The 55,037-nt window shown below is 69.3% G+C and carries 53 protein-coding genes and 1 pseudogene (2 of these 54 cut by a window edge); 26 read left to right on the top strand and 28 right to left on the bottom strand.

All coding sequences use genetic code 11. The features are described 5' to 3' along the window. Positions 1 to 1,339, bottom strand: partial view of an arginine decarboxylase gene (gene speA, locus EVS83_RS06510; RefSeq protein ID WP_133500223.1) — the 5' portion only. 575 nt of this gene lie to the left of the window's left edge; the window shows 1,339 of its 1,914 coding nt (coding positions 1–1,339); it begins with the start codon at positions 1,337 to 1,339; the stop codon falls past the left edge of the window. 217 nt (positions 1,340 to 1,556) lie between these two features. Here speA and EVS83_RS06505 point away from each other — a divergent pair, with 217 nt between their 5' ends. From EVS83_RS06505 to EVS83_RS06495, 3 genes are all read left to right on the top strand, one after another. Beyond that, positions 1,557 to 3,389: a GGDEF domain-containing protein gene (locus EVS83_RS06505; RefSeq protein ID WP_133500222.1), complete on the top strand. Its 1,833-nt coding sequence runs from the start codon at positions 1,557 to 1,559 to the stop codon at positions 3,387 to 3,389. 64 nt (positions 3,390 to 3,453) lie between these two features. Then, positions 3,454 to 4,302, top strand: coding sequence for a polyamine aminopropyltransferase (gene speE, locus EVS83_RS06500; protein WP_133500221.1), 849 nt, complete (start codon positions 3,454 to 3,456; stop codon positions 4,300 to 4,302). 52 nt (positions 4,303 to 4,354) lie between these two features. Then, positions 4,355 to 6,229 carry a diguanylate cyclase gene (locus EVS83_RS06495; RefSeq protein WP_133500220.1) on the top strand — a complete coding sequence of 625 codons (1,875 nt, stop codon included), beginning with the start codon at positions 4,355 to 4,357 and terminating at the stop codon, positions 6,227 to 6,229. Between the two features lie 12 nt (positions 6,230 to 6,241). Here EVS83_RS06495 and EVS83_RS06490 read toward each other — a convergent pair whose 3' ends face one another. Beyond that, positions 6,242 to 6,580, bottom strand: coding sequence for a P-II family nitrogen regulator (locus EVS83_RS06490; RefSeq protein WP_036141567.1), 339 nt, complete (start codon positions 6,578 to 6,580; stop codon positions 6,242 to 6,244). Positions 6,581 to 6,676: 96 nt separating this feature from the next. Here EVS83_RS06490 and EVS83_RS06485 point away from each other — a divergent pair, with 96 nt between their 5' ends. The 3 genes from EVS83_RS06485 to EVS83_RS06475 all read left to right on the top strand — a co-directional run bounded on the left by EVS83_RS06485 (position 6,677) and on the right by EVS83_RS06475 (position 8,759). Next, a complete protein-coding gene (locus EVS83_RS06485; protein WP_133500219.1) occupies positions 6,677 to 6,826 on the top strand; it encodes a hypothetical protein in 150 nt (49 codons plus the stop codon). Between the two features lie 123 nt (positions 6,827 to 6,949). Then, positions 6,950 to 7,231 carry a ubiquinone biosynthesis accessory factor UbiK gene (ubiK, locus tag EVS83_RS06480; RefSeq protein ID WP_133500218.1) on the top strand — a complete coding sequence of 94 codons (282 nt, stop codon included), beginning with the start codon at positions 6,950 to 6,952 and terminating at the stop codon, positions 7,229 to 7,231. A 10-nt stretch (positions 7,232 to 7,241) separates the two neighbouring features. After that, positions 7,242 to 8,759: a YifB family Mg chelatase-like AAA ATPase gene (locus tag EVS83_RS06475; RefSeq protein WP_133500217.1), complete on the top strand. Its 1,518-nt coding sequence runs from the start codon at positions 7,242 to 7,244 to the stop codon at positions 8,757 to 8,759. A 108-nt stretch (positions 8,760 to 8,867) separates the two neighbouring features. On the opposite strand, the gene EVS83_RS06470 is transcribed toward EVS83_RS06475, so the two are convergent. The 3 genes from EVS83_RS06470 to aceB all read right to left on the bottom strand — a co-directional run bounded on the left by EVS83_RS06470 (position 8,868) and on the right by aceB (position 12,533). Next, positions 8,868 to 9,323, bottom strand: a complete 456-nt coding sequence (locus EVS83_RS06470) for a hypothetical protein (RefSeq protein WP_133500216.1) — start codon at positions 9,321 to 9,323, stop codon at positions 8,868 to 8,870. 211 nt (positions 9,324 to 9,534) lie between these two features. Further along, positions 9,535 to 10,848 (bottom strand): isocitrate lyase, encoded by a 1,314-nt coding sequence (gene aceA / locus EVS83_RS06465; protein WP_133500215.1) that lies wholly within the window; start codon positions 10,846 to 10,848, stop codon positions 9,535 to 9,537. 95 nt (positions 10,849 to 10,943) lie between these two features. After that, positions 10,944 to 12,533, bottom strand: coding sequence for a malate synthase A (gene aceB, locus EVS83_RS06460; RefSeq protein ID WP_425456074.1), 1,590 nt, complete (start codon positions 12,531 to 12,533; stop codon positions 10,944 to 10,946). A gap of 127 nt (positions 12,534 to 12,660) precedes the next feature. Here aceB and EVS83_RS06455 point away from each other — a divergent pair, with 127 nt between their 5' ends. Next, positions 12,661 to 13,602, top strand: a complete 942-nt coding sequence (locus tag EVS83_RS06455) for a LysR family transcriptional regulator (protein WP_133500213.1) — start codon at positions 12,661 to 12,663, stop codon at positions 13,600 to 13,602. Between the two features lie 18 nt (positions 13,603 to 13,620). Here the strand turns inward: EVS83_RS06455 and EVS83_RS06450 are convergent, their stop codons facing one another. The 4 genes from EVS83_RS06450 to EVS83_RS06435 are packed head-to-tail and all read right to left on the bottom strand — an operon-like array spanning position 13,621 to position 15,701. Further along, positions 13,621 to 13,875 (bottom strand): hypothetical protein, encoded by a 255-nt coding sequence (locus EVS83_RS06450; RefSeq protein ID WP_133500212.1) that lies wholly within the window; start codon positions 13,873 to 13,875, stop codon positions 13,621 to 13,623. Positions 13,876 to 13,917: 42 nt separating this feature from the next. After that, positions 13,918 to 14,544, bottom strand: a complete 627-nt coding sequence (locus tag EVS83_RS06445) for a lysophospholipid acyltransferase family protein (protein WP_133500211.1) — start codon at positions 14,542 to 14,544, stop codon at positions 13,918 to 13,920. Position 14,545: 1 nt separating this feature from the next. After that, positions 14,546 to 14,962: an alternative ribosome rescue aminoacyl-tRNA hydrolase ArfB gene (gene arfB, locus EVS83_RS06440; RefSeq protein ID WP_133500210.1), complete on the bottom strand. Its 417-nt coding sequence runs from the start codon at positions 14,960 to 14,962 to the stop codon at positions 14,546 to 14,548. Between the two features lie 46 nt (positions 14,963 to 15,008). Next, positions 15,009 to 15,701, bottom strand: a complete 693-nt coding sequence (locus EVS83_RS06435) for a pseudouridine synthase (protein ID WP_425456073.1) — start codon at positions 15,699 to 15,701, stop codon at positions 15,009 to 15,011. Positions 15,702 to 15,770: 69 nt separating this feature from the next. On the opposite strand from EVS83_RS06435, the gene hemF reads away from it, so the two are divergent. After that, positions 15,771 to 16,709 carry an oxygen-dependent coproporphyrinogen oxidase gene (hemF, locus tag EVS83_RS06430; protein WP_425456072.1) on the top strand — a complete coding sequence of 313 codons (939 nt, stop codon included), beginning with the start codon at positions 15,771 to 15,773 and terminating at the stop codon, positions 16,707 to 16,709. Here the strand turns inward: hemF and EVS83_RS06425 are convergent. Continuing rightward, positions 16,670 to 17,443: a ceramidase domain-containing protein gene (locus EVS83_RS06425; protein ID WP_133500208.1), complete on the bottom strand. Its 774-nt coding sequence runs from the start codon at positions 17,441 to 17,443 to the stop codon at positions 16,670 to 16,672. The two genes, hemF and EVS83_RS06425, sit on opposite strands and share 40 nt — an antisense overlap. Before the next feature lie 394 nt (positions 17,444 to 17,837). Continuing rightward, positions 17,838 to 20,594: a DNA polymerase I gene (polA, locus tag EVS83_RS06420; protein ID WP_133500207.1), complete on the bottom strand. Its 2,757-nt coding sequence runs from the start codon at positions 20,592 to 20,594 to the stop codon at positions 17,838 to 17,840. A 91-nt stretch (positions 20,595 to 20,685) separates the two neighbouring features. Here polA and EVS83_RS06415 point away from each other — a divergent pair, with 91 nt between their 5' ends. Further along, positions 20,686 to 20,982: a DUF2782 domain-containing protein gene (locus tag EVS83_RS06415; RefSeq protein ID WP_133500206.1), complete on the top strand. Its 297-nt coding sequence runs from the start codon at positions 20,686 to 20,688 to the stop codon at positions 20,980 to 20,982. 40 nt (positions 20,983 to 21,022) lie between these two features. Next, a complete protein-coding gene (locus tag EVS83_RS06410) occupies positions 21,023 to 21,640 on the top strand; it encodes a hypothetical protein (protein WP_133500205.1) in 618 nt (205 codons plus the stop codon). A gap of 4 nt (positions 21,641 to 21,644) precedes the next feature. Here EVS83_RS06410 and uvrD read toward each other — a convergent pair whose 3' ends face one another. Genes uvrD through EVS83_RS06395 form a run of 3 tightly spaced genes read right to left on the bottom strand, consistent with a single transcriptional unit; the run spans position 21,645 to position 26,129 of the window. Beyond that, a complete protein-coding gene (uvrD, locus tag EVS83_RS06405; RefSeq protein WP_133500204.1) occupies positions 21,645 to 23,825 on the bottom strand; it encodes a DNA helicase II in 2,181 nt (726 codons plus the stop codon). 40 nt (positions 23,826 to 23,865) lie between these two features. After that, complete coding sequence (locus EVS83_RS06400) at positions 23,866 to 25,587, bottom strand: GAF domain-containing protein (protein ID WP_166636823.1); 1,722 nt, start codon at positions 25,585 to 25,587, stop codon at positions 23,866 to 23,868. Continuing rightward, positions 25,584 to 26,129 (bottom strand): biliverdin-producing heme oxygenase, encoded by a 546-nt coding sequence (locus EVS83_RS06395; protein WP_133500202.1) that lies wholly within the window; start codon positions 26,127 to 26,129, stop codon positions 25,584 to 25,586. The genes EVS83_RS06400 and EVS83_RS06395 overlap by 4 nt, the downstream gene beginning before the upstream one ends. A gap of 95 nt (positions 26,130 to 26,224) precedes the next feature. On the opposite strand from EVS83_RS06395, the gene EVS83_RS06390 reads away from it, so the two are divergent. Both EVS83_RS06390 and EVS83_RS06385 read left to right on the top strand, forming a co-directional pair. Beyond that, a complete protein-coding gene (locus EVS83_RS06390; RefSeq protein WP_133500201.1) occupies positions 26,225 to 28,489 on the top strand; it encodes a S9 family peptidase in 2,265 nt (754 codons plus the stop codon). A gap of 124 nt (positions 28,490 to 28,613) precedes the next feature. After that, on the top strand, positions 28,614 to 30,419 hold the full coding sequence (locus EVS83_RS06385) for a DUF885 domain-containing protein (protein WP_133500200.1): 1,806 nt from the start codon (positions 28,614 to 28,616) through the stop codon (positions 30,417 to 30,419). Between the two features lie 75 nt (positions 30,420 to 30,494). On the opposite strand, the gene EVS83_RS06380 is transcribed toward EVS83_RS06385, so the two are convergent. Continuing rightward, positions 30,495 to 31,178 (bottom strand): YdcF family protein, encoded by a 684-nt coding sequence (locus EVS83_RS06380; protein ID WP_133500199.1) that lies wholly within the window; start codon positions 31,176 to 31,178, stop codon positions 30,495 to 30,497. Between the two features lie 133 nt (positions 31,179 to 31,311). On the opposite strand from EVS83_RS06380, the gene EVS83_RS06375 reads away from it, so the two are divergent. Genes EVS83_RS06375 through EVS83_RS06360 form a run of 4 tightly spaced genes read left to right on the top strand, consistent with a single transcriptional unit; the run spans position 31,312 to position 35,757 of the window. Further along, positions 31,312 to 32,511, top strand: coding sequence for a beta-ketoacyl-[acyl-carrier-protein] synthase family protein (locus EVS83_RS06375; protein ID WP_133500238.1), 1,200 nt, complete (start codon positions 31,312 to 31,314; stop codon positions 32,509 to 32,511). After that, positions 32,508 to 33,284, top strand: coding sequence for a beta-ketoacyl synthase chain length factor (locus EVS83_RS06370; protein WP_133500198.1), 777 nt, complete (start codon positions 32,508 to 32,510; stop codon positions 33,282 to 33,284). The genes EVS83_RS06375 and EVS83_RS06370 overlap by 4 nt, the downstream gene beginning before the upstream one ends. Next, the gene (locus EVS83_RS06365; RefSeq protein WP_133500197.1) at positions 33,277 to 34,101 is read left to right on the top strand and encodes a glycosyltransferase family 2 protein; all 825 of its coding nucleotides are present in this window, start codon (positions 33,277 to 33,279) and stop codon (positions 34,099 to 34,101) included. Before EVS83_RS06370 ends, EVS83_RS06365 begins: the two co-directional genes overlap by 8 nt. A 12-nt stretch (positions 34,102 to 34,113) precedes the next feature. Then, positions 34,114 to 35,757 (top strand): NAD(P)/FAD-dependent oxidoreductase, encoded by a 1,644-nt coding sequence (locus tag EVS83_RS06360; RefSeq protein ID WP_133500237.1) that lies wholly within the window; start codon positions 34,114 to 34,116, stop codon positions 35,755 to 35,757. A gap of 6 nt (positions 35,758 to 35,763) precedes the next feature. Here EVS83_RS06360 and EVS83_RS06355 read toward each other — a convergent pair whose 3' ends face one another. From EVS83_RS06355 to fabG, 3 genes are all read right to left on the bottom strand, one after another. Beyond that, positions 35,764 to 36,207 (bottom strand): hypothetical protein, encoded by a 444-nt coding sequence (locus tag EVS83_RS06355; RefSeq protein ID WP_133500196.1) that lies wholly within the window; start codon positions 36,205 to 36,207, stop codon positions 35,764 to 35,766. A 74-nt stretch (positions 36,208 to 36,281) separates the two neighbouring features. Next, positions 36,282 to 36,875 (bottom strand): hypothetical protein, encoded by a 594-nt coding sequence (locus EVS83_RS06350; protein WP_133500195.1) that lies wholly within the window; start codon positions 36,873 to 36,875, stop codon positions 36,282 to 36,284. A 124-nt stretch (positions 36,876 to 36,999) separates the two neighbouring features. Continuing rightward, positions 37,000 to 37,725: a 3-oxoacyl-ACP reductase FabG gene (gene fabG / locus EVS83_RS06345; RefSeq protein ID WP_133500194.1), complete on the bottom strand. Its 726-nt coding sequence runs from the start codon at positions 37,723 to 37,725 to the stop codon at positions 37,000 to 37,002. A gap of 151 nt (positions 37,726 to 37,876) precedes the next feature. Between fabG and EVS83_RS06340 the strand changes: the two genes are divergently transcribed. Beyond that, the gene (locus EVS83_RS06340) at positions 37,877 to 38,818 is read left to right on the top strand and encodes a GAF domain-containing protein (protein ID WP_133500193.1); all 942 of its coding nucleotides are present in this window, start codon (positions 37,877 to 37,879) and stop codon (positions 38,816 to 38,818) included. Between the two features lie 4 nt (positions 38,819 to 38,822). On the opposite strand, the gene EVS83_RS06335 is transcribed toward EVS83_RS06340, so the two are convergent. The 8 genes and pseudogenes from EVS83_RS06335 to EVS83_RS06300 all read right to left on the bottom strand — a co-directional run bounded on the left by EVS83_RS06335 (position 38,823) and on the right by EVS83_RS06300 (position 45,176). Next, a complete protein-coding gene (locus tag EVS83_RS06335; protein WP_133500192.1) occupies positions 38,823 to 39,266 on the bottom strand; it encodes a hotdog family protein in 444 nt (147 codons plus the stop codon). Further along, the gene (locus EVS83_RS06330) at positions 39,263 to 41,611 is read right to left on the bottom strand and encodes an MMPL family transporter (RefSeq protein ID WP_133500191.1); all 2,349 of its coding nucleotides are present in this window, start codon (positions 41,609 to 41,611) and stop codon (positions 39,263 to 39,265) included. The genes EVS83_RS06335 and EVS83_RS06330 overlap by 4 nt, the downstream gene beginning before the upstream one ends. Beyond that, the gene (locus EVS83_RS16035; protein ID WP_246022799.1) at positions 41,608 to 42,249 is read right to left on the bottom strand and encodes a LolA-related protein; all 642 of its coding nucleotides are present in this window, start codon (positions 42,247 to 42,249) and stop codon (positions 41,608 to 41,610) included. Before EVS83_RS16035 ends, EVS83_RS06330 begins: the two co-directional genes overlap by 4 nt. Beyond that, positions 42,188 to 43,150 (bottom strand): annotated as a pseudogene (locus EVS83_RS06320) (LpxL/LpxP family acyltransferase); the annotation flags it as partial. The pseudogene EVS83_RS06320 and the gene EVS83_RS16035, both read right to left, overlap by 62 nt. Then, positions 43,147 to 43,434: an ApeI family dehydratase gene (locus EVS83_RS06315; RefSeq protein WP_133500188.1), complete on the bottom strand. Its 288-nt coding sequence runs from the start codon at positions 43,432 to 43,434 to the stop codon at positions 43,147 to 43,149. The pseudogene EVS83_RS06320 and the gene EVS83_RS06315, both read right to left, overlap by 4 nt. A 3-nt stretch (positions 43,435 to 43,437) precedes the next feature. Then, positions 43,438 to 44,208: a lysophospholipid acyltransferase family protein gene (locus tag EVS83_RS06310; RefSeq protein WP_133500187.1), complete on the bottom strand. Its 771-nt coding sequence runs from the start codon at positions 44,206 to 44,208 to the stop codon at positions 43,438 to 43,440. 6 nt (positions 44,209 to 44,214) lie between these two features. Beyond that, positions 44,215 to 44,904: a ketosynthase gene (locus tag EVS83_RS06305; protein WP_133500186.1), complete on the bottom strand. Its 690-nt coding sequence runs from the start codon at positions 44,902 to 44,904 to the stop codon at positions 44,215 to 44,217. A 2-nt stretch (positions 44,905 to 44,906) separates the two neighbouring features. Continuing rightward, positions 44,907 to 45,176 (bottom strand): phosphopantetheine-binding protein, encoded by a 270-nt coding sequence (locus tag EVS83_RS06300; protein WP_115647538.1) that lies wholly within the window; start codon positions 45,174 to 45,176, stop codon positions 44,907 to 44,909. Between the two features lie 109 nt (positions 45,177 to 45,285). On the opposite strand from EVS83_RS06300, the gene EVS83_RS06295 reads away from it, so the two are divergent. From EVS83_RS06295 to EVS83_RS06285, 3 genes are read left to right on the top strand one after another with little or no spacing between them, the layout of a single operon-like run. Further along, on the top strand, positions 45,286 to 46,626 hold the full coding sequence (locus tag EVS83_RS06295; protein ID WP_133500185.1) for an NAD(P)/FAD-dependent oxidoreductase: 1,341 nt from the start codon (positions 45,286 to 45,288) through the stop codon (positions 46,624 to 46,626). After that, entirely contained in the window at positions 46,623 to 47,606 is a 984-nt protein-coding gene (locus EVS83_RS06290) for a chorismate transformation FkbO/Hyg5 family protein (protein WP_246022798.1), read from the top strand. Before EVS83_RS06295 ends, EVS83_RS06290 begins: the two co-directional genes overlap by 4 nt. A 9-nt stretch (positions 47,607 to 47,615) precedes the next feature. After that, positions 47,616 to 47,864 carry a hypothetical protein gene (locus EVS83_RS06285; protein WP_133500184.1) on the top strand — a complete coding sequence of 83 codons (249 nt, stop codon included), beginning with the start codon at positions 47,616 to 47,618 and terminating at the stop codon, positions 47,862 to 47,864. A 1-nt stretch (position 47,865) separates the two neighbouring features. Here the strand turns inward: EVS83_RS06285 and EVS83_RS06280 are convergent, their stop codons facing one another. Together EVS83_RS06280 and EVS83_RS06275 are read right to left on the bottom strand one after the other, a co-directional pair. Beyond that, positions 47,866 to 49,443, bottom strand: a complete 1,578-nt coding sequence (locus EVS83_RS06280) for a dipeptide ABC transporter ATP-binding protein (RefSeq protein ID WP_133500183.1) — start codon at positions 49,441 to 49,443, stop codon at positions 47,866 to 47,868. Beyond that, a complete protein-coding gene (locus EVS83_RS06275; protein ID WP_166636822.1) occupies positions 49,440 to 50,270 on the bottom strand; it encodes an ABC transporter permease in 831 nt (276 codons plus the stop codon). The genes EVS83_RS06280 and EVS83_RS06275 overlap by 4 nt, the downstream gene beginning before the upstream one ends. A gap of 116 nt (positions 50,271 to 50,386) precedes the next feature. Between EVS83_RS06275 and EVS83_RS06270 the strand changes: the two genes are divergently transcribed. The 6 genes from EVS83_RS06270 to cysW all read left to right on the top strand — a co-directional run. After that, positions 50,387 to 50,824, top strand: coding sequence for an RrF2 family transcriptional regulator (locus tag EVS83_RS06270; protein WP_133500181.1), 438 nt, complete (start codon positions 50,387 to 50,389; stop codon positions 50,822 to 50,824). Then, complete coding sequence (locus EVS83_RS15625; protein WP_166636821.1) at positions 50,821 to 51,015, top strand: YezD family protein; 195 nt, start codon at positions 50,821 to 50,823, stop codon at positions 51,013 to 51,015. The genes EVS83_RS06270 and EVS83_RS15625 overlap by 4 nt, the downstream gene beginning before the upstream one ends. Positions 51,016 to 51,102: 87 nt before the next feature. Then, on the top strand, positions 51,103 to 52,530 hold the full coding sequence (locus EVS83_RS06260; RefSeq protein WP_133500179.1) for an OprO/OprP family phosphate-selective porin: 1,428 nt from the start codon (positions 51,103 to 51,105) through the stop codon (positions 52,528 to 52,530). A 17-nt stretch (positions 52,531 to 52,547) separates the two neighbouring features. Beyond that, positions 52,548 to 53,549, top strand: coding sequence for a sulfate ABC transporter substrate-binding protein (locus EVS83_RS06255; RefSeq protein ID WP_133500178.1), 1,002 nt, complete (start codon positions 52,548 to 52,550; stop codon positions 53,547 to 53,549). A gap of 65 nt (positions 53,550 to 53,614) precedes the next feature. Continuing rightward, entirely contained in the window at positions 53,615 to 54,427 is an 813-nt protein-coding gene (cysT, locus tag EVS83_RS06250; protein ID WP_208108701.1) for a sulfate ABC transporter permease subunit CysT, read from the top strand. Positions 54,428 to 54,455: 28 nt separating this feature from the next. Beyond that, positions 54,456 to 55,037: the 5' portion of a sulfate ABC transporter permease subunit CysW gene (gene cysW, locus EVS83_RS06245; protein WP_133500235.1), read on the top strand. Its footprint extends 231 nt past the window's final position; only the first 582 of its 813 coding nucleotides appear in the window; its start codon is at positions 54,456 to 54,458; its stop codon lies beyond the right edge, outside the window.

Genomic DNA, 55,037 nt, shown 5'->3' with positions numbered 1-55,037 from the left:
CGAGTTCGTCGAGCACTTCGCGCTGCGTCTTCTCCGTCGGCGACAGGCGCGCACGCACGCCGTTGAGGATGGCGTAGTAGAGATCGTCGATGCGCGCGCGGTGCACGAGATCGATCTGCCCCGTCGTGTACGCCTCCAGGCCTTCGGCGTGGTAGTGCGTGGCCTCGTGGAACAGTTCGACGGCCGGGCGCGTCTGCAACTCGGCGTGCACGCTGCGCAGGTGACGGATCACCAGCGGCTCGTCGTCGTGCGCATCCGGCACGCGGCCTTCGGGCGCGCGCTCGACTTCCGACACGTTCGTGACGAGCACCGCGTGGTGCGCCGTCATCGCGCGGCCGCATTCGGTGACGATGCGCGGCGGCGTCAGGCCGTGCTCTTCGCAGGCGTCCGCGAGCGGCTGCACGATGTTCAGCGCGTACTGCCGCACGCCGTAATTGATCGAGTAGTAACTGCGCGAACGCGTGCCTTCGTAGTCGATGCCGAGGCCGCCGCCCACGTCCATGTACTGCACCTTCGCGCCGAGGCGCGAGAGCTCGATGAAGTAACGCACCGCCTCGCGCATGCCGTTGGCGATGTCGCGCACGTTCGAGATCTGCGAGCCCATGTGGAAGTGCAGCAGGCCGAGGCAGTCGCCCATGCCGGCATCGCGCAGGCGCTTCCAGAGATCGAGCACCTGGCGCGGCGAGAGGCCGAACTTCGCCTTGTCGCCGCCGCTGTTCTGCCACTTGCCGGCGCCGAGATTCGCGAGGCGCATGCGCACGCCGAGGCCCGGCTTCACGCCCAGCGCTTCGGCTTCCTCGATGACGAGCTGCAGTTCCGACGGCTTTTCGACGACGATGTACGTCTCGAGCCCGAGCTTGCGGCCGATGAGCGCGAGGCGGATGTACTCGCGGTCCTTGTAGCCGTTGCAGACGATGAGGCCGCCGGGGCGCGACAGCGCCATCACCGCCATCAGCTCCGGCTTGCTGCCGGCCTCGAGCCCGAAACCTTCGCCGACGTTCGACGCGAGCGTGCCCGCGACCGACTGGTGCTGGTTGACCTTGATCGGATAGACCGCGGTGTAACCGCCGCCGTAGCCGGTCTCGTTGATCGCCCAGGCGAACGCATCCTGCAGCTTGCGCAGGCGGTCGGAGAGGATTTGCGGGAAGCGCACGAGCAGGGGCAGCTGCACGCCGCCGTCGAGCGCGCGGTCGACCGCCTCGGCGAGTGCGATCGACGGTCCGTTCGCGCCCTGCGGATGCACGCTGACGCGGCCCGCGGCATCGACGTCGTAATAGCCTTCCGACCAGTACGGGATCGAATAGGTCTTGCGGGCCAGGTCGGTCGACCAGTCGGACATCGGGCGCACCCCAGCGAGGAAGGCGCGCATTCTAGGGCCACAAGCGTGACCGGTTGCCGATTGCGGCGGTATGGCAATCGGGCGGCATGGCCGCCTGCCCCGCCCTGACGGCAGCTGACGCACAATCGGCACTGGCGCACGGACGGCGCAGCCCTCCGCTACGCTCGACTCCTTGCCCGTGCGCCGACCGCTCCTCCCCGCCCTGCTCGCTGCCGCGATGCTAGCCGTCGTGGCGGGCGCGCATGCGGCGCCGTCCGCGGCCGCGTTCGATCGCCTGTTCCTGCAGATCGACGACGGCGAAGTCCCGGTCGACGACGACGCCCAGATCGCGAGCGCACTGGCCCGCCTGCGCGCCGCGCTGCCGCCCGGCGACGCGCGGCGTGCGCGCCGCTACCGCAGCGTCGTCTGCGACGTGAGCTTCGTGAAGGACAGCCGCGCCGGCGTCGCCTACGCGCGCCAGGAGTTCGCCGAGGCGCAGCGCGCGGGCGACGTCGAGGCCGAAACGCGCTTCACCTACTGCGAGGGCTTCGCGCTGGAGGCGACCGACCCGGCCGCGGCGCGCCGTGCGTACGACCGCGGTCTCGCGCTGGCCGCACGCGCCGAGGACGCGCGCCTGCTCGGCGACGGCTACACGTATCGAGGCGGCATCGCCTCGCTGCAGGGCGACCACGCCCGCGGCCTGCAGGACTTCCTCGCCGCGCAGGCGGTGTTCGACCGCGCCCACCTCGCGCGTCGTTCCGAGACCAACCTGCTCAACATCGGCATGGCCTACCGCCGCATGGGCCTCTATCGCGACGCGATGGGCTACCTGCGCGACACCGAGACCTACGCGCGCCGCATCGACAGCGTGCCGGACCTGTACGCCGCGCTGATGCAGCAGGGCTATGCCTACGAAGAGCAGGGCCGCGCTCGAGAGGCGGTCGCGAAGTTCGAGGCGGCACTCGAGGTCGCCCGCCGGTCCGATGCGATCGACCGGGGCTACGCGCAGCTGGGCCTCGCCAACGGCTGGCTCGCCGCCAAGGCGCCCGAGCGTGCGCTGGCGGCGGTCGCGGCCGCGCGGCGCGAGCTGGCCGTCGGCGACATCGCCGGCCACGAGCCGATGCTGGACGAGGCCGAGGGCCGCGCCCTGGCGGCGTTGGGCCAGCCACGGGCGGCCATCGCCGCCTTCGACCGCGCCGAGCCGCTGATGCGCAGCCAGCAGACCACGCGCTACCTCGCACTGCTGCATCGCGCCCGCGCGGATAGCGAGGAAGCGCTCGGCGACCGCTCCGCCGCACTGGCCGACCTGCGCGCCTACATCGATCTCGACAAGCGGCTGCAGGCCTCGGCGGACGACCAGCAGGTGCAGTTCGCACGCCTGCGCTTCGACGCCGGCCGCCGCGCGCTCGAGCACGCCCGCCTGGACCTCGATCGCCGCGCCAGCGAGCAGCAGATCCGCGCGCTGGAACGCCAGCGGCCCTGGCGCTGGACGGTGCTCGGCCTCGGCATGGCGCTGCTCGCGGCCCTCGCGGCGCTCGCCGTGCAGCAGGCGCGCGAGTCCCGCCGCCTGCGCGTGCTCGCGCTGACCGACCCGCTGACTGGCATCGCCAACCGCCGCGGGCTGCGCCGGCTCGCGGAGGACGCATTCGCCAGCGCACAGGCCGACGGGCGCCCCGTCAGCGTCGTCCTGCTCGACCTCGACCACTTCAAGCGCGTGAACGACGAGCACGGCCACGCCATCGGCGACATCGTGCTGGTTCACGCCAGCCGCGCGCTGGTCGACGCCCTGCGCCCGCAGGAACGCCTCGGCCGCACCGGCGGCGAGGACTTCGTCGCCATCCTGCCCGGCACCCGCCGCGACGACGCCGCACGCATCGCCGAAAAGCTGCGCGGCGCGGTGGCGCAGCTCGACATCAGCCAGCTGGCGCCGGGCCTCGCGGTGCGCACCAGCGCCGGCGTCGCCACGTCGACCGCCGGCGACGACCGCATCGACGACCTGATCGGCCGCGCCGACGCCGCGCTCTACCGCGCCAAGAGCGCCGGTCGCGATCGCGTGTGCATGGCCGACTGAGCGTCGAGGCCGCGTCCGCTACACTCGGGTGTTTGCCGGATTCCGGCCCGAGATGCAGAACGCCATGAGCGAACCCACCTGGCAGTACGAGAACTTCGAGCACACCGGCTCGGCGATTGGTTACCGCGTCACGCGCAAGCTCGACGAGGTGCAGAGCCCGTTCCAGAAGATCGAGATCTTCGAGACGACGGACTGGGGCAACCTCATGCTCATCGACGGCGCGGTGATGCTCACCACCCGCGACAACTTCCTCTATCACGAGATGATGTCGCACCCGGCGCTGTTCACGCATCCGAACCCGAAGCGCGTCGTCATCATCGGCGGCGGCGACTGCGGCACGCTGCGCGAAGTGCTCAAGCACAAGGGCGTCGAGTCGGCCACGCAGTGCGACATCGACGAGCAGGTCACGCGCATGGCCGAGAAGTGGTTCCCGGAGCTCTGCGATTCGAACAACGACCCGCGCGCCGAACTGCTGTTCGACGACGGCGTCGCCTACATGAAGAACTGCGCGCCGGGCAGCGTCGACATCGTGATCGTCGATTCCACCGATCCGGTCGGCCCGGCGGAAGGCCTGTTCAACAAGGCCTTCTACGAGTCCTGCTTCCGCGCGCTGAAGGACGACGGCATCCTCGTGCAGCAGTCCGAGTCGCCGCTAGCGCTGCTCGACCTGATCCGTTCGATGCGTGCGGAAATGGGCAAGGCGGGCTTCGCGTCCTTCAAGACGCTGCCGTTCCCGCAGCCCTGCTATCCGACGGGCTGGTGGAGCTGCACGCTGGCGCGCAAGTCGGGCGGGTTCGACTTCCGCGAGCAGGCCGCGCGTGACAGTGGTCTCAAGACCAAGTACTACAGCGCCGATATCCATCGTGGGGCATTGGCGACCCCGCCGTTCGTCGCCGAAGCTCTGGACGCCTGAGCCGCGCCGCCTCGGGCCGTCACCCACGTCCGAGGCGCGCTCGACCCTTCCGATGCCCCGAACCCGCGCGTCGCTCCTCGCCCTGACGCTCGCCGCCTTGACGGCGACGTCGGCGTTTGCGCAGGACGACCGCGCGGCCGCGTTCGACAAGCTGTTCGAGCAGCTCGACAGCGAGCGCCTGAATCCGGCGACGCCGGAAGCCGCGAAGGCGGAAGTCGCGCGACTGCGTGCGCTGGTCCCGCCGGGCGATCGTCGTCGCGAGCTGCTCTACGAATCCACCGAATGCTTCCAGTCGCCGGAAGACGTGCGCGCGGCGCTGGCGTATGCGCAGCAGGGCCTCGCCGCGTCCAAGGCGCTGGGCGATGCGGAAGTCGAAGCGCGCTTCCAGCTCTGCGAAGCCTCCGTGCAGGAGATGCTCGGCCAGGTGCAGGCCGCGCTGCCGCTATACACGCGCGGCATCGAACTCGCACGTCGGTCCGAACATCCGGCGCTGGTCGGTGACGGCCTCGTCCTGCGCGGCAACACGTATTCGTACATCGGGCGGCACGCCGAAGCGCTGATGGACTTCATGGCCGCGCAGCGCCTGTACGACGGCGCGCACCAGGCCGAGCGCTCGGAAGGCAATCTGCAGAACATCGCGGTCGCGTATCGCCGCATGGGCGAGTCGCAGAAGGCGCGCGAATACCTCGAGCGCAGCCGCGAGATCGCCAAGAAGCACGAAGACTGGCCGAGTCTCGCGGTCGTCGCGGTGCAGATGGGCTTCCTGTACCAGGATCTCGGCCGCGCCGACCTCGCGCTGCCGCAGTTCGAGGAAGCCGTGCGCATCGCGCGGCTGCGCCTCGACACCTCGCTGCTCTCGGGCACGCAACTCGGCCTCGCGTCCGCGCAGGTCGAACTCGGCCGCTACGCGCAGGCGCTGTCGACGCTGCAGGCCGCGAAGGCCGGCTATGCGAGCACCGGCGACCAGGGCGATGCCGGCATGGTCGCGGTGATCGAAGCGCGCGCACGCGCCGGGCTCGGCCAGACGCAGCAGGCGCTCGCGCTGTATGCGACCGCCGAGAAAATCCTGCAGTCGGACCAGAACGACCGCTACCTCGAGATGATGTATCCGCATCGCGCGGCGCTGTACGAGCGCACGGGCAATGCGACGGCCGCGCTCGCCGACTACAAGCGCTACCTCGCGCTGCGCGAGAAGCGCCTCGCCGCGCGCGCCGAGCAGCGCACGCTGATGCTGCGCCAGCAGACCGACGCCGCGCAGCGCGACTTCGAGAACCAGCGACTGCGCACCGAGAAGTCGATGCGCGAGCAGGACGTGCAGGCGCTGCTGAAGGCGCGTCGCTGGCAGCGCATCGCCATCGCCCTGGGCGTCGCGCTGATCGCGGTGCTCGGCCTCATCGTCGGCCGCCAGATCGTGCGCACGCGCCGGCTGCGCGTGCTCGCGTCGACCGACGAACTCACCGGCGTCGCCAATCGCCGTCGCATCGAACTCATCGGTGCCGATGCGGTCGCGCAATCCCGCGCCGACGATCGCCCGCTGTGCGTGATCGCGTTCGACATCGACGGCTTCAAGGCGATCAACGACGCGCATGGCCATCTCATCGGCGACCAGGTCATCGCGCGCGTCGCCGAAACCTGCCAGCACACGCTGCGCCAGTTCGACGAGATCGGCCGCATGGGCGGCGAGGAATTCGTCGTGCTGCTGCCGGACACGACGATCGACGCGGCGCGTCAGGTCGCCGAGCGCCTGCGCGCGAACGTCGAAGCGCTGAACTTCCGCGACATCGCGCCGGCGTTGAAGGTGACGATCAGCGTCGGCGTCACCGCGCTCGCGCCGCGCGACGCCGGGCTTGCCGATCTCGTCGCGCGCGCCGACCAGGCGCTTTACCAGGCGAAGGCGGCCGGCCGGAACTGCGTCCGCACCACCTGAGCGCGTCGCGCGTTACAGCGCGTCGGCGTCGAGCTCGCCGGTGCGGATGCGCACGACGCGTTCCAGGTCCCACACGAAGATCTTGCCGTCGCCGATCTTGCCGGTGCCGGCGGCCTTCATGATCGCTTCGACGACCGCATCGAGCTGGTCGTCGGCCACCGCGACTTCGAGCTTGATCTTGGGCAGGAAGTCGACGACGTATTCGGCGCCGCGATAGAGCTCCGTATGGCCCTTCTGGCGGCCGAAGCCCTTCACTTCCGTCGCCGTGATGCCGGCGACGCCGACTTCGGCCAGCGCTTCGCGCACGTCGTCGAGCTTGAACGGCTTGACCACCGCCATGACCATCTTCATCGGCATCCTCCTGTCGCTGTGCAGCATAGCGGCAAGCCGGCGACGCCGCGTTCGCGCACGCCGCGGCAGGCTGGTCGACCCGGCTGGAGCGCGCCGATGATCCGCAAGCTGAAGTCCGGCGAGTACCGGCTGTACTCGCGCAAGGTCGACCCGAAGACGCGCAAGCGCCGCAACCTCGGCACCTTCAGCACGCGCGCCGCGGCCGAGAAGCACGAGCGCGAGGTGCAGTACTTCAAGCGCCACTGACGGCGCGCGCGGCCGGCGGTAAAGTGGCGGCCGTCGGATTTCCCCGACATGCCGCAGCAAGCCGCTCCGACGGCGCCGACCGGCCGCAATCGGCACAGTGCGCGCAACGCCGGAGACCCGACCATGATCGACCTCGACCAGCTCGACGAACTCGCCCGCCGCCTCAGCGCCCTCGTGCCGCCCGGACTCCGTGGCGAATCCGCGAGCGAGTTGCGCACGGAGCTTCAGCAGAACTTCCGGGCCGTACTGCAGGCGGGCCTGAACCGCCTCGACCTGGTCACGCGCGAGGAATTCGAAGTGCAGCGCGCGGTGCTGCTGCGCACGCGCGAGAAGCTCGAGCAGCTCGAACGCGCCGTCACCGGCATGGAAACGCAGGCCGGCGCCACCGCCGCTCCGCGCCACTGAGCCCACCGCCATGAACCTTGCGATCGTGCACAGCCGTGCGCGAACGGGCATTCGTGCGCCCGAAGTCCGCGTCGAAGTGCATCTCGGCGGCGGGTTGCCGTCGATGAACATCGTCGGCCTGCCCGAGGCTGCGGTACGCGAAGCCAAGGATCGCGTGCGTGCGGCGATCGCCTGCGCGCAATTCGAGTTTCCGCAGCGACGCATCACGGTGAACCTCGCGCCCGCCGACTTGCCGAAAGAGGGTGGCCGGTTCGACCTGCCGATCGCGCTCGGCATCCTCGCCGCGAGCGGGCAGATTCCGCTGGATGCGTTGCGCGACGTCGAGTTCCTCGGCGAGCTCGCCCTGACCGGCGAACTGCGTGCGATCGACGGCGTGCTGCCTGCGGCGTTGGCTGCGGGCGATGCGCAGCGACGCCTCGTCGTGCCCGAAGCGAACGGCGCCGAAGCCGCGCTCGCCTCGCGCGTCGAAGTGCGAACGGCGCGGACACTGCTGCAGGTCTGCGCGATGCTCGCCGGACGCGACGCGTTGCCGACAGCGGTGGCGTCGCCGGTGACGCGCGTCGACGGCCCGGATCTCGCCGACGTGCGCGGCCAGGCGCATGCACGACGCGCACTCGAAGTCGCGGCGGCGGGCGGCCATCACTTGTTGCTGATCGGACCCCCGGGTTGCGGCAAGACACTGCTCGCTTCGCGCCTGCCCGGCCTGCTCCCCGAAGCGAGCGAGGCGGAAGCCCTCGAATCCGCGGCGATCGCGTCGATCAGCGGGCGCGGCCTCGATCCGTCGCACTGGCTCGAACGTCCTTTCCGATCGCCGCATCACACCGCGAGCGCCGTCGCGTTGATCGGCGGCGGTGCGCAGCCGCGGCCGGGTGAAGTCTCGCTCGCACACAACGGCGTGCTGTTCCTCGACGAGTTTCCGGAGTGGGAACGCCGCGCACTGGAAGTGCTGCGCGAACCTCTGGAATCCGGTGTCGTCACCGTTTCGCGCGCGGCGCGCAGTTCGGAGTTTCCGGCGCGTTTCCAGCTCGTCGCGGCGATGAACCCGTGCCCCTGCGGCTGGGCCGGCGACCCGTCCGGTCGTTGTCGCTGCAGCGGCGACGCCGTGCAGCGTTATCGCGGCAAGGTGTCGGGCCCGTTGCTCGATCGCATCGACCTGCACGTCGTGCTGACGCGATTGCCGGCGAGCGAACTCAGCGCGACGGGCCGCGTCGGAGAGTCGAGCGAAGTCGTGCGCGCACGCGTCGCCGATGCGCGTGCCCGGCAGGAAGCGCGCTGTGGAAAACCGAATGCGCGCATGCCGGCGGGTGAGACGTTGTCGCTATGCCGATTGACGTCCGACGATCAGGCGCTGCTGGAACGCGCCGTCGAACGGCTGCAGCTCTCCGCGCGATCCATGGTGCGCATCCTGCGCGTTGCACGGACCATTGCCGATCTCGCCGGCGCCGCGGACATCGCCACCTCGCATCTCAGCGAGGCGATCGGGTATCGCATGCTGGATCGGGCGCAGGAGGGTGCGAACGCAGCTTGACCTGTTGCAGACGACGCTTCACGGCACGCGAGGACCACCTTGGCGTGGCGTTCAGCACCAACGAGAAGCGCCGGACATGCCGGCGCTTTCGATTCACTACGGTGACGCTTAGATGTCCGAAGCCATCGAGCCTTCCGACTGGCGTCGCGCACGCTCATGCTCTTCGTTGATCTGGCGCTGCGTTTTGCACACGGTGGTGACGCGCAAACTCCCCGTCTTCCGCTCCCGCTGACAGATCATCCGCTCGCCTTGATCCTTGTTGATCGTCGCCTCGATCCATTCGAGCGTATTGAACGCCTCCAGGCGCTGCTCCTTGGTCAGCTCGCCGGTATCGCGCTTGCCGTCGAGCATCTTCAGCAGCGCGGCCTGCTTGGCGAGCAACTCGTCCTTCGTCGACTTCGGCATGTCCTTGTAGCGGCCGCTCCCCGCGAGCACTTCTTCGCGGATCTGCGTCTGCTGAGCAACGATCGCATCGATCTGGAGCGTTGCGGGTGCAGGCGTGGTCGCGTAAACGTTCGACGCGAACAGCGCGGCCGCCAGCAGCAGCGTGAATGTCCTCTTCATTGTCGTCCTCTGCCCTGGATACCCGGCGCCGCCTCGGCCCGGTGGCGGGCAGTCTAAGCGACCTCGACCGCCTGTCACCTGTGCCGTTAGCACCGCCCGGTCCCACTTTCGTTCAGGCAAGAGGCTGATAAGGAGTCGGCTGCTCTACGGGCGAACGCGGAGAAGACCGTGCGACCACGGCGAGTCGAAGCGCCGTGGTCGCTGTTGTGCGTCATGCCGCGACGCGCACGGGCGTCGGCTCGTCGCCGTGGAACTGCTCCTCTTCCGTGGACCCCTTGAGCGCGACGGTCGACGACTGCCCGCCCTGGATGGTCTGCGTCACCGCATCGAAGTAGCCGGTGCCGACCTCGCGCTGGTGCTTGACCGCGGTGAAGCCGCGATCGGCGGCGGCGAACTCGGCTTCCTGCAGTTCGACGAACGCGCTCATCTGGTTCCGCGCGTAGCCGTAGGCGAGGTTGAACATCGAGTAGTTCAGCGCGTGGAAACCGGCGAGCGTGATGAACTGGAACTTGTAGCCGTACGACGCGATTTCCTTCTGGAACTTCGCGATGGTCGCGTCGTCGAGGTTCTTCTTCCAGTTGAAGCTCGGCGAGCAGTTGTAGGCGAGCATCTTGCCCGGGTACTTCGCGTGGATCGCTTCGGCGAACTTGCGCGCGAACTCGAGATCAGGTTTACCGGTTTCGCACCAGACGAGATCCGCGTACGGCGCGTACGCGAGGCCACGGCTGATCGCCTGGTCGAGGCCCTTGTTCGTCTTGTAGAAGCCTTCGACCGTGCGCTCCCCGGTGCAGAACGGCTTGTCGTTGTCGTCGACGTCACTGGTGATGAGGTCGGCGGCTTCGGCATCGGTGCGCGCGACGATCAGCGTCGGCACGCCCATGACATCGGCGGCCAGACGCGCGGCGACGAGCTTCTCGACCGCTTCGCGCGTGGGCACGAGGACCTTGCCGCCCATGTGGCCGCACTTCTTCACCGACGCGAGCTGGTCTTCGAAGTGCACGCCGGACGCGCCGGCTTCGATCATCGCCTTCATCAACTCGAACGCGTTGAGCACGCCACCGAAGCCGGCTTCCGCGTCCGCCACGATCGGCTGCAGGAAGTCGATGTCGCCCGCGCCTTCCGCGCACTGGATCTGGTCGGCGCGCAGCAGGGTGTTGTTGATGCGCTTGACGACCTGCGGCACCGAGTTCGCCGGGTACAGCGACTGGTCCGGATACATCTCGCCGGCGATGTTCGCGTCGGCCGCGACCTGCCAACCGGACAGATAGATCGCCTTCAGACCCGCCTTGACCTGCTGCATCGCCTGGTTGCCGGTCATCGCCCCGAGCGCGTTGACGAAGTCGGAGGTGAGCAGCGAATTCCACAGCTTCTCCGCACCGAGCTTGGCGATGGAATGCTCGACCGGAATGCGACCGCGCAGGCGCACGACGTCCTCGGCGGAATACGGACGGGTGATGCCGGCCCAGCGCGGATCGGTGGCCCATTGCTGGCGGAGCTGGTCGGCGGTCGGAAGCGTCGTGGTCATGGCGGATCTCCTGTCTTCGTGTCGTGTCGTGGGCAAAGCAGGGCCGTTCCGTCCACGTTGCGGACGGTCGGGGTCAACGCGGGTTGTCGGGAAACTCAGTCGAGGCGCCGGTACGCGGGCAGCGTCAGGAAGTCCTCGAGTTCATCGCTGTGCGTGAGGCGGTCGAGCAGGCCGATCGCCTCGTTGATGCGGCTGGCGCCGGGAATGTCGGTGGCGGCAAGGCGCGGCAGCGTCATCAGCGCGCGCTCGAACAGGGTATCGTCGACGGGCGTGCCGTCGTCGAGATGCAGGTCGCCGGCGTGCAGCCACTGCCAGAGTTGCGCGCGCGCGATCTCGGCGGTGGCGGCGTCTTCCATCAGCCAGTGGATGGGCACGCAGCCGTTGCCGTCGAGCCACGCGGCGAGGTAGCGCACGCAGACTTCGACGTTGCCTTCGAAGCCGGCGCGCGTGATCGAACCGATCGACGGAGTGACGAGATCGTCGCGCGTGACCAGCACGTCCTCGCGCAGCAGGTGTTCCTGGTGCGCGCCGGGCATGCGTTCGTCGAACACGGCCTGCGCCAGCGGAACCAGTGCCGGATGCGCGACCCACGTGCCGTCGTGGCCGGCAGTGACTTCGCGCAGCTTGTCGGCACGCACCTTGGCGAGGGCCGCGTCGTTGGCGGCGGCGTCGGTCGAAATCGGGATCTGCGCAGCCATGCCGCCCATCGCATGCGCGCCGCGGCGGTGGCAGGTCTGGATCAGCAGCTCGGAATACGCGCGCAGGAAGGGCTGCGTCATCGTCACCTGGCCGCGCTCGGGCAGCACCTTGTCGCGATGACGGCGGAAGGTCTTGATGTAGGAGGAGACGTAATCCCAGCGGCCGCAGTTCAGGCCGGCGATGCGATCGCGCAGCGCGTAGAGGATCTCGTCCATCTCGAACGCGGCCGGCAGCGTCTCGATCAGCACCGTCACCTTGATCTGACCGTGCGGCAGCTTGAGCTCGCGCTCGACGTGGGCGAACACGTCGGCCCAGAGCTGCGCTTCCTCCATGGACTGCAGCTTGGGCAGGTAGAAGAAGGGGCCGCGGTCCTTCGCAGCCAAAGCGTGCGCGTTGTGGAAGGCGAACAGGCCGGCGTCGAACAGGCTGCCGGACATCGGCACGCCGTCGACGGCCACGTGCTTCTCGTCGAGGTGCCAGCCCCGCGGGCGGACCATCAGCACCGCCTGCTCGGCGAACGGGCGCAGCGCGTAGTGCTTGCCGTTGGGTGCGGTGAACTCGAGGGTGCCGGCGATCGCGGCGCGCAGCGCCTGCTGGCCCTGCACCAGGTTGCCCCAGGTCGGCGACGTCGAATCCTCGAAGTCGGCCATGTAGACCTTGGCACCCGAGTTGAGCGCGTTGATCACCATCTTCGGATCGACCGGCCCGGTGATCTCGACGCGGCGGTCCTGCAGCGCGTTCGGCAGCGGGGCGACGCGCCAGTCGGCGGCGCGGATCGCGGCGGTGTCGGGGCGGAAATCGGGCAGCGCGCCGGCGTCGAAGGCGGCCTGGCGGACGCGGCGGGCGGCCAGGCGGCGCTGGCGTTCGCCCTCGAAGCGGCGGTGCAGCCCGGCGAGGAAGGCCAGCGCGGCCGGCGTGAGCAGACGGTCCTGTCCCTCGACCTGACGTAGGACCTCGACGCCGCCTACGCCCTCGCCCGTCTCCATCAGCACTGCCGACATCGCTCACCTCGCCGCCAATCGTGTGGGCCACGACCATGCGCCGGCGTACTTGTATTTGACAAACAAGTTTTGGCAATGCGATGTATTTGGAAATCGAATACACGAGGCCTTCATGGCCAAGCCGACCCCTGCACGCTTCGCCTACAAGGCCGATCGCCTCAAGCCGCTCCGGGCGTTCTGCCAGACCGCCCGGCTCGGCTCGGTGTCCCGCGCGGCCGAGGCGATGTTCCTGAGCCAGCCCGCCGTGACCCTGCAGCTGCAGGCGCTGGAGCGCGACCTCGGCGTCGCCCTGCTCGAGCGCAACGGGCGCCGGCTCACGCTCACCCGCGAGGGCGAGGCGCTGTACGACCTGGCGCGCCCGCTGGTCGAAGGCCTCGACAACCTCGACGCCATGTTCCGCGACCGCATCCGCGGCCTCGACGCCGGGGAGCTGCACGTCGCCGCAGGCAGCTCGACCATCGTCTACCTGCTACCGCGCATCGTCGAAGCCTTCCGCGCGCAGTACCCGGACATCCGCCTGATCCTGCACAACGTCACCGGCCCGCGGGGCCTAAACCTGCTGCGCGACGACGGCGCGGACCTGGCGGTCGGCTCGATGCTCGACGTGCCGGGCGATCTCGCCTGGCAGCCGGTGGTCGCCTACGACCCGATGCTGATCACGCCGCGGGACCATCCGCTCGCGGCGAAACCCGAGATCGCCCTCGCCGACCTCTCCCCCTACGGCCTGATCCTGCCGCCGCAACGGCAGACCACCTACCGCATGGTCGACATGGTGTTCCAGCGCGCGCACGTGCCGTACACGGTCGCGCTGGAGGTCGGCGGCTGGGAGGTGATCAAGCAGTACGTCGCGATGGGCCTCGGCATCAGCATCGTCACCGCGATCTGCCTCACCGAGGCCGACAACGCGCGGCTGGCATCGCGTTCGCTGTCGGCGTTCTTTCCGTCGCGCAGTTACGGCGTGGTGACACGGCGCGGACGCGCATTGAGCGCGCAGGCGCGGGCCTTCATCGATCTCGTGCATGCGCAGGGCAATGCGCGCGCGAACGCCGGCTAACAACGCGACGGACGCGCCCTAGCCGGCGTTCCAGTACGCCCAGCCGAGCACGGCCGCGAACGCGACGAGCAAGGGCCACAGCGCGCCGGCGACGGTGGCGACGAGGATGGCCGGCAGCCATCCGAGCCCGACCCCGTAGGACACGCCGTAGTGGCGGATGCAGTAGACCCAGCACGCGAAGAACGTCAGCAGCCAGACGACGACCGCGCCGTGGCGGTAGAGCGCCGACAGCTTCGAGTCCCTTCGGGGCAGCACGCGAACCGGCTCGTGCATGCGATCGCCTCCCATGTCGGCGCGTCGGGGTCGCGCGACGCGTTACGACGTCCCGCGGTTCTTGCCCTTCCACGGCGCATACCACGCGCGGATGCGCGCCATGTCGGTGGCGAAATCGTCGCCGGGCGTCCACAGCGGGCCGACGCCGATGACCTTGTCAGGGTAGTGGAAGTACACCGGCAGGATCGGCACGTCAGCGAGTTTCGCGATCTTCCAGAAGCCGGTCTTCCATCGCTCGACGCGCTTGCGCGTGCCTTCCGGCGCGAGGCCGTACCAGAACGTGTCGGCGCTGCGGATCATCGCCGCGGCCTGTTCGACGACGCCATGCGCCGCGCTGCGATCGACTGGAATCACGCCCAACCGGCGCAGGAACCAGCCCATCACCGGCACGCGGAACAGCGCGTCCTTGCCGAGGATGCGGATGTCGAGGCCCAGCGCCATCTTCGCCGCGAAGCCCCACACGCCATCCCAGTTCGACGAATGCGGCGCGCCGATCAGCACGAGCTTGCGCACGTCGGGGACTTCGCCGACCAGCCGCCAGCCGCCGAGCCGCAGCACGGTGCGGCCGAACCAGCGCGCGACCGCGTTCGGCTTCACGCGTGGCGCGTTCGGCGGCAGCTCCGGCACGCGGCCGGCGGCGCCGACGTGCGCCGGGTAGTCGTTCGTCATCTCAGTCCCATGCACGGGTGTTGCGCCCCTGCTTGATCGAGCTCCGCTCGCGCTTGGCGGTGAGGCGACGCTCCTTCGACGCCCGCGACGGCTTCGTCGCCACACGCTTCTTCGGCACGTGCAGGCCGGCATCGACGAACGCCTGCAACCGCTCGCGCGCGTCCTCGCGATTGCGCTCCTGCGTCCGGAAGCGCTGCGCGCTGATCACGAGCACGCCGTCCGACGTCACGCGCCGATCGCGGCGCGCGAGAAGACGCGCGCGCACCTCGTCGCTCAAGGACGGCGAGTTCGCGATGTCGAAGCGCAGTTCGACCGCCGTCGCCACCTTGTTGACGTTCTGCCCGCCCGGCCCGCTCGAACGCACGAAGCGCTCGACGAGTTCGTCGTCGGGGATGTCGATTGAGGCGGGGGTCGTCATCGCGCCTATCGTAACGGCCGCCGGCGTCGCGCTCTTGAACCTGCGTCTACGCGCCGAACAACGCCAGCGCCTTCGCGAATTCGCCGTGGACCGGCGCCTCCACGCGCATCGCCGCGCCCGTCGCCGGATGCGGGAAGGCCAGCGCGCGCGCGTGGAGCAGCATGCGGTGGATGCCCATCATCCGGAACGCGCGGTTGTGTCGACCGTCGCCGTGGCTGGTGTCGCCGATCAGATGATGCGACATGTGCTTGAGGTGGCGGCGGATCTGGCGGAAGCGCCCCGTGCGCGGCTGCGCTTCAAGCCACGCATAGCGCGAGGTCGGAAAGCCGGACGACGGGATCTCGAGTTCGACGGTCGCGAGCGTGCGGAATGCGGTGACCGCGGGCTTCTTCTGCGGCTTGCCCGGGCCGCCATCGAGCGGATGGTCGACGACGAACTCGGCCTCCGGCCAGCCACGGCAGACCGCCCAGTAGGTCTTCTCGACGTCCTGCGACATCAGCGTCTTGCCCAGCGCACTCGCGGTGTCGCGATCGAAGGCGAGCAGCAGGCAGCCCGACGTCGCGCGGTCGAGGCGATGCACGAGGAACACGGGCCGACCGAACTGCTCGCGCAGCCGGTCGGCGGCGAAGTCGGTCTCGCCGCGCGCAAGCGCGCTGTCGTGGACCATCAGGCCCGCAGGCTTGTCGACGACCGCGAGCGCATCGTCGCGGTAGAGCACGGGCAGGTGGAGTTCGGTCATGGCGGATCCGCGGCGGGCGCGCATTGTCGCAGCACGGGGCGGTTCGATCGCGGCAGCTAAACTCGTCGCATGACCACGCCCTTGCCCACGCTCGACACCGTACGCGACTACCTCACCGGCCTGCAGGACCGCATCTGCGCCGGTGTCGAGCAGGCGGACGGGGCGACGCGGTTCGTCGAGGACGCCTGGCAGAAGGATCCCGGCACGTCGCCGATCCAGGGCGGTGGGCGCACCCGCATCCTGCGCGACGGCGCGGTGTTCGAGCAGGCGGGCATCGGGTTTTCGGACGTGTCGGGCACGAAGCTGCCGCCATCGGCGACCGCGAGCCGGCCGGAGCTGATCGGCGCGTCGTGGCACGCGGTCGGCGTCTCGCTCGTGTTCCATCCGCGCAATCCGTACATCCCGACCACGCACGCGAACGTCCGCCATTTCCGCGCCGAGCGCGACGGCGAGACGGTGGCGTGGTGGTTCGGCGGCGGCTTCGACCTCACGCCGTTCTATCCCATCGACGAGGACGTGCTGCACTGGCATCGCGTCGCGCGCGGCGTCTGCGAACCGTTCGGCGGCCAGGAACGCTACGACGCGCACAAGCGCTGGTGCGACGAGTACTTCTTCCTCAGGCATCGCGACGAAACCCGCGGCATCGGCGGGCTGTTCTTCGACGACCTGCATGGCGATTTCGACGCCGACTTCGGCTACATGCGCGCGGTGGGCGACGGCTTCCTCGACGCCTACCTGCCCATCGTCGAGCGCCGCCGCGACATGCCCTACGGCGAGCGCGAACGCGAGTTCCAGCTCTATCGCCGCGGGCGCTACGTCGAGTTCAACCTCGTGTTCGACCGCGGCACGCTGTTCGGCCTGCAGTCGGGCGGCCGCACCGAATCGATCCTGATGAGCCTGCCCCCGCTGGTGCGCTGGGAGTACGGCTACGTGCCGGAACCCGGGTCCGCGGAAGCGCGACTGGCGGACTACCTGCGTCCGCGCGACTGGCTCACCGAACTCGCCTGAGCCGGCACCGCGAGCACGATGCACAACGCCGCGAGCGCGGCGACCCCATGCTTCAACGCATGCCCGCTGACGACACCGAGCGTGGCGTAGACGCTCGCATCGAAATGCTCCAGGGCCTTCGCGAGCGCATAGCCCGCCAGCGCGGCGACCAGCCATCGCGTCGACAGCCAGCGCGCGGGTCGCAGCGCGAGGATCAGCGGGACCAGCAGCATCGGCAGGAACTGCACGAGCACATAGGGGCGAAGGTCGCCGACGCCGAAGCGCTCGGTGAGGTTCCAGTACGCGACCGACGCGACGCCGAGCACGAGCAACGCGGTCAGCAGGCGATGCCGGCGATCGTCGACGACACGCTCATCGAGCAGCAACGCGAAGAAGGCCATGAACGCGACGGTCATGGGCAGGCGATCGCCGACCAGCGTCGCGTTCGACGGTGCCCAGTGGTACGCGCCCGAGCCGAAGGCGACCGCCGCGATGCCGATGCACAGCGCGATGTAGCCGGCGCGCGTGCGCTCGACGGACAGCCGCGGAAGGCGCATCAGGCCGTACAGCCCGACGACGAGGAACGGCAGGTTCGACAGCACGTTCCATGCGTTCGGAATGCCGGCGATCGTGCGGGTGTCGGCGAAGTGGTGGTAGCCCGGGTCCTGCGGAATCGGGCCGTGCACGGCGAGCGCCACGATCGCGGCGGCGGTGCACAGCAGCAGGAGGGCGCGGGTCAGGGCGAGTCGGGACATGCGGCCGGGACGACGGACGGTCCGGCATCCTAGCGGCCGTAGCGAGCGCACAAATAAAAAGCCCCGCAGGCAGGGGGGGCCGGCGGGGCTGGGGAACGGGGTCTGGGGAGGGACCTTACGTTCCGGGATCGCTCCAGGGGAGGGGAGGATCAGCGTCGGACGTTGCATCCGGCGCAGGTGCATGAAAACACCCGGAACATGCACGGAAAGTGAAGACTTCCGTTAGCAGTCCGTAAAAGTTCAGGACCGATTCATCGCTTCGGCGCCGTCAGTCGGCAAAACGTGACAACGCGCGAAGAACGTACGCGAACGCGTCCGCAGGCGGCCTCCGCAGCGTCGCTTTCACGTTGCCGCCGATGCGTCAGCATGGTGCACGGGCAGCGGCGCTGGAGCGTCAGTGCGCCTCGTCCCAGTTGCGGCCGATGCCCGCATCGACGTCCAGCGGCACCTTGAGTTCGGCCGCTCCGGACATCCGCCGCTTCACCTCGTCGATGAGCGTCGGTACGAAGCCTTCGTCGACCTCGAACACCAGTTCGTCGTGCACCTGCAGGACCATCAGCGCCTGCTCGGCATGCCCGGCCAACCAGCCGTGGATGTCGATCATCGCGCGCTTGATGATGTCCGCCGCCGTGCCCTGCATCGGCGCGTTGATCGCCGCGCGCTCGGCGCCGGAGCGCAGGCCCTGGTTCCGCGCGTGGATGTTCTCGAGGTACAGGCGACGGCCGAACACGGTTTCGACGTAGCCCTGGTCGCGCGCCTGCTGCCGCGTGCGGTCCATGTACTCGCGCACGCCCGGATAGCGCGCGAAGTACAGCGCGATGTAGTCCTGCGCCTCGCCGCGCGAAATGCCGAGCCGCGTGGCGAGACCGAATGCGCTCATGCCGTACATGAGCCCGAAGTTGATCGCCTTCGCCGCGCGACGCTCGCCCGGCTCCACGGTGTCGACCGTCTTGCCGAACACTTCCGCAGCGGTCGCGGTGTGCACGTCGGCGCCCGACGTAAACGCGCGCAGCAGCGCGGGGTCTTCCGACAGGTGCGCCATGATGCGCAGCTCGATCTGCGAGTAGTCGCAGGCGACGATGCGGCGGCCTTCCGGCGCGATGAACGCGGTGCGGATGCGACGCCCGTCCTCGGTGCGGATCGGGATGTTCTGCAGGTTGGGATCGCTCGATGCGAGACGACCCGTCGCGGCACCCGCCTGGTGATAACTCGTATGCAGGCGATGCGTGCGCGCATTGAGCATCTCCGGCAGCTTGTCGGTGTAGGTGCCACGCAACTTCGCGAGGCTGCGGTAGTCGAGGATCAGGCGCGGCAGCTCGTGCTGGTCGGCGATCGCTTCGAGTGCGGCTTCGTTGACCGACGGCGCACCGGTCGGCGTGCGTTCGGTCGCGGGCAGGCCGAGCTCGTCGAACAGCAGCGCGCCGATCTGCTTCGGCGAATCCATGTTGAACGTGCGCCCGGCGACTTCCGTCGCACGTTGCTGGATCTCCAGCATGCGGCGACCCATGTCCGCCGACTGGCGACGCAGCTCGTCCGGATCGATCATCACGCCGTTGGCTTCGATGCGTTCGAGCACCGGAATCAGCGGAATCTCGATGTCGCGGTACACCGATTCGAGCGCCGGGATCTCGCGCAACTTCGGCGCGAGCACGCGATGCAGGCGCAGGGTGACGTCCGCGTCCTCCGCGGCATAGCGCGTGGCGTCCTCCAGCGACACCTGCGAGAACGGGATCTGCTTCGCCCCCTTGCCGGCGACGTCGGCGTATTTCACCGTGTCATAGCCGAGGTACTTCTTCGCGAGCGAATCCATGTCGTGCCGCGTCGCGGTCGCGTTGAGCACGAAGCTTTCGAGCATCGTGTCATCGGCATAACCGCGCACGTTGACGCCATGGCAGCGCAGCACATGGATGTCGTACTTGCCGTGCTGGCCGAGCTTGCGCTTGTTCGCATCCTCGAGGATCGGCGCGAGCGTGCGCAGCACCAGCGCCTTGTCGAGCTGCGCGGGCGCACCCGGATAGTCGTGACCGACCGGGATGTAGCAGGCGTGGCCGGGCTCGACCGAAAAGCTCAGGCCGACGATGTTGGCGCACAGTGCGTCGAGCGAATCGGTCTCGGTATCGAACGCGAATTCGTCGGCGGCCTGCAGCTTCGCGACCCAGGCATCTAGCTGTTCCTGCGTGAGCACGCATTCGTACTCGCCCTTGGCGGCGAGCGCAGGATCCAGCGACTCGACCGGCGCGACCTGCGCCGCGACGCCTCGGCTGCCCGAGGCCGCAGGCGTCGACGCACCGCCGCCTTCGAGTTCGCGCAGCGCCTGCCGCATGCCGTAGCGCTCGAACAGTTCGCGCAGCTTCCCGTGGTCGCGTTCGCGCAGCGCGAGTTCCTGCGGGCCGAGCGGCACGTCGCAGTCGATCTTGATCGTCGTCAGCGTGCGATTGAGCGGCAGGCGATCGAGCACGCGTGCGAGGTTCTCACCGATCTTGCCCTTGATCGACGACGCGTTCGCGATCACGCCATCCAGCGTGCCGTATTCGGCCAGCCACTTCGCCGCCGTCTTGGGGCCGCACTTCTCGACGCCCGGAATGTTGTCGACGCTGTCGCCCATCAGTGCGAGGTAGTCGACGATCTGATCCGGTCGCACGCCGAACTTCTCGATCACGCGCTGCGTCGAATCCAGCCGGCTGCCGCTCATTGTGTTGACCAACGCTACGCCCCGGCCGTCGACCGGATCGCGCACCAGCTGCGCGAAATCCTTGTCCGACGTCGACACGGTGACGTCGAGGCCTTCGTCGAAACCGCGCAGCGCGAGCGTCCCGATCACGTCGTCCGCTTCGACACCTTCCTCGCGGATGATCGTGATGCCCAGCGCGGTGACGATGTCGCACAGCGGCTGCACCTGCGCCCGCAGGTCGTCCGGCATCGGCGGGCGATGCGCCTTGTACTGCGGGTCCAGCGCCTCGCGGAAAGTCGGGCCGGACGCGTCGACGACGTAGGCGACGTAATCGGGCTTCTCGGCCAGCACGGCCTTCAGCATGTTCACCACGCCGAACAGCGCGCCGGTGGGCTCGCCGTGTTCGTTGGTCAGCGGCGGCAACGCATGGAACGCGCGATAGAGGTAACTGGAACCGTCGATCAGGACGAGCTTCTTCATCCGGCGATTGTAGGCCGCGCCCGTCGCGCACCCTGCGCCGCGCGTTCACGGGCGGGCGGCCGTATGCTGGGCGCCCGCCCGGAGGTCCGCCATGTCCCGCACCGCTCCCCTGCTCCTCGGCCTCGCGCTGCTCGCAGGCTGCGCGTCGATGTCGGCGGCCGACGACCCGACGCTCGCACTGAACAATGCGGACGTCACCACGCGCACGGCGGACAACGGCGACGTCGTGTCCGAATACCGCGTCGCCGGCCTGCTGCGCGTGGTCAAGATCGTGCCGAAGAACGGCGTCACCTATTACCTGACCGACGACGACAACGACGGGCGGCTCGACCACCGCCGCGGCGACGGGCCGGTCAATCCCGTGCAGTACAAGATCTTCACCTGGTGATGGGCGCCGACGCGCCGTCGTATCGACAAGGAGATTCGTGATGAATGCAGTTGCCGCGCCGGCCTCGAAGTCCTGGGCCCCGATCGCCTGGGTGTTGCTCGTCCTCGGCTGGATCGCCCTGTTCGTGCCGGTGCCGCAGCTCGCCTTGCGTGCAGGCGTGCCGCTGATCGCGGCCTCGATCCTGTTCTCGATCGTCGCGATGAAGCGTCGCGGCGCCCGCGCGGGCATCGCCTCGCTGCTCGCGGCGCTGGTGCTGTCGCCCGCGCTCTACGTCGCCGGCGCGTCGACGCGCGACAACGCCGCGACGAAGGCCGCGCCAGGCAGCGTGCCGTTCGTGCGCACCGCCGCCGCGTTCCGTCCGACGTTCACGGCGGTCGAGCTGGCCGGCGAATACACGGGCGACCACGCCAAGGCCGACGCGCAGTTCAGCCAGCCGCTGCTGGTGACGGGCATGGTCGCCGACGTGCGCGTCGACGGCCCCGATTCACCCGTCGCGCATTTCGCCGCGGGCAACTTCGCGCCCGTCGAGCTGCGCGGCCTGACCCGTGACTTCGCGCAGACGCTGTCGCCCGGCCAGCAGGTCATCCTCGCCTGCGACCGCGTGCACATCGACGGCGAGATCGTCGCGGCCGAGAACTGCGCGAAGGCGCCGGACTGACGCGTCAGATTCGTTGCAGGTTCGCGAACGCCGCCACCAGCCACTTGCTGCCGACGTCGTCGAAATTCACCTGCACGCGCGCATGCGCGCCGCTGCCTTCGACGTCGGTGACGGTGCCGGTGCCGAAGGTGGGATGACGCACCGAGGCACCGAGCGGGATCGCGGGCGCTTCGGTAATGCCACTGTCGACGCGGCGATTGCCACCGCCGCCGTAGACCGGGCGCGACACCTGCACCTTCGGTCGCACTTCGTGCACGAGTGACGTCGGGATCTCCCGCAGGAACCGTGACGGCATGCCGTACATGTCCATGCCGTGGATGCGGCGTGCCTCGGCGTAGCTCAGCACCAGCTTCTCGCGCGCGCGGGTGATGCCGACGTAGGCGAGGCGACGTTCCTCTTCCATTCGCCCGGCTTCTTCGGCCGAACGATTGTTGGGGAACAGGCCTTCCTCGAGGCCGACGAGGAATACCAACGGGAATTCGAGACCCTTCGCGCTGTGCAGCGTCATCAGCTGCACGCCGTCCTGGTCCGCGCGCGCCTGGCCTTCGCCGGCTTCGAGCGCGGCATACGACAGGAACGCGACGAGTTCGGGTAGGTCGGGCTCCTCGTCGTCCTCCTCGCGATAGTTGAAGCGCGAGGCCACCGACACGAGTTCGTCGAGGTTGTCGACGCGCGAATCGAGCTGGCCCTTCTGCTCGCGCGCATAGAACTCGCGCAGGCCGGAGCGCAGCAGGACGTGGTCGATCTTCTCCGGCAGCGTGCGGTCGACGCATTCCGCCTGCAGGTCGTCGATCAGCTTGAGGAAGGTTGCGAGTGCGTTGCGCGCACGTGCGGCGAGCGCGGTGCCGGTGGTGAGCTTCACCGCCGCGACGGCGAGCGGCCAGCCTTCGGCGCGCGCGAGCCGACGCACTTCGTCGAGCGTGCGTTCGCCGATGCCGCGTGCGGGCGTGTTGACGGCGCGCTCGAAGGCGGCGTCGTCGGCGCGATTGGCGATCAGGCGCAGGTAGGCGAGCGCGTCCTTGATTTCGGCGCGCTCGAAGAAGCGCAGGCCGCCATAGACGCGATACGGCACCTGCTCGCCGATCAGCACTTCTTCGAACGCGCGCGACTGTGCGTTCGATCGATACAGCACCGCGACATCGCGATAGCTGCCGCCCGCCTGCACCCACTGCTTGGCGCGTTCGACGACGAAACGCGCCTCGTCGATCTCGTTGTAGGCGGCGTACAGGTCGATCGGATCGCCGCCGGCGACATCGGTCCACAGCTTCTTGCCGAGGCGGCCGGGGTTGTGCGCGATCACCGCGTTCGCGGCGTCGAGGATCGTCGAGGTCGAGCGGTAGTTCTGTTCGAGACGGATGGTCTTCGCGCTCTCGAAATCGCGCAGGAACTTCTGCACATTCTCGACCTTCGCGCCGCGCCAGCCATAGATGGCCTGGTCGTCGTCGCCGACGACGAACACCTGGCCAGTGTCGCCCGCCAGCACGCGGATGAAGGCGTACTGGATGTCGTTGGTGTCCTGGAATTCGTCGACCAGGATCTGCCTGAAGCGGTTGCGGTAGTGGGCGAGCAGCTGCGATTGGTCGCGCAGCAGTTCATGCGCGCGCAGCAGCAGTTCGGCGAAGTCGACGAGGCCGGCGCGGTCGCAGCGCTCCTGATAGGCCGCGTAGATGCGACGCATGGTATCGGTCCACTCGTCCTCGCCGCCCTGGATGTTCTGCGGGCGGCGGCCCTCGTCCTTGCGCGCGTTGATCCACCACGCGGCCTGGCGCGGCGGGTAGCGCGTCTCGTCCAGTTCGAGCCCTTGCATGACGCGCTTGATCAGGCGCAGCTGGTCGTCCGAATCCAGCACCTGGAAGCCTTCGGGCAGGTTCGCCTGCTGGAAATGCAGGCGCAGCAGCCGGTGCGCGAGGCCGTGGAACGTGCCAAGCCACATGCCGCGCACGCCGCACGAGAGCTGCATGTCGACGCGATGCCGCATTTCCGCCGCGGCCTTGTTGGTGAACGTGACCGCGAGGATGCCGTGCACCGGCACGCGCTCGACCTCGTTGAGCCAGGCGATGCGGTGCGTGAGCACGCGCGTCTTGCCGGAGCCGGCGCCGGCGAGGACGAGGTAGTGACCGAGCGGTGCGCAGACGGCCTCGCGCTGCGCGGGATTCAGCGCGTCGAGCAGGTGGGAAACATCCATGCCGACAGTTTACGGGCCCGCCGTCGCAGGCCCGTCTCAATCAGCGCAGGGCTTCCTCGACATCCGCGAGCGGCGCGACTTCGGCCAGACGCTGCAGCTCGTCCTCGAGCGCGGCGATGCCGGCGTCGAGGCGCGCGCCGACGCCGGGATCGAGATGGCTGAGCCCTTCGAGCATTTGCGAGAGTTGCTCGAGGCGCTGGCGACGCTCATCCATCGCGGCCTGCCGGCGCTGCTGGTCGAGCGCGGGCACGTCGGTGCGCGTCTGGATGCGACGGCGCTGCTCGGTCAGCACCTGGTGCAGGCGCGCGGCGCCGCGGCGGTCGGCGTCGCTCCACGGCGCGCTGTGGCCGCGCACGCTTTCGCGCCAGACCGCGAACGAACGGCGCGGCGCGATGCGCAGGCCGTCGTCGGTGGGGACGAGCGCCTTCGCCGGCTCGCCCGCCCAGTTGACGGTCTGCACCTGTTCGTCGCGGAACAGAAGCAGCCAGTCGTCGGCGCCGAGTCGCAGGGCGAGCACGCCGGCGGTGGCATCGCCGTCCATGGGCGCGGCCCAGTCGGCAGCGGTGTCGGTCACGGCGACGCTGACAGCGCCCTGCTGCTGCAACCAGTCGACCAGCGCCGCCACGCGGCGTGGATCCGGCGTTTGCCCGCTCGCATGCCAGCGCGACTGCGACCACAGCGCGGCGCCGTCCGCACCGAGTGCGGTGCGGAGCAGCGGCAGCTCGTCGGTCAGCGCGCGGTCGAAGTCGCGCGCCTGCGTCAGTCGCAGCACCAGCGCGTCGCGCACCTGCTGTGCGTGCTCGAAATGCGCGAGCGTCCTCTGCTGCTCGGCCGACGCGACGCGCATCGAGACGAACAGGCCGAACAGGTCGGCGGCCGCGCGGATCGCCGGCGGCACCAGCCGCGGCACGCGGTGATGGCAGGCGACCAGTCCCCACAGGCGGCCACCGGCGATGATCGAGATCGACATCGACGCACCGACGCCCATGTTGCGCAGGTATTCGAGGTGGATCGGCGAGACGCTGCGCAGCGCGTGCTGCGAGAGATCGAGCGGGCGACCGTCGTCGACCATGCCCGGCACGATCGGCACCGGTTCGTAGTCGACATCCGGAATCACGCGCAGGCGATTGCGCAGGTACAGCGCGCGCGCCTGCGGCGGAATGTCGGATGCGGGAAAACGCAGGCCGAGGTAGGCCTCCATGTCGTCCGCGCGCGACTCGGCGATCACGTCGCCGGTGCCGTCGTGCAGGAAGCGATAGACCATCACGCGGTCGTAGCCGGTCAGCCCACGCACCTGCGCGGCCACGAACTCGTGGAAGTTTTCGGGCGGCTCGTGCGCGACGGCCGCGATCATCGACTGCGCGAGCACCGTCGGCTGCGGCGACATGCCGCGCTCGAAGCGCGGTTCGATCTCGATATGCACCAGATCGTCGGCGACGTGCACGACGAGGTCGCATGCCGTGCCGAGCGGACCGAGATTGGCCTGCCCCGCGCGCTGCGCGGTCGCGTTGCCCGGCGTCACCATCGACAGCGTGTCGAGGATCGCCTGCAGCACGTCCTCGCTTGCGTAGTCGCGCAGCGAACGTCCGAGCAGTTCGTCGACCGGAACGCCGAGCAGGTCTTCGATGTTCGCGGACGTCTGGCGCACGGTCCAATCCGGCATCGCGCAGCTGACGAGATAGCCGTGCGCCTGGATCGCGCCGGACAGATGGATCGGTTCCTTCGCGCAGCCATCGGCGTCGATGGTGTTCAAGCGGGTCATGCGACAGCTCCGTAACGTGCATTGTCGAGGCAGCGCTCGACGCAGGCGAAGGCTTCGTTCGCGCCGGCACATGCCGCGCGCTCCTCGCCGGGGCTCAGACGCAGGGCGTCGAGCGTGGACAACAACGTACGCCAGGCATCGCCCTGCGCGTGGAGCGTGAGGTAGCGCGCGCCCCGCGTGGCATCGAAGCCGAGCGCTTCGACGCGCCGCACCAATACGCGCGCGCCGAGCGAGGAGCCCGCAATCACGTAGCGCCAGCCGAGGCGCGCATCGTCGCGCGTGGTTGCCGGTGCTTCGCCGCTGTCCACCGGTGCGCTGCCGACGACACTGAGGTCCTCGAGCAGCGCGGCTTCACAGGCGACGAGATCGTCGGCGTCGCCGAGCACGTGCCGCGCGTTGGCGACGAAGCGGTGCATGGCGCGCAGGAACATGGCGTAGCCGGCCACGTCGTCGAAGGCGTCCCCGACGCGCGCATCGACGCGGGCATGGGCGTCGGCGGTCGCGTCGCGCAGACGCCACCGCAGGGAGTTGGGGGGGGACATCGGGCGACGGTAGCAGTCCGGAGTCGACAGTTCGGTGTGTCTGCGCACACACGGCGACCCGTACACTCGCTTGACTTCCGCGACGACCCATCCACATGAACCGCCTCCGGCTTCGTGCTGTCCTCCCCGCCGTCCTGCTGACCGCCGCTTTGATCTCGCCCATCGCCTCCGCCGAAACGCCGGCCCCGCCGTCCAGACTCACCCTCGAAGCGCTCGCCGGCGATGCACCGCTGTCGGGTCCGAGCCTCGTGAAACCCAAGGTGTCGCCGGATGGAACGCGCGTCACGTTCCTGCGCGGCAAGGACCGCGACCGCAATCGCCTCGACCTCTGGGCCTACGACATCGCGAGCGGGACGACGAAGCTTCTCGTCGACTCCGACGACGTGCTCCCCGGCGCGGAAGTGCTGAGCGACGAGGAGAAGGCGCGCCGTGAACGCCAGCGCATCGCCGCGCTGTCCGGCATCGTCGACTACCAGTTCTCGCCCGACGGCAAGACGCTGCTGTTCCCACTCGGCGGCGACCTCTATCTCTACGACCTCGCCAAGTCCGGCAAGGACGCGGTGCGCAAGCTCACCAACAAGGAAGGCTTCGCGACCGATCCCAAGATCTCGCCGGCCGGCAAGTACGTCAGCTTCGTGCGCGGCCGCAACCTGTGGGTGATCGACCTCGCCACTGGCGCGCAGCGCCAGCTCACGTTCGACGGCGGCGAGACCATCGGCAACGGCCAGGCGGAGTTCGTCGCCGACGAGGAAATGGCACGCCACACCGGTTACTGGTGGGCGCCGGATGACTCGGGCATCGCGTTCGCACGCATCGACGAATCGAAGGTGCCGGTGCAGAAGCGCTACGAGGTGTATCCGGACCGCACCGAAGTCGTCGAGCAGCGTTATCCGGCAGCGGGCGATACCAACGTCGCGATCAAGCTCGGCGTGATCGATCCGTCGGGTGCATCAAAGGATGCGCGCTGGATCGACCTCGGCCAGAACCCCGACATCTACCTCGCCCGCGTCACGTGGCGCGATCCCCAACACCTCACCTTCCAGCGCCAGTCGCGCGACCAGAAGACGCTCGAGCTCATCGAGACCGACCTGTCGACGAACAAGCAGCGCACGCTCGTCACTGAACGGTCGAAGACGTGGGTACCGCTGCACGACGCGTTGCGCTTCCTCAAGGACGGCGCATTCCTGTGGAGCAGCGAGCGCAGCGGTTTCGAGCACCTCTACGTCATCGACGCCGCCGGCAAGGCGCGCGCGCTGACGTCGGGCGAGTGGCCGGTCGACGACGTGCTTGGCGTCGACCCGAACGCCGGCTGGGTCTACTTCAGCGCGGGCCGTGAATCGCCGACGCAGCTGCAGGTCTATCGCGTGCCGCTCAAGGGCGGCGCGATCGAGAAGCTGTCGAAGGAAGCGGGCTGGCACAGCGCGACGTTCGCGGCGAACAGCAGCGTCTACGTCGACAACTGGTCGAACCCGACCACGCCGCCGCAGCTGGTGCTGCATCGCGCCGACGGCGGCGAGATCGCAACGCTGGTGAAGAACGACCTCGCCGACGCCAAGCATCCCTATGCGCCCTACCGCGCCGCGCATCGCCCGATGGAGTTCGGCACGCTCAAGGCCGCCGACGGCAAGACGTCGCTGCACTACTACGTCATCAAGCCGGACGGGTTCGATGCGTCGAAGAAGTACCCGGTCGTCGTCAACGTCTACGGCGGCCCCGCCTCGCAGACGGTCAAGGAAACCTGGCAGCCCGATCTCAACCAGTACCTCGCGCAGCACGGCTACGTGGTGTTCTCGGTCGACAACCGCGGCACGCCGCGTCGCGGCGCGGCGTTCGGCGGCGCGCTGTACGGCAAGCAGGGCACAGTGGAAGTCGACGACCAGCGCACCGCGCTGCACTGGCTGACGTCGCAGCCGTGGGTGGATGCCAAGCGCGTCGGCGTCTACGGCTGGAGCAACGGCGGCTACATGACGCTGATGCTGCTCGCGAACGGCAAGGGCGACTACACCTGCGGCGTGGCCGGCGCGCCCGTCACGGACTGGGGCCTGTACGACACGCACTACACCGAGCGCTACATGGACCTGCCGAAGAGCAATCCGCAGGGCTACAAGAACGCGCGCGTGCTCGAGCACATCGACGGCTTGGTCGGCCCGAACGCGCCGAAGCTGTTGCTGCTGCACGGCATGGCCGACGACAACGTGCTGTTCACCAACTCCACCGCGCTGATGAGCGCCTTGCAGCAGCGCGGCCAGACCTTCGAGCTGATGACCTATCCGGGTGCGAAGCACGGCCTCAAGGGCAAGGACCAGCTGCACCGCCTGAAGATGACCGACGACTTCCTGGCGCGCTGCCTGAAGCCGTGACGTCCCCCGCGCGCGCCGACCTGCCGTCGGCGCGCGTGCGCTCCATCGCATCGCCGTGACCTTCGGCGCATGGCCGCGTCCGGCCGGCCCGCCATCCTCGACGCCTCACCGGAGCCCCTCGACCATGCACAAGCCCCTCGTCCTCGCCCTTTCGCTCGCGTTGCTCGCCCCGGGCCTCGCGCTCGCGGCGCCCGCTGCACCCGCCGCGAAGGCCGCGGCCAGACCGGCGGCCAAGCCCGCGCCGGCGTGGGTCGCGCGCAGCAACCAGTACACGCAGATCCTGCTGATGGCGCAGGCGCCGTTCCAGCCGGAGCAGCTCTCGTTCTTCGGCGTGCCGGGCTTCGACGACAAGGTCTTCGACTACGGCCCGAACTACGCCTCGCGCTATCGCGACGCCACCGCCAAGGCGCGCGACGAGCTCAAGACTAAGCTCGCGACGGAAAAGGATCCGAACGTCCGCCAGGACCTCGAGATCCTGATCGAGGCCGCCGACGACGCGATCGAAGCCAGCACGGTCAACGAGAAGATGACGCGCCCGTGGCTCGACGTCGGCCAGACCGTGTTCGGCGGCTTGCAGGGCCTGCTCTCCGACCAGACCCCGGCCGAGCGCCGCGCGATGGCGGTGAAGCGCCTGCAGGCGTATGTCGGCATGGCGCCGGGCAGCACGCCGCTGACCACGCTCGCGCGCCAGCGCTACGACGAGCGCGACCAGGCCGGCCTGCTGATGCCGACGCAGGTCGAGGTGCAGCAGTCGCTCGACAACCTCAAGACGTACCAGACCGGCATCAAGGCACTGTTCGACAAGTACAAGATCGACGCGGGCCCGGCGCTGGCCCAGCTCGACAAGCAGCTCGACGAGTACGCCGCGTGGAGCAAGTCGACCGTGTTGCCGAAGGCGCGCACGACGTATTCGCTGCCGCCGGAGCTGTATTCGCTCGCGCTCAAGAACGTCGGCATCGACATCGATCCGCGCACGCTGATCGAACGCGCGCAGATGGAGTTCGCGGAAACGCGTAACGCGATGCAGCAGATCGCGCCGCTGGTCGCGAAGGAACACGGCTGGAACGACACCGATTACGTCGCCGTGATCCGCCAGCTCAAGAAGACGCCGATCCCCGACGACAAGATCGAAGCGCATTACCGCACGGTGGTGATGCCGGAACTCGATCGCCTGATCGCGGCGAAGCGCGTCGTCGAGCTGCCGAACCGTCCGATGCAGATGCGCGTGGGCACGCCGGCGGAAAACGCCTCGCAGCCGGCGCCGCACTTCCTCCCGGCGCCGCTGGTCGGCAACACCGGCCAGCAGGGCGTGTTCGTGCTGCCGCTGTCGAACCCGAACGCGGGCGCCGACGGCCCGTACGACGACTTCAACTACCCGGCTGGCGCGTGGACGCTGTCCGCGCACGAAGGCCGTCCGGGCCACGAGCTGCAGGTCACCGCGATGGTCGAGCGCGGCATCTCGCTGGCGCGCACGCTCTACGCGTTTAACTCGGTCAACGTTGAAGGCTGGGCGCTGTACGCCGAGGCGGAGATGGTGCCGTACGAGCCGCTCGACGGTCAGCTGATCGCGCAGCAGTTGCGCCTGCTGCGTGCGAGCCGCGCCATGCTCGATCCGATGATCAACCTCGGCCTTACCGATCGCGATACCGCGTTCAACTGGCTGGTGAACAAGGTCGGCCTGTCGAAGGCGATGGCGCGCCAGGAAATCGATCGCTATTCGGTGAATTCGCCGGGCCAGGCGGGCAGCTACTTCTACGGCTACTCGCAGCTGATGCAGCTGCGCACCGAAACCGAGATCGCGCTCGGCGACAAGTTCGACCGCAAGGCCTTCAACGACTTCCTGCTCGACCAGGGCCTGCTGCCGCCGAAGCTGCTCGCCAAGGCGGTGCGCGAACAGTTCGTGCCGCAGCAGAAGGCGAAGAAGGGCTGATCGATCGCCCCGTCGCAATGCAAAACGCCCGCAGTGATGCGGGCGTTTTCATTTGGATGGTTCGCTGGGCGACGCTCAGGTCACCCGCGCCAGCATGCGGTCGCTGCGCACGAATCGCGCCCAGCGCGTGCCGATGTCAGCCCAGCAGATGTAGGCCGCTTCGCCGGCGAGGCGCAGCACCATGCGCGGGCTGAGGCGCAGGCGCGGCTCGGCGGCGCAGAGCTCGACGTCGAAACCGAGCTGACGGGCGAACAGCGCGCAGCGCGCGAGGTGGTAGCGGTTCGACAGCAGCGTCACGCGATCGCGCACCGCATCGCCGAGCATCTGCCGCGCATTGCGCAGGTTCTGCAGCGTGTCGCGCGAGCTGGATTCGAGCTGCAGCGGCGTGTCGGGCGCGAGGCCACGTGCGAACAGTTCGCGACGCGCGATCTCCGCTTCGGTCGGCTCGCCCTGCGCACCGCCGCCCAGCAGCACGAGATGCTGCGACGGACGCTCGCGCCACAGCGTCGCGGCACGATCGAGGCGCGCGGCGAAGTCGTCGTCGATCCGCCCCCGCGGCGCGTGCTTGCCGAACAGCAGCAGGTGCGCGCCCTGCTCCGGCGCGCATGGCGCACGGCGGGCGGTCCGCACCACGTGCACGAGGTAGGCGAGGTAGACCAAGCCGGCCGACAGCACGCACGCGGCCAGCGCGACGATGCCCGTCTGGAGCACGTCGCGGTCGCGGAAGAGAGTGAACTGGTGGTGGGCGCGGGACGACATCGAAGCGGCCGTTCAGCAGCGCAACTGGCGTGGCGCGAGGATACGCCATGACGAAGGCGTGAAGGATGACGGCTGGCATACTTCACCGCCCTGTTTACGGGAAGCCGCCGTGCCGCCGTCCGACCTGTCCCCGATGCCGCCGCTGGCGATCCGCGCGTTCACCGCGACGAGCGCGCTCGGCCGCGGGCTGGACGCCCACCGCCGCGCGCTTCGCGAGGGCCGCAGCGGCCTGCGCCGCAACGACTTCGGCGCTCGGCAGCTGGACTGCTGGATCGGTCGCGTCGACGGCGTCGAGGACGACGCCCTGCCCGCCGAGTGGTCGCAGTGGGAATGCCGCAACAACCGGCTGGCGTGGATCGCGTTGCAGCAGGACGGCGTGCTGGACGCCACGCGCGCCGCGATCGCGAAGTACGGCGCCGAACGCGTCGCCGTGGTGATCGGCACGTCGACCTCCAGCATCGGCGCGACGGAAGAGGCGTACACGCGCCTGGTCACCGACGCCGACGGCACCACGAATTTCCCCGCCGACCTGCAGCGCCCGATCATCCACACGGTGCATTCGCCGGGCGACTTCGTGCAGCACGCGACGGGTGCGCGCGGCCCCGCGGTGACCGTCGCGACCGCCTGCTCGTCGAGCGCGAAGGTGTTCGCGCAGGCCGCGCGGCTGATCGAGGCCGGTGTTGCCGACGCCGCGATCGTCGGCGGTGTCGACACGCTCTGCGGCAGCGTGATCTACGGCTTCAACTCGCTGCAGCTGGTGTCGAAGAACCCGTGCAAGCCGTTCGACGCGACGCGCGACGGCCTGTCGCTCGGCGAGGCCGGCGGCTTCGCGGTCGTCGAACGCGCGCAGGACGGCGACACCGGCCTGCAGCTGCGCGGCTACGGCGAGTCGTCGGACGCGCACCACATGTCGGCGCCGCATCCGGAAGGCCTCGGCGCGCAGCTCGCGATGCGCGATGCGCTCGCGCGCGGCGGCGTGCAACCCGCTGACGTCGGCTATCTCAACCTGCACGGCACGGCGACGCCGGCGAACGATCGCGCCGAATCGCTGGCGGTGAAGGCGGTGTTCCCCGACACGCTGCACGCGAGTTCGACCAAGGCTTACACCGGCCACACGCTGGGCGCGGCGGGCATCGTCGAATCGGTGATCGCGCTGCTCGCGCTCGAGTCGGGCGAACTGCCGGGCACGCTCGGTGCGTCGACGCCCGATGAGATCTGCGGCCCGCAGATCCGCTTCGACACTGCACATCGCGAGATCCGCTACGCGATGAACAACTCATTCGGTTTCGGCGGCAACAACTGCTCGCTGCTGTTCGGGCGAGCCGCCGCATGACCCTGACCGCAACGATCGAAGGCGTCGGCTTCTGGGCGCCAGGTGTTCCGGGCTGGGACGCCGCGCTCGCGCTCGTGCGCGACGGTACGCACGTGGACAACGCGCCGTCGCGCCCGTCGCCGCAACTGCTGCCGCCGAACGAGCGCCGCCGTGCGCCGGACAGCGTCGCCGTCGCGCTCGATGTCGCCCTCGCCGCCTGCGCCGCGGCCGAACGCGATCCGAAAACACTGCCGTCGGTCTTCGCATCGATGCACGGCGACCTCGCCATCACCGACTACATGTGCGCGACGCTCGCATCGCAGCCGGACGCGGTGTCGCCCATCAAGTTCCACAACTCGGTGCACAACGCCGCCGCCGGCTACTGGACGATCGGTGCAGGCGCGATGGCGCCGGCGACGTCGGTCAGCGCCTACGACGCGACGTTCGCGCAGGGCCTGATCGAAGCCTGCGTGCAGCTGGCGACCGGTGCCGAGGCCGTGCTGCTGGTCGCGTTCGATGCCGCATCGACGGGCCCGCTCGCCCGCGCGCAGCCCAGCGAAGGCCTGCTCGGCGGCGCGCTGGTGCTCTCACGCGGCGACCGCGGCCCGCGGCTTACCCTGTCGCTTCGGGACGGGACGGTCGGCGAGCCCGAGGGTGCGTTGGCGCAATGCGCCGCGCACAATGCGATGCGACCGATGTTGCCCCTGTTCCAGGCCCTCGCGGCGAATACGCCGCACTGCACGCTCCGGGCCGGCCCGGGCCGCGTGCTCGACGTGGAGATCGTTCATGGCTGAGCCGATCAGCGCCCGCGACGTCGCGATCGTCATTCCCGCGCTCAACGAGGAGCTGCGGATCCGCGACGTGGTGGAAGGCGCGCTCGCGCACTGCCCCAACGTCATCCTCATCGACGACGGTTCGGACGACGCGACGGTCGAGCGCGTGTCCGACCTGCCGATCACCGTGATCCGTCACGCCACGCGCATGGGCAAGGGCGCGGGCCTGCGCGACGGTTTCGCCGAAGCGATGCGTCGCGGCTTCCGCGGCGTGATCAGCATGGACGGCGACGGCCAGCACGCGGCGGAAGACATTCCGCGCCTGCTCGACGCCGCCAACGTCTATCCCGAGCACATCGTCATCGGCGCCCGCCTGCGCAAGCGCGCGCGGCAGCCGACCTACCGCCGCATCGCCAACGAATTCGGCGACTGGGGCATCGCCTGGGGGTGCGGCTTCCGCATCGCCGACACGCAGAGCGGCCAGCGCTTCTACCCGGCATCGGTATGCGCGCTCGGCGTCGGCGACATCCCCGGCGAGGACTTCGTCTACGAGGCGCAGATGCTGATCTCGGCATCGCGCAAGCTCGGCGTTCGCTGCGTCTCGGTGCCGATCGAATCGCGCTACCAGGCGAACACCGGCCCGGTGAAGTTCCGCAAGAGCCATTTCCGCCCGCTGCGCGACCTGTGGCGTATCACGTCGCACGTGGTCGCGCAGGTCTTCGCCTACGGCAACGTGATGGCCGAGTACCGTCGCACGCGCAGCAACCCCGTGATCATCCACGACCCGAGCGGTGAGTTCGCTGCGACGCCCGTCGCCGCGCCCGCGCATTCCGGCTGACCCATGAGCACCATGACCGACCCGGATGTCGTGATCCTCGGCGGTGGACTCGCCGGCCTGACGCTCGCACTCCAGCTCGTCCGCCGCGATCCGTCGCTGCGCATCACCGTGCTCGAACGCCATCGTCATCCGGTGCGCGAAGGCGCGTTCAAGGTGGGCGAATCGACCGTCGAGATCGGCGCGCACTACTTCAGCCACGTGCTCGGCCTGCGCGAGCATCTGGACACCGAACAGATCCGCAAGTTCGGTTTCCGCTTCTTCTTCAGCGACGGCCAATCCGAGATCGATCGGTGCACCGAGCTCGGTGTCAGCCGCCTGCTGCCGACGACGTCGTGGCAGATCGACCGCGGCCGCTTCGAGAACTTCCTCACCGAGCACGCGCGCGAGAACGGCATCGACGTGCGTGACGGCGCGATCGTGCGCAACATCGAATTGAGTAGCGACGGCACGCTCCACGGCGTGCGCTACGAATGCGATGGCGTGACGCACGAGCTGTCCGCGCGCTGGGTGGTCGATGCTTCGGGCCGCGCCGGCCTGATCAAGCGCAAGCTCGATCTCGCGCAGACCAACGATCACAACGCGAATTCTGCGTGGTGGCGCGTGTCGGGCCTGCTCGATCCGCGCGACTGGTCGAGCGATCCGGACTGGCTCGGCCGCTGCACGCCGCCGGACCGCTGGCGCTCGACGAATCACATGTGCGGCGAGGGTTACTGGTTCTGGCTGATCCCGCTGTCGTCCAACCAGCATTCGCTCGGCATCGTCTGCGACGGCGACCTGCACCCGCTGGAGACGATGAACACGCACGCGAAGGCGATGGCGTGGCTGCATCGCCATCAGCCGCGCGTCGCCGCGATGCTCGAAGCGGGCGGTCACGAGCTGCAGGACTTCATGTTCATGCGCCACTTCTCGCACGGCGCGAAGCAGGTGTTCTCGGGCGATCGCTGGGCGCTGACCGGCGAGGCGGGCGTGTTCCTCGATCCGTTTTATTCGCCCGGCAGCGATTTCATCGCGATCGCCAACACGTACATCACGGAGATGATCGCCGCCGATCGCGCGGGCAAGCCGATCACGGCGATGGCGTCGCTGTACCAGCAGCTCTACTTCTCGTTCTACGAGAACACGCTGACGCTCTACCAGGACCAGTACCGCCTGTTCGGCGATGCGCAGGTCATGCCGCTGAAGGTGATCTGGGACTACACGTACTACTGGTCGCTGCTCGCGCCCCTGTTCTTCTCCGGTTACCTGACGTCGACGCCGGTGCTCGGCCAGCTGCGTACGCTGTTCGGCGAAGCGCGCACGCTCAACCTCGGCATGCAGTCGCTACTGCGCCGATGGGGCGAGCTCAACGCCGAACGCGGCGATACCGCGCCGCTCGACGGTCGGCTGCTCGACCAGTACCGCATTCCGTGGTTCCACGAACTCAACCGCCAGCTCGTCGACACCCTCGAGCCGGATGCATTCATCGCCCGCATGCGTACCGACGTCGCGCGCATGCACGATCTCGCCGCCGAGATGCTGGCGCATGCGCGGCGCGAGCATCCGGGGCTGGGCGATGCGGGACTGGAACTGGTGCTGGGCGATCACCGCGCGCCGGCGGAGCCGTTGCTCTCGCCGGCCTGGTACGCCGAAGCCGCCACGGTCGACGCCGCGGCGTAACGTGCGTCAGCTGCCGGATGCGTCCGGCACGTAGATCGCGATGGCGTGCGCGAGTTCCTTTGGAGGATTGATGCCGAAGCTCACGCCGCCCGACGAGAAGCCGCCACCGCCGTGGTAGCTGCCGCCGCCCACGCCGACGCCCACGCCACTGCCCGAGGACACCTGCGCGCGGTCCTGCAGCAGCACGCCGTTCGCGCCGAGCTTCGCGGCTTCGGTGCGCAGCTTCAGCATCAGCGTGTCGGTGCGGTTCTGCGCGCCGTAGGTGAAGTCGCCGCTGCTCGCGTCGAGGATCGCGATCTCCACGTAACGCGTCTGCGGCGCGGACAGGTACAGGCGCACCTGCTCGACCGGAATCGGCGGGCGCGGGTCGGAAATCATCACGTGCGAAGCGCTCGCGCAGGCGGCCAGCGCCAAGGCGAGTACGGCAGGAATAAGTGGGCGCAGGGTCATGACAGCGGCCTCCGTCGGTTCGTCCCATCTTGCCCCGGGCCGATGAACCGCGCGTGCACCGTCCGTCCCACCCGTCAGTCCATTGGCGGGGCGGCCACCGCCACCGCACTGCCCACCGGAGCGTCGAAGTTCGTCTTCAGGTACGACGCGACCATGTCGGCGAGCCGCGCCAGCATCAGCTTGTCGGCCGCGCCGAGGCTGTAGCCGGCGGCGATCGAGTTGGCGCGCTGCAGGAACTGGGGTTCCGCCACGACTTCGCCCGTGGCCTTGTCGATCAGGTGCAGCTTCACCAGCGCCCACGAGCTGCCGGCGAAACCGCCGAACAGCACGCGCTTGCCCCCGGTGATGAAGCGGATGTCGGCGACCTCCGGCTGGATCACCAGCGTGCGCGGCTCGCCCTGCACGGGCGTCGCGTTGCGCGGTTCGATCAGGCGCGGCACGCGTTCGGAGACGTCGACGTCGAGGTACTGCCGCGCGACGACGTTGCCCTTGTGGGCTTCGAGCCCGGGCGCGAGCGTCACCGGTTGCAGTTCGAAACGATCGAAACTCGACAGCGCGACCGCGGGTGGCGGATTGCGTGCGGCGGGATCGATGGCGGGCTGCGACGCGGCCACGGGGCCGGCGAGGACGAGGGCGAGCAGAGCGGCGGACGTGAGGCGACGGGACATCGGGAGCCTCCGGCCGGCACGGTGCGGCCTGGGCGATCGATGTATCAGCCGCCGCTTGACGATCGCGTCGATACTGCGGGATCGCAGCGGCGAATGCTCAGCTTCGTCGCCGCGGCGTGAGGCGTCAGGCCATGCCGCCGTTGATGCCGATCACCTGACCCGTGACGTAGGCCGCGTCGTCGCTGCACAGGAAGCCCACCAGCGCCGCGACTTCCTCCGGCTTGCCGGCGCGCGCCGCCGGGACGATCTGCTTGATGGTCTCGGCGGGGAATGCGTCCTTCGCCATCGACCCTTCGATGACGCCCGGCGCCACCACGTTCACCGTGATGCCGCGGCTCGCCATCTCGCGCGCCAGCGACTTCGATGCGCCGTGCAATGCGGCCTTGGCCGCGGCGTAGTTCGCCTGCCCGCGGTTGCCGGTCACCGCGGCAACCGACGACACGCTGACGATCCGGCCCCAGCGCCCGCGCGCCATCGGAAGCAGGAGCGGCTGCGTCACGTTGTAGAAGCCGTGCAGCGACACGTCGATCACCCGCGTCCACTGCTCGCGCGACATGCCGGCCAGCGGCGCGTCGTCGTGGATACCCGCGTTGTTGACCACGATATGCACCGGGCCGGCGTCGAGGATGCGCGCGATGGCGTCGGCGCTCGCGTCGGCGTCGGCCACGTCGAAGGCGACGGCCTCGGCCGAGCCGCCCGCCGCTCGGATCGCGTCGACGATGCCCTGTGCGCGTTCGACGCCGCGGTTGGCGTGCACGATGACGTGCTCGCCTTGGATGGCGAGGCGCAATGCGATCGCGCCGCCGAGATCGCCGCTGCCGCCGGTCACGAGTGCGCGTCGATGGCTCATCTGCGAAGTCCGTGTGAATCCCGCGTCATTGTCGCGTAGTTCGTGGCAGGCGTCGCAAGTTGCGCATGCGGGCGACCGCGTAGGGGCTTTCTCTCATTGCGCGCCCACGCCCGCTTCCGACAATGAACAGGCCGCGTCGTGGAGACCCTGCATGCCCGAACGCCAACGCCAACGTGATCTGGATACCTACCGCATCGTCGACTCGCTTCCCGAGGCGGCGTACGACGACATCGTGCGCCTCGCCGCGCGCATCTGCGATGCGCCGATTGCGACGATGTCGCTGATCGATCGCGACCGCCAGTGGTTCAAGTCGCGCATCGGCATCGAATCGATGCAAACCTCGCGCGACGTCGCCTTCTGCGACCACGCCGTGCGCGAGCCGCAGCTGCTGCTCGAAGTGCCGGACGCGACGCAGGATCCGCGCTTTCGTGACAACCCCGACGTCACCGGCGGACGCGGCATCCGCTTTTACGCCGGCATGCCGCTGGTGACGCCGCATGGCACGGCCGTGGGCACCGTCTGCGTGATCGACCGTCGCCCGCGCGAACTCGACGACGGCCAGCGCGAGGCGCTCGCCGCGCTGGCGCGCGTCACGATGAACCTGCTGGAGGCGCGCCGGCAGTTGCTCGACGCCGAGCGCACCGCGACGCTGCACCCGCCCGCGGAAGCGGCGCCGGTGGTCGCGCTGCCGCGTTATTCGGTGGTGATCGTCGAACTGCAGGGCTATTCGCGCGTCGTCTCGCAGCGCGGGCATCGCATTGTCGAGCAGACGTTGCAGCAGTGCAGTCACGCGCTCGAACGGTTGCTGGCGTCGGGCGAGGCGCTCAATCGCGTGAGTGGCGCGCCGGAATTCGTGCTCACCCTCAACGGCGAGGTGGATGCCGATCGGCTGCAGGCGATCGAACGCATCGCCAATGCATCGGCGACGATGCTCGGAACCGATGCGGTGGCCGCGGCGGCGACCAGCACATCGCCGACGGAAAACCCGCTCGCCGTGTTCGGCCGCGCCGACGAGGCGCTCACGCATCGCAAGACCCAACGCATCGACCTGTCCGGGGCCTCGGTGGCCGACAGGCCGATGATGCGGCACTGAGGCCTTACGCCGGCGGGTGGATCACCGCCGCGCGGCCTTCGGCGATCGTCGCGCCGCAATGGCGGATGACGAACGCGTATTGCGCGCCGGTTTCGCTGTCGACCAGCACTTCGGCTTCGCCGTCGAGCGGGCCGTCGAGATCGTCGATGCGATCGCGATGCAGGACGACGCCACGCAACGCGACCAGCAGGCCCGGCCGCGGCGCGAGGCCCGCATCGCGACCGCGAAGCCCGCCGTGCACCGCCATCGCCTGCGCGCCGTATTCGGCCAGATGCACCGCATGCAGGCGATCGCGATGACGCAGCGGATGCCCGGCGTCGCCGTGGTCGAACGCCTGCACGACGATGCGCCGCGCGTCGGCCTCGACCACACGCTGCCACAGGCACATGCGCCCTTGGTGCGGGATCAGCCGGGTGATGTCTTCGCGCGTCTGCGGCAGGGTCGTCATGCCGTGCGCTCCACGCTGTCGTGGCGGACGATCAGCAGCGCCAGCACGAAGTTCGATGCGACGCCGATCGCGACCGGCAGGCCGATCGCGCGCAGCACCGGGATCGTCGACAGGCCGAGCAGCAGGAACACGAGCAGCGTGGTCAGCGAACAGACGATGATGGCGTGCAGCGCGCGCACCTGTTCGTCCGAATCGTCGCCCGCGTGGTCGAAGAACAACGCGTAGTCGAGCCCGAGGCCGGCGGCGAGGATCAGCGCGACGAGGTGGAAGAGATTCAACTCGACGCCGAGCACGCGCAGCACGGCGAGGATCAGCAGCGTGGTCAGCGCCATCGGTGCGAGCACGCGCAGCACGCGGCGCGGCGAGCGAAGCGCGACGAATACGGTGACGATGAGCAGCACGCCGGCGAGCGCGAGCGCCCACAGCACGCGGCCGCGATAGGCGGCGACCAGCGATTCCGACGCGTCCTTGAGATCCATCAGCTGCGCGCCGGTGCCCTGCAGCGCACGCGACACGACGGCGGGATCCTTGAGACCGGTCAGCGTCACCAGCGCCGTCGCGTGGCCGGGACGCTGGAGCATCAAGCCTTCGATCGCGCTCGCGAGCGGCGTGCCGTCGAGATCGGCAGGCGTGAGCGGTTTCGCGCTACGTGCGGTCGCGACATCCTCGACGAAGCCTTCGAACGCATCCGCGACGAACGGGCTCGATGCGAGCGCGGTGCCGAGGTCGTGGCGCAGCGTCGCGTCGTCGGGCAGGCGCGCCTGGCGAGCGCGTTGCGTCGCCGCGCTCGGCACGTAGCGCGCGGCGAGGTCGTAACCGGCGATCGCCTGCTTCCCGCGCAGCGCATCGAGCGTCGGGATCAGGCGCTCGCTCGCCTGCAGCACCGATTCGACATCGCGGCCGTCGATCGTGACGAGATAACGCACGTCCGGTGCGCCCAGCTCGCTGCGCAGCTGCGCGTCCTGCTGTAGCGCGCCGGCGGGGACGGGCGTCAGCTTCGACAGGTCGTTTTCCCAGAACGGGCCGGGCGCGAACTTCAGCGCGGCGAGCAGCACCGTCGCAAGCACGAGACCGGCAACGACGCCGAGACGCGGCCAGCGCGCGATGCGCGTCCACAGCGCGCGCAGCCGGCGCGAGTCGGCGACGTCGCGCGGCGCGGGGTCGATCAGACCGGGACGCAGGAAACGCGCGGCGATCGCAGCGCTGCCGAGGCCGACGATGGTGAACACCGCGAGCTGGCGCAGGCCGTCGACGCCCGACAGGAGGAACGTCATGTACGCGATGCATGTCGACGCGACGCCGGTGCCGAGCGTCGGCCACAGCGCCTTCGCGCTCGTCCACGGCGACAGTCCAGGACGCTGGTGACTGAAGAGATGGATCGGATAGTCCTGCGCGACGCCGATCAGGGTGAAGCCGAACGCAACGGTGATGCCGTGCACGCCGTCGAACGCGAACGCCACGGCGGTGAGGCCGGTGAGGCCCGCAGTCGCGAGCGGCAGGCCGCCGAGCAGCGGCGCCTTCCACGAGCGATAGGCGACCCACAGCAGCAGGAAGAAGCAGATCGAATCGACCGTGCCGATCAGGCTGGCCTCGTGCTGCGTGCGACGGGCGACTTCGACCGCGAACGCGCCGGGGCCGGTCATGACGAGATGCGTCGGCGTCTTGCCGCGAACGGCATCGAACGCGGCATGGATCGCGCCGACCGCGGCTTCCTGGCCCTTGGGATCGAAGCCCGCGGCCGTCGTCTGCACGGCGAGCAGCGCGCGCGACGCATCGCGGCTCACCCACACGCCGTCGACCTTCTGCGGCGATGCGGCGGGCTCCCATTGCGAGGCGAGCTTGAGAATCTCCAGCGTCGGATCGCGCTCGATCACCGGCTCGATCATCGACGCCATCGGCGAGCCGAGATCGGCGACGCGCTGCTGCAATTCGTCGCTCAAGGCCGCGGCGCCGAGGCCGCCCGTCGACGGTGCATCCGACAGCAGGTAGCGATACGGACGCAGGCGTTCGGGGATTGCGGAAAGGTCGGCATCGCCGTTCGCGACGAGTGCGATGCCCTTGGTGGTGCGCAGCTTTGCGGCGAGCGCGTGCGACTGCGCGGTGCGTTGCTCGGCCGTGCCGCCTTCGATCGAGAGCAGCAACAGGCGCGAGCCCGGGCCTTCGCCGAGTTCGTCGATCAGGAAGTGCTGCGCCGGCGTCTGCGGCGCCGGCATGAACTTGCGCAGGTCGCCGCCGAGATCGAGCGTGCGGCTCGCGGCCCAGCCCAGCACGCCCAGGAGGGCGAGCCAAACGAAGGCGAGGAGAAGGCGGAGTCCGGGCGTGAGACTGCGGCCTTCAGCGCTCATCGCGTCGCCGCGCCACGGCACAGCGAGGCGAGCGACGCGGCATCGGCGACACCGCTGGCGGACTGCGCCGCGCCGGCGAGCAGCGTGCGCTGCAGCTCGCCCTTGCTCGGCGTCGTCTCGATGCAGCGCAGCTCCGCACCGCGGCCGTACAGCGCGATGTCACGCACGTACTTCGCCATGCGCGCGTCCTTTGGTGTCAGACGCAGCGTCCACAGCTCGCGCGTGCCGCTGCTGTCGAGACGGAACGCGCGTTCGAGCTGCGTGCGATCACCGCTGAGCAGCGCACCGAAGCTCGACTGCAAGCCCGCGAGCTGCGGCGCGCGATCGAGTGAATACGTGTGCGACAACGTGCCGCGCTTGATCGTCACGCTGCCGGCGCGAATGGTCGACGTCTCGGCGTAGGGCACACGCACGTCGCGCACCAACGTGTCGTCGTTCGGGCGCGCGTACTCGCCTTCGATGCGCAGTGGCGCTTTCAACAGGCGCGAACCGTGCAGCTCGACGAACTGCGTGCGCATCGGCGCGGGGCGCGCCAGCTTGGAGAGGATCCAGCCGGTGTCGATCTCCGGCGATGCGGCGTGGACCCACGGCGTCGCCAGCGTCAGCAGCAGGAGCGGAAGCAGGGAGCGTCGCGGCATGGTCGGTCTCGCGCCAGAAGTCGAAGAAGTTGAACCAGTTGTACGGGGACTGCCGGGCCGTCGCCTCGAGGATCGCGGCATAGCGGCGCACGCAGTCGGCGATCACCGCGGCGCGGTTATGCCGGTCGGCGACCAAGCGGTCGCTGAACATGGTGAAGTCGAGGTCGTAGCGGTTGCCACCGCGGTACAGACCGAACGCGGTGCAGACCGGCAGTTTCAGCATGGCGGCGATCATCCACGGGCCGGTCGGCAGCGAGGCCGTGCCGCCCATGAACGGCACGTCCAGCGTCGGCGCGCCGGGCTGCGCGCGGTCGACGAGCAGCGCCACGAGCGCGCCCTGGTCAGTCGCTTCCTTGATCGCGAGCAGCACCGACGGGCCGTCCATGCCGCCGTCGATGATGTTCGCGGCGAGTTCGGGATTCAGCGCATCGAGCAGCGTCTGCATCGCGACGTTGTGCTTCTTGTCGAGCACGACGCGGATCTTCGTCTGCGGACGCCGCGTACCGAGCACGCGCATGGCGTCGAAGCTGCCGAGGTGCGAGCCCACCAGCAGCACGCCTTGGCCGCGATCGAGCGGCTCGTGCAGTTCGTCGAGGCCCGACGTGCGGATGTCGAAGCGATCGAGCTGGCCGCTGAGCAGGAAGACGCGATCGAGGATGGTCGATGCGAAGGTGTGGATGTGCTTCGCGATGTCGCGCGTCGTCGCGGGGCGGCCGAGTGCGCGCGTGAGGAAGCGTCGCGAGGCCTCGCGCTCGAATGGACGGCGCAGCAGGAAGTACAGCGTGATCGGATGCAGCAACGCGCGCGCGACGCCGCGGCCGCCATAGCGACCGATGCTGCGGATCAGCCAGATCGCGAACCAGCCGCCGCCTTCCGGGCGTTCTTTCCAGTTCGTGTTCACGACGCGTCACCGGCGACGAGGTCGCCGCTCGCGAGCAGCACATCGTCGCGCATCACACGAAAGCGCCAGCGCGGTGCGGCGCCGTCGAGTTCGACCCGCGCGGCCTCACCGGGTCGCAACGGTTGCAGGAACTTCACCTGCGGGAGGCGCACGCCATGAAGCGGACCGGCTTCGGCTTCGATCGCTTCGACCACGCGATCGAGCAGCACGACGCCCGGCACGATCGGATTGCCCGGGAAATGGCCGGGCAGGCTCGGATGCGCGGGGTCGATCACGAACTGCATGGATCAATCCTGCGCCATCAGCGCCAGGACGGCGTCGCGGGCGCGGGTGGCGAGCTGCTCGCGCGCTTCGCTGCCGGTGCCTTCGGCGTGCATCGGCGTGCCGATGCGCAGGCGGATCGTCCCCGGCCGCACGCGGAAGCTGTAGGCCGGCAGGATCGCGCCGGCGCCGGTCATCGCCACCGGCACCACGGGCACGCCCGCGCCGATCGCGACCTGGAACGCGCCCGCCTTGAACTCGCCGACGCGCCCGTTCGTCGCGCGCGTGCCTTCCGGGAAGATGCACAGCACGTGGCCGGCCTTCACGATCTCGCCCGCCGCGCGCAGGCTCTTCACCATCGACGCGCGATTGCCGTCGCGTTCGATGAAGCACATGCCCATGGCCTTCGCGTACCAGCCGACGAAGGGCACGCGCGTCATCTCCTGCTTCAGCATGAAGCGCAGCGGCACCGGCACCGCGCGGAACAGCGCGCAGATGTCGATCACGGATTCGTGCGTGGCGACGAGCACGCAGGGCTTGGACCAGTCGACGTCCTCGACGCCGCGCACGTCCACGCGCGCACCGGCGCCGCCGAGCAGGCCCGGCGCCCACAGCCACGACGCCATGCGCAGCGGCACGCGCGGTCCGCGGGTGATCACGCGCACCAGCAATGCGAGCGTGATGCAGCCCGCCGTCCACAACAGCGTGAAGGCGAGTTGCACCGCGTTGGCAACGAGCCACGCCGCGCGCAGCGGCCACGGTTCGACCAGGGTCAGGGATTCAGTGGATGCGGACATGGACGCTCAGCGCATGACGTCGCGCCAGAACGCAGGGCCAAGTGCGGTCAGGCGACGGATGAATTCGGACAGCGTGCGATAGGGACGATCGGGAAACAGGCGCATGCGCACCACGTACTCCACCGCCATCAAGAGGCCGGCGACACCGTAGTCGAGCAAGTTGGCGAACCACGACCACACGATCTGCGGCACGGTCACGACGGGCGCGTAGCCGAGGCGCACCAGCAAGCCGTCGGGCACTGCGATGATCCCGAGCACGCAGTTGGCGAGGCCGATGCCGGTGAGCACCACCGCCCACAGGCGCGTGAGGTTACGCGTGTAGGTCTTGAGCGGCGGCGCCAGATCGGCCGGTTTGCAGTCCTCCAGGCCCGCGACAATCCGGCTGATCAGCGGCACGCGGCCTTCGCGAAGCGTGCGCGCGAAGAACCACGCGACCAGCCACGGGAACAGCACGGGGGGCAGCAGCAGCGCGACGGGCAACGGCAGCGTCTTCTGCGCGAACCACAGCAGGACGGCCGACGCGACCACCGTCGCCCACGCCCACAGGCGGCGCTGACCGAGCGGCAAGACCAGGAGGATCAGCACGATGTCGAGGAGCGCGAGGGCGGCGAGCCGCGGATCGTGCGCCGCGCTCGCGGCGTGCGCGAGCAGCGGGTACGCCGCGCTGAGCAGCAGGCGCGCGAGCGCCAGGTTCATTGTCAGGCCGCGCGGTTGGCCTGGACGTGCTCGCTGAGCGCGCGCAGCGAGCCGAAGATGCGACGGTTCTCGTCGCTGTCCGAACGCAGCTGGAAGCCGTAGCGCTTGCTGATCGCGAGCGCGAGTTCGAGCGCGTCGATCGAATCGAGGCCCAGGCCGTCGCCGAACAGCGGCGCGGTCGGTTCGATGTCGGCGGCGTTGACGCCTTCGAGGTTGAGGCTCTGGACGAGGAGCTCGGCCAGTTCGGTTTCGGCAGCAGTCTGGTTCGACATCGGGTCTTCCGTTGTTCAGGGCTCCCACGATCCGGCGGCCGCGACGCGACCGCAAGCCGTGAACGGTTCATCTCCGTCGCGACCCGGCGCGCCCGGTATCATCCGGGGCATGAGTGAGGTGCGAAATTCTGCCATCGATGCCCCCGCGGCGTGTGATGTGCTCGTCGTAGGCGGTGGTCCGGCCGGAAGTACGGTGGCGACCCACCTGGCCCGAGCGGGATGGTCGGTGGTGATGCTGGAGAAGGCGGCGCATCCGCGCTTCCACATCGGCGAATCGCTGCTGCCCATGAACATGCCGATCCTCGAACGCCTGGGCGTGCTCGACAAGGTGCGCGAGATCGGCGTGCTCAAGCGCGGCGCGGACTTCCCGGTCGAAGGCGGCCGCTACAACGTCTTCCACTTCGACCACGCGCTGCGCGGCAGCAGCGAGTTCGCGTTCCAGGTGAAGCGCGAGGAGTTCGACCAGATCCTGTTCGAACACGCGCGCGAGGCGGGCGTCGACGCGCGCGAGAACACGAAAGTGTCGAAGGTCGAGTTCGGCGACGATGGTCGCCCCGTGCGCGTGCATGCCAGCGGCCCGGACGGCGCCTACACGCTGCGCCCGAAGCTGCTGGTCGACGCGACCGGCCGCGACACGCTGCTCGGCGGCGCGCTCAAGCTGAAGAAGCGCAACGACCGCCACCAGTCGGCGGCGGTGTTCAGCCACTACCGCGGTGTCACGCGCCGCGAAGGGCCGGACGCCGGCAACATCACGATCTATCGCCACGCGCACGGCTGGATGTGGTTCATCCCGCTGCGCGACGATGTCATGAGCATCGGAGCGGTCTGCTCGCCGGAGTACCTGAAGGACCGTGGCGGCGACAGCGAGGCGTTCCTGATGCGCACGATTCTTTCCGTGCCGGAAGCCGCCGAGCGCATGGCCGGCGCGGAGCGCGTCGCGCCCGTGCACGCCACCGGCAACTACGCCTACGAATGCACGCGCATGCACGGACCGGGCTGGCTGATGGTCGGCGACGCCTACGCGTTCGTCGATCCGATGTTCTCGTCGGGCGTCTTCCTCGCCATGCACAGCGCGGACCAGGGTGCGAAGGCCGCCGACGCCGCGCTGCGCGAGCCCGCGCGCGAAGCCTCGATCTTCAAGGCGCTGCAGAAGGAATTCGACACGGGCATCGACGAGTTCAAGTGGTTCATCTACCGCTTCACCTCGCCGACGATGAAGCACCTGTTCGCGAATCCGCGCGACGTCATCGGCGTCGAGCGCGCGGTGGTGTCGATGCTCGCCGGCGACGTGTTCCGTGCGCCTTCGGTGGTGTGGCGCCTGCGCATCTTCCGGCTGATCTACGCGTTGACCGCGTTGTCGATGGCGCGCACGGCGGTGCGCAACTGGTTCGCGCGGCGTCGCCAGGCGCGCATCGGCTTCGAAGGCGACACGCTGCAGGGCGCGCCATGACGCTGCCGCTGTCCGTGGGCGCGCCCGCGCTGTCGATGTCCTATTCGCACGAGTCGCTGGACGCGCTGCTCGCATCGCCCGACGTGCTCGCCGTCGTCGCGTTCGGTGCGAATGCACCGACCTCCGACGACCCGCGCCTGATCCGCGTCGCGCTGGAGCCGCTGGGCGACGCGCCGTTCGAGGTATGGCGCACGTCGGGGCACGTCGCGGCCGGTCGCATCGACGATCTCGCCTACGCACACGACGGCACGCTGCTCGTCGCCGCGATGGACGTACCGGAAGTCGATGGCGACATCCGCGCCGCCGCCGAGCACGCGTATGCCGCGCTGCGCAGGCGCACCGCCGAGCTCGGCTATCCGCATCTGCTGCGCATCTGGAACTACCTCGACGACATCACCGTCGGCGAGGGCGACGAAGAACGCTACAAGCATTTCTGCGTCGGTCGCGCCGACGGACTCGGCGAAGCGTTGTCGACGGCGACGTTGCCGGCGGCGACCGCGATCGGCCGCGTGCGTTGCACCGGGCGCCTGCAGGTGTACTGGCTCGCGTCGCGCATGGCGGGCACGCCGCTGGAAAATCCGCGTCAGGTCAGCGCCTACCGCTACCCGCGCCAGTACGGGCCGCAGCCGCCGAGTTTCGCGCGCGCCATGCTGCCGCCGGCGCCGATGCCGCTGCTTCTCTCGGGGACCGCGGCGATCCGCGGCCACGAATCGCTGCACGCCGACTGCCCGGACGCGCAGCTCGACGAAACGCTGGAGAACATCCGCGCGCTCGTCGGCGTCGCGCGCACGCGTCGACCCGACCTCGCGCCGCAGCTCGGCGCGGAAACGCTGCTCAAGGCCTACGTGCGTGAGGCGGACGAGATCGCGCAGGTCGATGCCGGCCTCGCCGCGCGTGCGCCCGACGCACCGCGCGTGGTGCTGCATGCACGCGTATGCCGGCGCGAACTACGCCTCGAAATCGACGGCTGCCACGGGTGAGATGACGCGATGGGATTGATCAGCCTCTTGTGGGGCGTCGGCATGCTGCTGTGGATGCTGCTGGCGCTCATTCCGCTGCTGGGCGCGATGAACTGGCTGGTGATTCCGTTTGCCGCGTTCGGCGCGATCCTCGGTGCGATCGGCTTCGCACTAACGCGTCGCGAGAATCGCGGCCGCGCGAAGGCCGGGCTCGTGATCAACCTCGTGGTGATCGTGGTCGCGGTGATCCGCCTGCACCTCGGCGGCGGGCTGTTCTGAACTAGCGCGCGATCGCAGGCCGCGCGCCGAGCAGCGCCTGCGTGTGCGGATGCGTCGGCGCGGCGAGCACGTCGCGCGTCGCTCCGGTTTCCACGATGCGCCCCTGCTCCATCACCGCGATGCGCTCGGCGAGATGCGTCGCGCTGGCGAGGTCGTGGGTGATGAACAACAACGAGAGCTGGCGCTCGCGCTTGAGGCGATCGAGCAGGTTGAGGATCGACAGCCGGTGATGCGCATCGAGCGCGGACACGGCTTCATCGCAGAGCAGTAGCGCGGGATCGTTCGCGAGCGCACGCGCGATCGCGATGCGCTGGCGCTGCCCGCCGGAGAACTGGTGCGGGTGGCGATCGAGCATCGAGGCGTCGAGGCCTACGTCGTGCAGCAGCGCGGCCGCGCGCTCGCGCATCGCCTTCGCATCGCCCATGCCGTGCAGCCGTAGCGGCTCGGTGACGAGATCGAGTACGCGCATTCGCGGATCCAGCGACGCATACGGATCCTGGAACACGACGCCGATCGCGCGGCGGACTTCGCGCAGCGCGCGCGGCGTGAGGTTGAGCAGGTCGACGACGCGGCCGTCGTGATGCAGTCGCACCTCGCCCTGCGCGCCGCGCGTCAGACGCAACAGCGCGCGGCCAAGCGAACTCTTGCCGCTGCCGCTCTCGCCGACCAGAGCCAGCGCTTCGCCGCGATGCAGGACCAGATCGACGCCGTCGAGTGCATCGCGCGTGGCGCCGGGATAGCGAAGGCGAAGGCAGCGGGCTTCGAGCACGACGTCGGACGCCGCATCGTTCCGTCGAGTTGCACTCGCATCGACGTCCAGCGACTCGCTAGCCACGAGCTCGCGTGTGTCGGGATGTTGCGGCTGCGTCAGGACGTCGCGCGCGTCGCCCTGCTCCACCACTTCGCCGCGTCGCAGCACCAGCACCTGTTGCGCATGCGCGGCCACCAGCGGCAGGTCGTGGCTGACGAGCAGCACCGCGAGGCTGTCGTCGCGTCGCAGCGTGTCGAGCAGATGCAGGATGTCGCGGGCGATGCGCGCATCGAGTGCGGACGTCGGCTCATCGGCGACGAGCACGCGCGGACGCGTGGCGAGCGCGAGTGCGATCGCAATGCGCTGACGCTGCCCGCCGGAGAACTCGTGCGGATAGCGCCGCAGTGCGGAGGTCGCGTCGGGCACCTGCACGCGGTCGAGCAACGTGCGCGCCTCGACGCTCGCGTCCGCTTTCGCCAGACCGCGCACCACGCGCAACGTTTCGACCAGTTGCGCACCGATACGCTTGAGCGGATGCAGAGAGGCCAGCGGATCCTGCGGCACCCATGCGAGGCCACGGCCGGCGAGCGCGCGATGCGCCGTCGAGCCGAGCGCGATGTCGCGACCGTCGAACGTCAGCGATCCGCGTGCGTCGAGCCCGTGCGGGAGCAGTGCAAGCAACGACTGCACGGTCAGGCTCTTGCCACTGCCGCTCTCGCCGACCAGCGCGGTGCATTCGCCGGCGCGCAGCACGATCGAAGGCAACGCAAGCAGGCGACGGCCACCCGCTTCCACCTCGAGATCGCGCAGCTGCAACAACGTGCTCATGCCGCCGCCTGCGGGCGCGTGCGCACGTCGAGCCAGTCGCGCAGGCCGTCGCCGAGCATCTGGAACGCGGCGAGCGTGGTCACGAGGAAGGCGGCGGGAAACAGCAGCGTCCACGGCGCACTGTCGAGTTCCTGCACGCCGTCGTTGAGCAGCGAACCCCAGCTCGCGCCGGGTTCGTCGATCGACAGGCCGAGGAAGCCGAGGAAGCTTTCGACCAGGATCGCCTGCGGCAGGATCAGGCCGAGGTACACCATCGCCAGCGGCATGAGGTTCGGCACGACGTGCAGGCGCAGGCGCTGGCCGAAGGTCGCGCCCATCGCCTCGGAGGCGAGCACAAAGGGCTCGTTGCGAAGACGCGCGGCTTCCGCTCGCATCACGCGCGCGAAGTCGATCCAGACGTAGCCGCCGATCGCCGCGAGCAGCAGCGTCAGCGACCGATCGAACAGCGTGAGCAGCAGGATGACGACGAGCAGGAACGGAATCGCGCTCACCACGTCCAGCCCGCGCACCATCAGGCGTTCGACGCGCCCGCCGGCAAGGCCCGCGACCGCGCCGTAGGTCAGGCCGATCAGCAGCGCGAGCACGCTCGACAGCACGCCGATGCCCAGCGACAGGCGGCCGCCGGCGAGCGTGCGCGCAAGGACGTCGCGACCGATCGCATCGGTGCCGAAGCCGTGGCGCGCGACACCGGGCGCCACCGACAACGCGTCCCAATCGGGCGTCTGTGCATCGAACGGCAGCAGCCACGGCCCGATCGTGCACACGAGCGCCAGCACGCCGAGGACGACGAGACTGACGCGGACCAGCGGCGGGAACGGGGAACGCACGGCGCCATCGTAACGGCCCGGGCAAGGCGTCATGCCGGCCGGGCATGAGGTGATGCTTCGCCGCCCTTTCCGCCCGCGGGCGCGCCTCGGCAGATTTCCCACATGGTGACTGGGAAATGCTGACGATGAAGGCCAAGTACGCGCTGCGCGCCCTGAGCGCGCTCGCGCAGGCGGACGGCGCGCGGCTTCAGGCGCGGGCGCTCGCCGAGCGCAGCGGCACGCCGGAGAAATTCCTCGAGGCCATCCTGGTCGAGCTGCGCGATGCCGGGCTGGTCGAGAGCCGTCGCGGTCCGGCCGGCGGGCATGCGCTCGCGCGGCCGGCAACGCAGATCATGCTCGGCGACGTCATCCGCGTGATCGACGGCCCGCTCGCGCCGGTGCGCTGCGCCAGCGTCACCGCCTACCGCGCCTGCCCCGAATGCCCCGAGCCCGAGGCCTGCGCCTTGCGCGCCGTCATGCGCGACGCCCGCGACGCACTGTCGAACGTGCTCGACGCGGTGAGCGTCGGCAGCCTCGCGGCGAACGACGCCCGCACGCTGGAGATCCCCGCATGAGCACCACGCCCTTTCCGCACGCGACGCCACGGCGCGATCCGCCACGCCTCGCCATTCCCGTCACCGAAGCCGAGGAAGCCGTGCTCGCCGCGTTGCGCGAGCTGCATTTCGGCTCGGTGGAAGTCGTCGTGCACTCTGATCGCATCGTCCAGATCACGCGCAGCCAGAAGCTGCGGGTGGACGGACGCTGACCCCATACGCGCCGACCGGACCACCGGACGCGCGACCACGAACGTTCGACGCGCACCGCGCGCGAAACCACCCCAACGGAACGCCTCATGACCGCACGTCCCACCCTCCTCGCCGTCGCGTTGCTCGCCGCCGCAAGCGTCGCCCATGCGCAGCAATCCCCGCCCACCGTCGACCAGCTGGCCGAGCGCCTGCGCGTGCTCGAACATAAGCTCGGCGTGTCGGCCGATGCGCCATCTGCCGATGCCTCCGGCGCGTCGGTCGCCGACCTCGACCAGCGCCTCAAGGTGATCGAGCGCCAGCTCGAACTGCAGGCCGAGGACGCCGCCAACAAGGCCGCGAGCGCGTCGACGCTCACCGTCAGCGCAGCGAAGGGCGTCTCGTTCAAGTCGCCCGCCGCCGACGGCGTCGAAGTAAAGCTGCGCGGCCTCGTGCAGGGCGACGCGCGCGCGTGGATCGACGACAAGGCGCTGCCGCAGAACGACGGCTTCCTGCTGCGCCGCGTGCAGCCCATCCTTGAAGGCCAGTTCGGCAAGCTGGTCGGCTTCCGCGTCATGCCGGAATTCGCCGGCGACAGCGCGACGATCGCCGACGCCTACATCGACTTGAAGTTCGACCCGCGCGCGACGGTGCGCGCCGGCAAGTTCAAGGCGCCGATCGGGCTGGAACGCCTGCAGTCCTCGGGCGCGACGACGTTCATGGAACTCGGCTATCCGTCCGAGCTCGCACCCAACCGCGACTTCGGCGCGCAGCTGCAGGGCGAGTTCACCAGCGGGCTGACGTATGCCGTCGGCGCCTTCAACGGCGCGCCGGACGGCCGCGACGCGCCGACGTCGAACAATCCGGACTCCAAGATCGAGTACGCCGGCCGCGTGTTCTGGGAACCGTTCCGCGAGGACGCGAGCGCATTGTCCGGCCTCGGCTTCGGCATTTCCGCGAGCACGGGCGACGCCGTCGGCACCGGCTCCAACGTGCTTCCGCGCTACCGCACGCCGGGCCAGGTGCAGTTCTTCGGCTACCGCGCCGCGGTGCTCGCGAACGGCGAACGTCGGCGCTGGTCGCCGCAGGCGTACTACTACAACGGCCCGTTCGGGCTGCTCGGCGAGTACATCGAGTCGAAGCAGGATCTGCGCGTCGGCGCGACGTCGGCCACGCTCGACAACCGCGCCTGGCAGCTCGCCGCGAGCTGGGTGCTCACGGGCGAGGACGCGTCGTATCGCGGCGTAACGCGCCCTAGCCATCCTTTTAACGTCGGTGGCGCAGGCTTCGGTGCTGTGGAACTCGCGGCGCGCATCGGCGCCCTGGAGATCGACGACGACGCCTTCCCGCTGTTCGCCGACCCGAACGCCGCCGCACGCCGCAGCCGTGCGTGGACGCTGGGCGTCAACTGGTACCTGACCCAGAACCTCAAGCTCGTCGCCAACTACTCGGAAGCGGACTTCGATGGCGGTGCCGCCGCCGGCGCCGATCGCGAAACCGAGAAGACCTTCTTCACCCGCGCCCAAGTTTCCTTCTGACCGCAGAGGCCTCCCCCATGAAGACCTTGCTCCGCACCGCCGTGCTCGCCGCGACGCTGATCGCCGGCGCTGCGCACGCCAAAGACCTGCAACTGCTCAACGTGTCCTACGACCCGACGCGCGAGTTCTACGCCGACGTCAACACGCGCTTCGCCGCCGAGTGGAAGCAGAAGACCGGCGAGACGCTCGACATCCGCGCCTCGCATGGCGGCTCCGGCAAGCAGGCGCGTTCCGTCATCGACGGCCTGGAAGCCGACGTCGTGACGCTGGCGCTCGCCGGCGACATCGACCAGATCGCCGCCAACGCCAAGCTCCTGCCCGCGAACTGGCAGACGCGCCTGCCGCACAACAGCGCGCCGTACACGTCGACGATCGTGCTGCTCGTGCGCAAGGGCAATCCGAAGGGCATCAAGGACTGGGGTGACCTGGTGAAGCCGGGCGTGTCGGTGATCACGCCGAATCCGAAGACCTCGGGCGGTGCGCGCTGGAACTATCTCGCCGCGTGGACGTATGCCTCGCAGCAGCTGCGCGATGGCGACAAGGTCGTCGACTGGATGTCGAAGCTGTTCAAGAACGTGCCGGTGCTCGACAGCGGCGCGCGCGGCGCGACGACGACATTCGTCGAACGCGGCATCGGCGACGTGCTGATCGCGTGGGAGAACGAGGCGCTGCTGACGCTTTCGCAGCCGGGCAATGCGGGCAAGTACGAGATCGTCGTGCCGTCGGTGTCGATCCTCGCGGAGCCACCGGTGGCGTGGGTGGACAAGAACGTCGCCAAGCACGGCACGCGCAAGCAGGCCGAGGCCTACCTGCGCTTCCTGTACTCGCCCACCGGCCAGCAGCTCGCGGCCAAGCACTTCTTCCGTCCGATCGACCCCACCGGCGTGCCCGCCGCGGATCTCGCGCGCTTCCCGAAGGTGAAGCTCGTGACCATCGACGGCGCGTTCGGCGGCTGGAAGAAGGCGCAGGCGCAGCACTTCGCCGACGGCGGCTTCTTCGACCGCATCTATCGCCCGTGACGCTCGCGGCCGCCGCGATCGAAGGCCCGACGCCGCGCACGCCCCGACGTGCGCGGCGCTCGCCGCTGCCGGGCTTCGGGCTGAGTCTTGGGCTCGGCATGGCGTGGCTGGGCGCGGTCGTGCTGCTGCCCTTGCTCGCGCTCGCGGTGCGCGCGGCAGGACTGGGACGCGACGGTTGGCTGCGCGCGATCCACGACGAACGCGTGCAGCAGGCGCTGAAGCTGAGCTTCGGTGCGTCGTTCGCGGCGGCGGTGATCACCTCGCTGGCCGGCGTGCTGATCGCCTGGGTGCTGGTGCGGTACCGCTTTCCTGCACGACGCCTGCTCGACGCGCTCGTCGACCTGCCGTTCGCATTGCCGACCGCGGTCGCCGGCATCGCACTCACCGCGATCTATTCGCCTAAAGGTTGGGTCGGCCAGTACGCGGAGTCGCTCGGGTGGAAGATCGCGTACACGCCGATCGGCATCGTGATCGCGCTTGTGTTCATCGGCCTGCCGTTCGCGGTGCGCACGGTGCAGCCGGTGCTGGAAACGCTGGGCCGTGAGCAGGAAGAGGCCGCGGCGTCGCTGGGCGCGTCGCGGTTCACGACGTGGCGTCGCGTCGTTCTGCCCGAAGTGCTGCCCGCCGCACTCACCGGCTTCTCGCTCCCGTTCGCGCGCGCGCTCGGCGAATACGGCTCGGTGATCTTCATCGCCGGCAACCTGCCGTACAAGACGGAGATCGCGCCGCTGCTCATCACGATTCGCCTCGAGGAATACGACTACAACGGCGCGATCGCGATCGCTGCGCTGCTGCTGGTCGCCTCGTTCGTCTGCCTGCTTGCGATCAACGCAATTCCGTCCTTGTTCGCGCACTCGAAGGGAGGCCGCCGTGGCTGAGCGTCATCCCCTCGACGCACCGGCGTGGATGCGCTGGCCGCTGATCCTGCTCGCGTTCGTGCTGATGGCCGCGCTGGTCGTGCTGCCGTTGCTGATGGTGCTGAGCGCGGCGTTCGGTGAAGGCTTCCGCGCGTGGTGGTCGGCACTGACCACCGACGACGCGATCGCGGCGCTGAAGCTCACGCTGTTCACCGCCGGCATCGCGGTGCCGCTCAACGCGGTGTTCGGCGTATTGCTCGCCTGGGCGGTGACGCGCTTCGACTTCCGCGGCAAGCGCGTGCTGCTCGCGCTGATCGACCTGCCGTTCGCGGTGTCGCCCGTCGTCGCCGGTCTCTGCCTCGTGCTGCTGTTCGGTTCGCACGGGTGGTTCGCGTCGTTCCTCGAACAGCACGACCTCAAGATCCTGTTCGCGCGTCCCGGCATCGTGCTGGCCACGTTGTTCATCACGTTCCCGTTCGTCGCGCGCGAGCTGATCCCGCTGATGCAACAGCAGGGCGCGGACGAAGAGCTCGCCGCGCGCTCGCTCGGTGCAGGCGCATGGACGATGTTCCGTCGCGTGACGTTGCCCAACATCAAGTGGGGCCTGCTCTACGGCGTGCTGCTGTGCGCG

This window comes from Cognatilysobacter terrigena, from assembly GCF_004361065.1.
Taxonomy (GTDB): domain Bacteria; phylum Pseudomonadota; class Gammaproteobacteria; order Xanthomonadales; family Xanthomonadaceae; genus Cognatilysobacter; species Cognatilysobacter terrigena.
The sequence above is the reverse complement of the archived record's forward strand: the minus strand, read 5'-3'. Positions and strand labels throughout refer to the sequence as shown.

Excerpts from the sequence above, each read along its gene's own strand:
- EVS83_RS06505 (WP_133500222.1), top strand. The coding sequence starts at position 1,557 with ATGCTAGCCGTCGTGGCGGGCGCGCATGCGGCGCCGTCCGCGGCCGCG.
- speE (WP_133500221.1), top strand. The coding sequence starts at position 3,454 with ATGAGCGAACCCACCTGGCAGTACGAGAACTTCGAGCACACCGGCTCG.
- EVS83_RS06495 (WP_133500220.1), top strand. The coding sequence starts at position 4,355 with ATGCCCCGAACCCGCGCGTCGCTCCTCGCCCTGACGCTCGCCGCCTTG.
- EVS83_RS06490 (WP_036141567.1), bottom strand. The coding sequence starts at position 6,580 with ATGAAGATGGTCATGGCGGTGGTCAAGCCGTTCAAGCTCGACGACGTG.
- EVS83_RS06485 (WP_133500219.1), top strand. The coding sequence starts at position 6,677 with ATGATCCGCAAGCTGAAGTCCGGCGAGTACCGGCTGTACTCGCGCAAG.
- ubiK (WP_133500218.1), top strand. The coding sequence starts at position 6,950 with ATGATCGACCTCGACCAGCTCGACGAACTCGCCCGCCGCCTCAGCGCC.
- EVS83_RS06475 (WP_133500217.1), top strand. The coding sequence starts at position 7,242 with ATGAACCTTGCGATCGTGCACAGCCGTGCGCGAACGGGCATTCGTGCG.
- EVS83_RS06470 (WP_133500216.1), bottom strand. The coding sequence starts at position 9,323 with ATGAAGAGGACATTCACGCTGCTGCTGGCGGCCGCGCTGTTCGCGTCG.
- aceA (WP_133500215.1), bottom strand. The coding sequence starts at position 10,848 with ATGACCACGACGCTTCCGACCGCCGACCAGCTCCGCCAGCAATGGGCC.
- aceB (WP_425456074.1), bottom strand. The coding sequence starts at position 12,533 with ATGGAGACGGGCGAGGGCGTAGGCGGCGTCGAGGTCCTACGTCAGGTC.
- EVS83_RS06455 (WP_133500213.1), top strand. The coding sequence starts at position 12,661 with ATGGCCAAGCCGACCCCTGCACGCTTCGCCTACAAGGCCGATCGCCTC.
- EVS83_RS06450 (WP_133500212.1), bottom strand. The coding sequence starts at position 13,875 with ATGCACGAGCCGGTTCGCGTGCTGCCCCGAAGGGACTCGAAGCTGTCG.
- EVS83_RS06445 (WP_133500211.1), bottom strand. The coding sequence starts at position 14,544 with ATGACGAACGACTACCCGGCGCACGTCGGCGCCGCCGGCCGCGTGCCG.
- arfB (WP_133500210.1), bottom strand. The coding sequence starts at position 14,962 with ATGACGACCCCCGCCTCAATCGACATCCCCGACGACGAACTCGTCGAG.
- EVS83_RS06435 (WP_425456073.1), bottom strand. The coding sequence starts at position 15,701 with ATGACCGAACTCCACCTGCCCGTGCTCTACCGCGACGATGCGCTCGCG.
- hemF (WP_425456072.1), top strand. The coding sequence starts at position 15,771 with ATGACCACGCCCTTGCCCACGCTCGACACCGTACGCGACTACCTCACC.
- EVS83_RS06425 (WP_133500208.1), bottom strand. The coding sequence starts at position 17,443 with ATGTCCCGACTCGCCCTGACCCGCGCCCTCCTGCTGCTGTGCACCGCC.
- polA (WP_133500207.1), bottom strand. The coding sequence starts at position 20,594 with ATGAAGAAGCTCGTCCTGATCGACGGTTCCAGTTACCTCTATCGCGCG.
- EVS83_RS06415 (WP_133500206.1), top strand. The coding sequence starts at position 20,686 with ATGTCCCGCACCGCTCCCCTGCTCCTCGGCCTCGCGCTGCTCGCAGGC.
- EVS83_RS06410 (WP_133500205.1), top strand. The coding sequence starts at position 21,023 with ATGAATGCAGTTGCCGCGCCGGCCTCGAAGTCCTGGGCCCCGATCGCC.
- uvrD (WP_133500204.1), bottom strand. The coding sequence starts at position 23,825 with ATGGATGTTTCCCACCTGCTCGACGCGCTGAATCCCGCGCAGCGCGAG.
- EVS83_RS06400 (WP_166636823.1), bottom strand. The coding sequence starts at position 25,587 with ATGACCCGCTTGAACACCATCGACGCCGATGGCTGCGCGAAGGAACCG.
- EVS83_RS06395 (WP_133500202.1), bottom strand. The coding sequence starts at position 26,129 with ATGTCCCCCCCCAACTCCCTGCGGTGGCGTCTGCGCGACGCGACCGCC.
- EVS83_RS06390 (WP_133500201.1), top strand. The coding sequence starts at position 26,225 with ATGAACCGCCTCCGGCTTCGTGCTGTCCTCCCCGCCGTCCTGCTGACC.
- EVS83_RS06385 (WP_133500200.1), top strand. The coding sequence starts at position 28,614 with ATGCACAAGCCCCTCGTCCTCGCCCTTTCGCTCGCGTTGCTCGCCCCG.
- EVS83_RS06380 (WP_133500199.1), bottom strand. The coding sequence starts at position 31,178 with ATGTCGTCCCGCGCCCACCACCAGTTCACTCTCTTCCGCGACCGCGAC.
- EVS83_RS06375 (WP_133500238.1), top strand. The coding sequence starts at position 31,312 with ATGCCGCCGCTGGCGATCCGCGCGTTCACCGCGACGAGCGCGCTCGGC.
- EVS83_RS06370 (WP_133500198.1), top strand. The coding sequence starts at position 32,508 with ATGACCCTGACCGCAACGATCGAAGGCGTCGGCTTCTGGGCGCCAGGT.
- EVS83_RS06365 (WP_133500197.1), top strand. The coding sequence starts at position 33,277 with ATGGCTGAGCCGATCAGCGCCCGCGACGTCGCGATCGTCATTCCCGCG.
- EVS83_RS06360 (WP_133500237.1), top strand. The coding sequence starts at position 34,114 with ATGACCGACCCGGATGTCGTGATCCTCGGCGGTGGACTCGCCGGCCTG.
- EVS83_RS06355 (WP_133500196.1), bottom strand. The coding sequence starts at position 36,207 with ATGACCCTGCGCCCACTTATTCCTGCCGTACTCGCCTTGGCGCTGGCC.
- EVS83_RS06350 (WP_133500195.1), bottom strand. The coding sequence starts at position 36,875 with ATGTCCCGTCGCCTCACGTCCGCCGCTCTGCTCGCCCTCGTCCTCGCC.
- fabG (WP_133500194.1), bottom strand. The coding sequence starts at position 37,725 with ATGAGCCATCGACGCGCACTCGTGACCGGCGGCAGCGGCGATCTCGGC.
- EVS83_RS06340 (WP_133500193.1), top strand. The coding sequence starts at position 37,877 with ATGCCCGAACGCCAACGCCAACGTGATCTGGATACCTACCGCATCGTC.
- EVS83_RS06335 (WP_133500192.1), bottom strand. The coding sequence starts at position 39,266 with ATGACGACCCTGCCGCAGACGCGCGAAGACATCACCCGGCTGATCCCG.
- EVS83_RS06330 (WP_133500191.1), bottom strand. The coding sequence starts at position 41,611 with ATGAGCGCTGAAGGCCGCAGTCTCACGCCCGGACTCCGCCTTCTCCTC.
- EVS83_RS16035 (WP_246022799.1), bottom strand. The coding sequence starts at position 42,249 with ATGCCGCGACGCTCCCTGCTTCCGCTCCTGCTGCTGACGCTGGCGACG.
- EVS83_RS06315 (WP_133500188.1), bottom strand. The coding sequence starts at position 43,434 with ATGCAGTTCGTGATCGACCCCGCGCATCCGAGCCTGCCCGGCCATTTC.
- EVS83_RS06310 (WP_133500187.1), bottom strand. The coding sequence starts at position 44,208 with ATGTCCGCATCCACTGAATCCCTGACCCTGGTCGAACCGTGGCCGCTG.
- EVS83_RS06305 (WP_133500186.1), bottom strand. The coding sequence starts at position 44,904 with ATGAACCTGGCGCTCGCGCGCCTGCTGCTCAGCGCGGCGTACCCGCTG.
- EVS83_RS06300 (WP_115647538.1), bottom strand. The coding sequence starts at position 45,176 with ATGTCGAACCAGACTGCTGCCGAAACCGAACTGGCCGAGCTCCTCGTC.
- EVS83_RS06295 (WP_133500185.1), top strand. The coding sequence starts at position 45,286 with ATGAGTGAGGTGCGAAATTCTGCCATCGATGCCCCCGCGGCGTGTGAT.
- EVS83_RS06290 (WP_246022798.1), top strand. The coding sequence starts at position 46,623 with ATGACGCTGCCGCTGTCCGTGGGCGCGCCCGCGCTGTCGATGTCCTAT.
- EVS83_RS06285 (WP_133500184.1), top strand. The coding sequence starts at position 47,616 with ATGGGATTGATCAGCCTCTTGTGGGGCGTCGGCATGCTGCTGTGGATG.
- EVS83_RS06280 (WP_133500183.1), bottom strand. The coding sequence starts at position 49,443 with ATGAGCACGTTGTTGCAGCTGCGCGATCTCGAGGTGGAAGCGGGTGGC.
- EVS83_RS06270 (WP_133500181.1), top strand. The coding sequence starts at position 50,387 with ATGCTGACGATGAAGGCCAAGTACGCGCTGCGCGCCCTGAGCGCGCTC.
- EVS83_RS15625 (WP_166636821.1), top strand. The coding sequence starts at position 50,821 with ATGAGCACCACGCCCTTTCCGCACGCGACGCCACGGCGCGATCCGCCA.
- EVS83_RS06260 (WP_133500179.1), top strand. The coding sequence starts at position 51,103 with ATGACCGCACGTCCCACCCTCCTCGCCGTCGCGTTGCTCGCCGCCGCA.
- EVS83_RS06255 (WP_133500178.1), top strand. The coding sequence starts at position 52,548 with ATGAAGACCTTGCTCCGCACCGCCGTGCTCGCCGCGACGCTGATCGCC.